Source organism: Photorhabdus africana (assembly GCF_035181445.1).
Classification (GTDB): Bacteria; Pseudomonadota; Gammaproteobacteria; order Enterobacterales; family Enterobacteriaceae; genus Photorhabdus; species Photorhabdus laumondii.
In genome coordinates this window covers 1-57,671 of sequence record NZ_JAXBVE010000026.1, presented here as the reverse complement: position 1 = coordinate 57,671, position 57,671 = coordinate 1, and the positions used below count along the sequence as shown (strand labels likewise).

Here is a 57,671-nt window from a genome sequence, read left to right as displayed (position 1 = left end):
GTTTATTCGCGATGAGTACCTGGCTTATCTATGCCTTATTATCAGCGTTTACTGCCGCTTTAGTCGCTATCTTCGGGAAAATCGGTTTGCAAAATCTTGATGCCAATACAGCAACAGCAATACGCGCAGTCATTATGGCGTTATTTCTGGTTGGTGTCGTTGTCGTACAGGGAAAGTTAAATTTGGTGAGTGAAATAGTGGCAAACCGCAAAGCATTACTTTTTATCGTTTTAAGCGGTGTAGCGGGAGCGTTGTCATGGCTGTTTTACTTTCTGGCAATTAAAAACGGTAATGTTTCTCAGGTTGCCCCAATTGATAAACTCAGTGTCGTGTTTGCTGTCATCTTGGCCGTTATCTTATTTGGTGAAAAGATATCACTGATGGCCGCAGGTGGTGTTGCGCTGATCACTGCCGGTGCATTAATGGTTGCTCTGGGCTGAAAAATAAAAAATCCGCAAAAGTCATTTCACCATTGCGGATTCTTTTTAATCGAATAAAAGATCAACCGGCAGCAAAAACCTGGTTAACAATATCCAATGCTTCCTGCTCAATTTTCTCCCGATGCTCAGGGCCAAGGAGACTTTCACAATAAATTTTGTAGGCTTCTTCGGTTCCCGATGGGCGAGCAGCAAACCAGCCGTTTTCTGTTATCACTTTTAGACCACCGATTGACGCTCCATTACCAGAAGCTTTTGTCAACCGGGCGGTGATTGGATCACCGGCAAGCTTATCCGCTTTCACCATTTCTGGTGATAACTTGGCTAATAATGCCTTCTGCTGATAAGTTGCCGACGCCTGAATGCGGCTATAGCTTGGCGTACCGAAGCGAGCTGCCAACTTATTGTAATGCTGCTGCGGATTTTCCCCTGTTACTGCGGTCATCTCTGCCGCCAGCAAACACAAGATAATCCCATCTTTATCTGTAGACCACGGCGTACCATCAAAACGCAGGAAAGAAGCCCCCGCACTCTCCTCTCCGCCAAAGCCCAATTCACCTTTATGTAATCCATCAACAAACCACTTAAAACCTACGGGGACTTCTACCAATTTACGGCCAAGATCAGCGACAACCCGATCAATCATGGCACTGGATACCAATGTCTTACCTATCGCAACACTTTCTGACCATTGCGGACGACGGCGGAATAGGTAATTTATCGCGGTTGCCAGATAGTGGTTCGGATTCATCAAACCCGCAGAAGTGACAATACCGTGGCGGTCATAATCCGGATCGTTTGCAAAAGCCAGATCAAACTTATCGCGCATGGCTAACAAACCCGCCATTGCCCAAGGGGATGAGCAATCCATACGAATGACGCCATCATGATCCAAGTGCATAAAACGGAATGTCTGATCGATTTGATCATTAACCAATGTCAGATCCAAATTATAACGCTCACCGATACGCTGCCAGAACGCAATGCCAGAGCCCCCCAAAGGATCAATACCGATTTTCAGCCCGGCCCGTTGGATAGCCGCCATATCCACCACATCGCCCAACGCACTAACATACGGTTCAACTAAATCCTGCTGATGCAAATATTCGCTGTTCAATACCTGAACAAATGGCAAACGTTTAACGCCTTTCAGACCTTCTGTAAGCAACTCATTAGCACGACGTTCTATAATTGCTGTCAAATCCGTATCTGCGGGACCACCATCAGGTGGATTATATTTAATCCCCCCATCTTCAGGTGGATTATGGGAAGGGGTAATAACAATCCCGTCAGCCAACGCTTTCCCCAAGCGGTTATAACAGAGAATGGCATGAGAAATCGCAGGTGTTGGCGTAAATCCATTATTTTCCTGCACAATCACATTCACGCCGTTAGCCGTCAGGACTTCCAGTACGGAAATAAATGCCGCTTCTGATAAAGCATGGGTATCTTTACCCACATAACAAGGGCCATTGATTCCCCGTTGCTTGCGAACCTCCGCAACAGCCTGAGTAATTGCCAGAATATGCGCCTCATTAAAACTGTGACGCTGAGAACTGCCCCGATGACCGGATGTACCAAATTTAACCTTATGCTCTAAGTTTTCCGGCTGAGGATGCAAGGTGTAATACTGTGATGTAAGCTGCGCTACATTTATCAGATCACTTTGGCGGGCAATCTGTCCCGCGCGCGGATGATTTACCACTTTAAATCTCCCCTGGACAAGAGCTGCACTGTACTTTGTCTGTCAGCACAGCCTTAATCAGTTAAATTGTGCCACACACCTTGTCGATAAAATTGGCTGAGAATTTCATATCCTGCATAATTTGCTCAACCATATTACGCTTACGGTCAGTATTGGTGTTAGTAATGACCCAAAAAGGTGTGCCCGGAATGTGGCGAGGTTTAGTTTGTTTACCACTGGCGAGCAATGTCTGTTCATCACCAGCAAAATAAACACGGGTACGACCATGCATGGCATAAGTCGTCTGGGAAAAACTTTCACTATTCAGGCTGTATAACGTAGATAAGATCAACATAAAACGCTCAACAGATTTTTTCTTGTCAGAATAGTCATCTGAAAGTAATAATTCGCGTATCACACGGACAGAATCACGCTGGCGGGCTACTGGTGCTTTCTCCACAGCACTGAGAGGCTGTACATTTTGTACTGGCTGCTCGGCATTAAATTTTAGCATTCGCCGTAAAATATCAGATGCACTTTCACCAATATGTTGTGTGTGGCTGGCAATATAGCGGTAAAGGTCTTCATCAACTTCTATCGTTTTCATTTCTATCCAGTACTGTTCTAAATAAAAAATTTTCACAGATTATAAAGTATAAAAAGAGAAAACAAAACAATTAAAATTTCAATAACTTAAAAGTATTTAAACATGAAAAACAGCATAATAAAATATCCGCTTTTCATCTAAAACAAATCAATCAGTTACATAAATATTGTGAATATAAATCTCATGGTCAAATGTCATATCAATCTTTTAATACCACCTATTTAGGCGTTGATAATCACATTATAATTTATTCTGATATTATACCCTAATAACGATAAAACTTGGTTTCAACATTGCCGATAATAAATTTAATTAAGGGAGATGAGACTGTGAATGGGAAGATCGATTATAGACAGTAAAACAGTTTAAATTCATGGAGATGTATGTTTATTACCATTAAATCTTGACAGAAAATGCGTTTTAATAAATTACACGCCTTACCAAGATAAATCGTAACTATATAAATTATATGGAAAATTGGCATCGCCATTATTGTATTTTCAATGTAAATTATAGAGTCAATAATTTCAATCATTAATTGTTTAAATCATAATATCTATTCTTTAAATTTATTCTTAAAAATTCATAAGATTATTATTAAATCCAGATCTCGTACAAATAAAATCACTAACACTTAAAAATAAAATAGATTTCCATTGCTTTCAATATTAATACACAGTTGCAATAGTGATGTTTTAAAAAAGTCCAGTCAGATATATACAATTATTAATTTTGAAATATATATCTGACCTTATAATTTAATCAATAAGTGAAAGTTGTTGCCGTAAATAGGTACCTGAACCTAATAATCCTGGTTGTGGATGAGTAATCAAATAAACAGGAATCTGTTGTACTAACGGTTTAAAGCGCCCTTTATCTTCAAATCCATGAAGAAAGTTCGATTGCCCAAAGAAATCAAGAAACCGCGGCACTATACCACCAGCGATATACACACCACCAAAAGTTCCCATATTTAACGCTAAATTTCCACCAAACCGCCCCATAATTTCACAAAATAGTGTCAGAGCACGATGGCAATATTGGCAACTTTCATCCAGTGCTCGTTGCGTCACGGTTTCTGGTTCTAAATCTTCCGGCTGACGATTATCCAAAATGGCAATGGCCTGATAAAGGTTTACCAACCCACTACCGGACAAGATTCTTTCTACTGAAACATGCCCAAATTTACGCCGCAAAACAGCCAATATCGCATCTTGTTCTTCACTATTCGCGGCGAAATCTACATGACCACCTTCACCCGGTAAACTTACCCATTGCTTGTCTACCTTGATCAAATGAGCAACACCAAGGCCAGTCCCTGCCCCGTAAACTGCTATCGGTTTGTCTTTAACCGCTTCTCCTCCTCCTAATTGAAGCTTGTATTCTTCTGTCAGCATTGGAATAGCCATAGATACAGCCGTGAAGTCATTGATCACATCTAATTTTTCTAGCCCAAGTGTCCGTTTCAGCTCACTAATAGAAAATGCCCATTGGTGATTGGTCATTTCTACCCAATCACCGTTTATCGGGCAAGCAATAGCAATACATGCATAAGTCACTACTGTTTTTTGCTCCGCTAAATAGTGACTGATAATAGATTCTAATCCGGCGTGTTGTTTTGCACTATATGTTTCGATCCGCTCAATAACCCCATTTTCCAAATTGCAAAGTGCTAATCTGGCATTAGTGCCGCCAATATCAGCAACAAGTCCGTAGAGATTCATTTTTATATCCTAATAATTAGCTAGTACAATAATTAGGTAAAGCTTATCCCATCCGGCATTATTGGTATAGATCGTTTAGGCGTGAATAACCTGCACTCATCCCGGTCATATAGTTATCTATGCTTCCGGGGATTCGCTTCCTTACCGTCACGATGCATCTTGAAATCTTTAGGGTATATATCTTCAGGCCAGCGCTCACGCGCTGTTGTCTCGCTTTTATGCGAATTTTGTCTTCTGAGATGGTGAGTCGTGCGGGATGACTCGGCCTACGGCCTTATCCTTCAAGTCAGCACTATCAGAAACACGGCTTGTCAATCTGATGGACCGGAAAAGAAATATTATTCTGTTATTTAACAAAAAATCATATTTTCCCACAATTTATGATGATCTTTCATCATGATAATACCGTCAATTTAGTATGAGCCCCTCATGTTGATATTTCGTACTTTAGGGGGTAGACTAACTACGTTAGTTGAAGAGTAACGCGCTAAAACCGAGGCTACCAACCTGGTGAATAGCATTAAAGATAAATCACCCTACTATCTAAGGGTAAATGCAAAAAAACCAACCTCACCAGTTGGTTTTTTTGTTTTTATCTATTCACGTTCTAATCCATTGAATCAGGACAAAATAAACTTATAATCAACGGCTGTTAGTTTAGAGATAGTGTTCTGACCGTGTATCTACTACGCAAGTTTTCTTAAGCCCTGGCTGAAGTACAGGTGGTGCTGATTCAGTGCCTCAGTCAGAGCGCGTTACTCTTCAACTAACACTGATGAGAACCAGCCTGACAGGCAGTGTAAAGGCAATGGCTGGGTAAATCGCGCTCCCTAACAGGAGCAAAACGGATGAAAGCATTCAAAGCCTTTATTGATACTGCTATCATCGTTCTCAAAGCATTAGTTGCGCTTTTAGAATTGATCCGCGCATTTCTGAAATAGATAACGGAAACGTAGCTAAGGTCATCGGATTAACCATCCGATGGCCTTTAATATTCATATCGGGCCAGCGCTCACGCGCTGTTGTCTCGCTTCGCTCGGCTCGAACCTGCGACCCATTGATTAAAAGTCAACTGCTCTGCCGACTGAGCTAACGACCCATCTATAGGGGAACTATTCTGGATATCTTTTGGAGTGGTGGGTCGTACAGGATGACTCGGCCTTCGAGGTTTTCTTCACTTCGTTCGGTGACTACTGGTTTCGTTTGGCAGGCTTTGTTAAATAACCGGATCTGTAGTACGACTAAAGGTATGGAATAAATTTGTAAGTCATGCTGGCAATTTTAGAATTATAAGAGTACTATGTACTCTAGGATAAAGGAGGTTTTCCAGTGAGTCATGCGATAGAGTTTATCGAAACCAGTATGTTTACCCGACAGATAAAGGAGATTGCCACTGATGATGAGCTTAAAGAACTGCAACGAGAGCTTATCGAATCACCAGATAAAGGTGATCTAATACGTGGTACTGGGGGGTTACGTAAAATCAGAATGGCTATAGGCTCACAAGGAAAAAATGGTAGTGCCAGAGTTATTTATCTTCTAGCAACTGAAGATATTATCTATCTGGTGATGGCTTATCCGAAAAGTAAAAAAGATAGCTTAACGGATGCCGAGAAAGCAGAACTGAAAAAACTAACAAAATTACTAAAAGATGAGGTGTAACATGAGTTTTTTTGACGAATTGAAAGCATCCCTAGAAGAAGCAGTTGAAATTAAACAAGGTAATAAAGCCGCAGCGCGTGTAACCCGATACGAAGTTGCCGACGTTAAAGCTATCCGTGCTCAACTTAACATTTCACAGGCAGAGATGGCGGAGGCTTTAGGCACTAGCCTTGATACAATTAAAAGCTGGGAGCAGAAGCGTCGAAATCCGACAGGACTAGCGGCAAAGGTGTTAGCTATCATCCAAGAAAACCCTAGTTTTTATAAAGCCCTGGCGACGCATTGATTAGCCGGTGTGTCGTACAAGTATTAAAGTTACCTACCACATCTCGGTTCTACCTGTTTCCAAGAGACCATAGTTTGAGTGTTCGCATTACTCGTGACTTTTTTTACTGCGGGCCAGCGCTCACGCGCTGTTGTCTCGCTTCGCTCGGCTCGAACCTGCGACCCATTGATTAAAAGTCAACTGCCCTACCGACTGAGCTAACAACTCATCTGTATGATTAGATTATGCAATTTTATCTTTTTGATATGGTGGGTCGTGCAGGATGACTCGGCCTACGGCCTCGCCCTTCGGGCCAGCGCTCACGCGCTGTTGTCTCGCTTCGCTCGGCTCGAACCTGCAACCCATTGATTAAGAGTCAACTGCTCTACCGACTGAGCTAACAATTCATCTTACGGAGATTATTCGAATTTCATCTTCTGAGATGGTGGGTCGTGCAGGATTCGAACCTGCGACCAATTGATTAAAAGTCAACTGCTCTACCGACTGAGCTAACGACCCATCTATAGGAGAACTATCCTGAATATCTTTTGGCGTGGTGGGTCGTGCAGGATTCGAACCTGCGACCAATTGATTAAAAGTCAACTGCTCTACCGACTGAGCTAACGACCCGCACCAAAAATACGTGATACCGCCTGAAACAATCTTAATGAAGTGGTGGGCGATACCAGATTCGAACTGATGACCCCCTCCTTGTAAGGGAGATGCTCTACCAACTGAGCTAATCGCCCACTTCATGATGATTATAACTGCTTCTGTATCACTGAATTTATGATTGGTGGGCGATACCAGATTCGAACTGATGACCCCCTCCTTGTAAGGGAGATGCTCTACCAACTGAGCTAATCGCCCAATCATAAAATCATTCTTATCACAACGAGATGGTGGGCGATACCAGATTCGAACTGATGACCCCCTCCTTGTAAGGGAGATGCTCTACCAACTGAGCTAATCGCCCCGTCGTGATGGAGTCGCATTATAGGGATAGTTCAGAGTGAGTCAACGCTTTTTCTAGAGAAAAATATCGTTCGTCTCAAAATTAAACAAGGGTGAGATAATTATCGTCACTATAGGCTGCAGTTTAGACAAATACACTGACTTTCCTCAATAACTTCCCGTTAACAGCATTGAGGAATTAAGGTGCAGTGATAAAATGACCCCCACTTTTATTACTTTAAATCACCAATAACGTTCATTGAAAAGTGAAACGTAATTAAGGCAATCCCCGATGAGTAAAATTAAAACCCGTTTCGCACCAAGCCCAACTGGCTATCTCCATGTTGGCGGTGCTCGTACCGCACTTTATTCCTGGTTATATAGCCGCCATAACAAAGGCGAATTTGTATTGCGTATCGAAGATACTGACCTTGAACGCTCAACTCAGGAAGCTATCAATGCCATTATGGACGGTATGAACTGGTTAAATCTGAATTGGGATGAAGGCCCTTATTATCAGACGAAACGTTTTGATCGTTATCATCAGGCAATTGATCAAATGCTAGAGCAAGGCAGTGCCTATCGCTGCTATTGTTCTAAAGAGCATCTGGAAGCGTTGCGGGAAACTCAAATGGCAAATGGCGAGAAACCGCGTTATGACGGCCGTTGCCGTGATAATCCATGTCAACATAACCCAGATCAACCCCATGTCGTCCGTTTCCGTAATCCACAGGAAGGTTCTGTTGTTTTTAATGATCAGATCCGAGGCCCAATTGAGTTCAGTAATCAGGAGCTTGATGATCTGATTATCCGCCGTACTGATGGCTCACCAACGTATAATTTCTGTGTTGTTATCGATGACTGGGATATGGAGATCACCCATGTCATCCGCGGTGAAGACCATATCAATAATACACCTCGCCAAATCAATATCCTGAAAGCTCTCGGCGCTCCCGTGCCAGAATATGCACACGTTTCGATGATCCTCGGTGATGACGGTAAAAAATTGTCCAAACGTCACGGCGCAGTGAGCGTTATGCAATACCGTGATGATGGCTACCTGCCAGAAGCACTGCTGAATTATCTGGTTCGTTTGGGTTGGTCACACGGTGATCAAGAAATTTTCAGCATTGAAGAAATGACCGAGCTGTTCAGCCTGGATGCTATTAATAAATCCGCCAGCGCATTCAATACAGAGAAACTGCAATGGCTGAATCATCACTATATTAATACCCTGCCTCCAGAGAAAGTTGCCGTTCATCTAGCATGGCATATTGAGCAACAAGGTATTGATTCCCGTAATGGTCCACAGTTGGTTGATCTAATTAAATTACTGGGCGAACGTTGTAAGACGCTGAAAGAGATGGCTGAATCCTGCCGCTACTTTTATGAAGATTTTGCTGAATTTGATGCCGATGCGGCGAAGAAACATTTACGCCCAGTTACCCGTCAGCCTCTTGAGGTTGTCCATGCAAAGCTGGCTTCAATTACTGATTGGACACCAGAAAATGTGCACCATGCCATTCAATCCACCGCTGATGAACTGGAAGTCGGTATGGGTAAAGTTGGTATGCCGTTGCGTGTTGCTGCTACCGGGACAGGTCAATCCCCAGGAGTGGATGTCACTATTCATGCTATCGGGCAAACCCGCACTCTATCCCGTATTAATCAAGCGCTGGAATTCATTGCTCAACGTGAAACTCAATCCTAATTAATGCACCCAAGGCATCACTTATCACATGTGATGCCTTTTTATTTTCAGAAAATCTCATTTAATTGCCACCTTTTTACCACTTTCTTAAACACTCTCTATTTCACTTCAACCCATTACTCAACCTCTATTTTTATTAACTCATCATAAAATTGATGGCTTTTTCAACGCTTGTTGTGAGAATGACAAGTTAGCCGTTGACAGTATTTGCTGGGTTTCATATTATGCGCCCCGTTCCATTAATTTTGATTGGGGCTATAGCTCAGCTGGGAGAGCGCTTGCATGGCATGCAAGAGGTCAGCGGTTCGATCCCGCTTAGCTCCACCAAATCCTTCATATTGAAATAAGGTATTTGGTCCTAAATTAGGAAATACCACACTCGTGGGGCTATAGCTCAGTTGGGAGAGCGCTTGCATGGCATGCAAGAGGTCAGCGGTTCGATCCCGCTTAGCTCCACCAAAATTATCAGGCCCTGAAAGCCATGCTTTCAGGGCCTTTTGGTTATTACCCTATCTAATCACTATCATCGATTAAAAAACAAATGCCAACCTTGGCTAGCCTTTTTTCAATGGCTTCACCAACGAATCTAGTCCCTCTAGTTTTATTGCTAAAGTCATCTCCATCAGCGCACCCAATTTACCTTGTGGAAATTCACCCTTACGCGCGAACCACAATAAATACTCTTCCGGTAAGTCAATGAGCATACGCCCTTTGTATTTACCGAACGGCATTGCAGTATTAGCAATTTCTATCAGGTTCTCTTTTTCCATAATTTGCACGTCGATAAGGAGAAATAGGGGAAAGGGAAACTGCAGCATCCATCATGCAACATTCCACGATAAAACGTTATCTTTTACAGTACCAAACCTGCAATAGCCGCAGACAAGAAACTGACAAGCGTTGAACCAAACAGGAGTTTCAAACCAAAGCGGGAAACGACATTACCCTGTTTCTCATTCAAGCCTTTAATCGCCCCTGCCACAATCCCAATGGAAGAGAAGTTAGCAAAAGAGACCAAGAATACCGACAAAATACCCTGTGAACGAGGAGATAGTTCTGTCACAATTGATTGTAAGCTGTGCATCGCCACAAATTCGTTAGCAACCAATTTAGTTGCCATGATGCTACCAACCTTCGATGCTTCATCTGTGGGAATCCCAATCACCCAAGCAAATGGATAAAATACGTAGCCGAGCATTTCCTGAAAGCTCTTCTCAAACACCATGCTGAACAACGCATTAACCGCCGCAATCAGGGCAATGAAACCAATCAACATAGCAGCGACAATGAGGGCCACTTTGAAACCCGCCAAAATATATTCACCTAGCATTTCGAAAAAACTTTGACCTTCGTGAAGATTGCTCATCTGAATATCTTCTTCACTGTCAACAGCATACGGATTAATCAATGATAGGATGATAAAGGTACTGAACATATTAAGCACCAGTGCTGCTACAACATATTTAGGCGCTAAAATTGTCATGTAAGCACCAACGATTGACATAGAAACCGTTGACATTGCAGTCGCCGCCATCGTATACATACGACGCTCAGACATTTTTCCCAGTACATCTTTATAAGCAATAAAGTTTTCAGACTGCCCAAGTATCAAAGAACTCACTGCGTTAAATGATTCCAGTTTACCCATGCCGTTAACTTTAGACAGCAGAGTACCAATAACCCGGATGATGATTGGCAATAGTTTGATATGCTGCAAAATACCAATCAGCGCAGAAATAAAGATAATCGGACACAATACATTCAGAAAGAAGAATGCCAGTTTTGCATCCATCATGCCGCCAAAAATGAATTCAGTCCCTTCACCCGCATATTTCAGTAAATGCTCAAACAAACCAGCAAATCCCATGACAAATTCCTGACCAATACCAGAATTCAGGAAAAACCAAGCTAAGATAAGTTCAATAACAAGCAATTGAATAACATAGCGAGGACGAATACTTTTACGGTCACTACTCGCCAAAATAGCAAGGCCACCAATGACAATCAAAGCTAAAAAGAAATGCAGGATTTGAGACATATCACACTCCAAACACGATAGAAAGCGAGTTTTTATCAACGCATTATCTTGAAATCCATTGGGTATAGATATTACATTAGACTGAAATAATTCTTGCTGTAAACCTTTACTTAATGAGTCTGACCACATTTTTAGCTGAATCGTATAAAATAAACTTTAAAAACACCTTATCGCACATAACTGATTATTGAGAAAAGCTCTCAATAATCAGTATGTAAATAAAAAGTTATTCACCCAACAAACGGATCATTTCTGCTTCATCAATAACCGGAATATTTAATTCATTAGCTTTAGCTAATTTTGAACCGGCAGCTTCACCCGCAATCACCAAATCTGTTTTCTTAGAAACGCTGCCCGTCACCTTTGCTCCAAGTGCAACAAGTTTATCTTTGGCTTCATCCCTGGATAACTGATGCAATGAACCGGTCAATACAACTGTTTTACCCGAAAATGGGCTATCAATCTTCTCAGTTTTCGTTACGACGACCAGTTCCCAGTTGATGCCGATATTATCAATCAGATCGTCAATAACGGCTTGGTTATGAGGTTCAATGAAGAAGTTAACAACATGTTTCGCCACTACTTCGCCAACATCCTGAACCTCTTTCAATGCTTCCTCATCAGCGGAACGTAATTTATCCAGTTCGCCAAAGTGAGCAGCTAAATTAGCAGCGGTCGTTTCCCCAACTTCACGGATACCCAACGCATAAAGGAAACGGGCAAAGGTGGTTTTTTTTGCTTTTTCCAACGCATCTACTACATTTTGGGCAGATTTCGGCCCCATGCGATCAAGCCCGGTCAATTTACCTGCCGTCAGCCTGAAAAGATCCGCCGGGGTTTTGACATACTCTTTATCCACTAGCTGATCGATAATCTTTTCTCCCATGCCGTCAACATCCATCGCCCGACGGGAAACAAAATGCCTAAGCGCTTCTTTACGCTGAGCACCACACACCAATCCCCCGGTACAACGCGCGACAGCTTCCCCTTCAATCCTTTCAATATCTGCCCCACATACCGGGCAATGTTCAGGGAAAACAACTACATTACTGTCCTGTGGCCTTCTCTCTTCCAAAACACCGACAACTTGTGGAATCACATCACCGGCACGGCGAATAATAACTGTATCGCCAATCCGCAAACCTAAACGTTCAATCTCATCCGCATTGTGCAATGTTGCATTACTGACAATGACACCAGAGACCTGCACTGGCTCCAGACGTGCTACCGGTGTGATTGCGCCAGTACGACCAACCTGAAACTCGACATCACGAACAATCGTCATTTGCTCCTGAGCAGGAAATTTGAATGCCGTGGCCCAACGTGGCGCACGGGCAACAAAGCCCAATGCTTCCTGTAATTCCAGCGAATTGACTTTGACAACAACACCATCGATATCGAACCCCAATGCGGAGCGCTGATTTACAATATCATGATAAAAATCAATAACCTGTTGACTATCGGTACAAACTTTAACTTTATCGCTGACCGGCAATCCCCATTTCTTAAACTGTATCAATCGCTCGTAATGACTGGCGGGTAACTCGCCCCCCGCCAATATACCAACACCATAACAGAAGAAAGCCAATGGACGTTTAGCCGTAATACGGGGATCGAGCTGACGTAAAGAGCCAGCCGCCGCATTACGTGGATTAGCAAATACTTTTGCACCCGTGCGGCGAGCTTCCTCATTCAGTTTCTCAAACCCTTTTTGCGGCATGAAAACTTCACCGCGAATTTCAATACGAGCTGGAATATTTTCGCCGAATAGACGCAGTGGAATTGCGCCGATAGTCCGTATATTTGATGTAATATTTTCCCCTGTTGTACCATCACCACGGGTTGCAGCCCGTACCAACTCACCATTCTCATACAACAGGCTAACCGCCAAGCCATCCAGTTTCAGCTCACAGCACACAACTAAATCCTGGGTCTCTTTCAGACGGTCACGCACTCGCTTATCAAACGCCAGATAACTCTCTTCATCAAATACGTTATCCAGTGACAACATCGGAATTTCATGGCGGACTTGTTCAAAAGCCGTCAAAGGAGCAGCACCAACCCGCTGCGTTGGTGAATCCGATGTAATCAACTCAGGGTATTGTTCTTCAAGATCCTGCAATTCCTGCATTAACCGATCATATTCTGCATCAGGGATCTCTGGTGCATCCATGACGTGATACAGATATTCATGATGACGCAGTGTTGTTCTGAGCTTTTCTATTTGTTGAGCAGTTGATTTCATGATTGATAACCAGCGATAAAAAGCCCCCGACTGGCGGGGGCTTGAACATTCGATAAATTGATTATACCTGAACGCCAAGTGTGCTGCGAATACGTGCCTTATACAATTCGATTTTTTGCGGTGTCAACATTTTTCGCTCATCATCAAGCACCACACCCCCAACATCAGAAGCAATACGCTGGGCCGCCTGCAACATCAGTTTAAAATTCTGACTAGATTCTCCGTAAGAAGGGACCACCATAAACATGGAAATCCCCGGGGTCGTAAAATCAACCATTGTTTCAGGATTAAATGAACCCGGTTTCACCATATTTGCCAGACTAAACAGGACCGGGCCACTACCTGATGGGTTCACGTGACGGTGAAAAATCTGCATTTCCCCAAACTGAAAGCCAGATTGTAGAATACTTTGCAGCAAGGGCTCACCATTCAATTCCTGGCCGTGGTGTGCTGCTACGTGAAGAACCAAAACAATTTCTTTCACTTTAGTCTGAGCTTCTTTTTCGCCAGCCGCCTCCTGAGATTTTTCTTCAATCGCAGATCTGTTTTTTTCAGCCTCATTCTGCTCTTCGAATTCAAACAGACCAAGTTGGGGTTCCGGTTCTTCTGTGACTGCCCTTCTCGCTGTCGTCTCAGGCTGGCGGCCCGCCAGCAATGGATCATCGCTTTCTTCGGGCGTTGCAGCATCAATTTCTGTCAACTTTTGTTGACGACGCTCGATAGCTGGCTCAGCTTTATACTCCTGATGAGATTTCACCTGCTTATGGGCATAAGGCTTTTGCTGATTGTCGAATGCTTCATCGTCACTGTCATCGACGAAACTATTCTGACGATCATGTTTATGACGTTTAACTGGGCGATCACGAAAAAGCGAAGAACGCTCTTTACGGCTGGTCCACAACCCATGTAACAGCAAAGCTATTATTGCTATCGCACCAACAATGATTAATATCAGACGCAAATCCTGCATCATTGCGATCTCTGTTGTTTAATTAAGTATGCCACCACGGCGGAATATTTTCTGTATTAACTGTATTTGTCAAATAACACAAGTGCAAGCTTATACACACTTTTCTTATCAGAAAAATGCCTAACAAGCCTCTTTTGCATTTTTTTTATACAGAACAATACTAGTCAGTCGAAAATCCTGCCTATATGATAGCGTTTCAATCACACAGGAGAGAATAGGAAGTATGCTGAATTTGACAAAATCGCCAAAAAATTTGAGCGGCTTTCAGTATTTGGTGCAAGGTTGCAAATTAATTACTCGCCCAGGCATTAAAAGATTTGTCTTATTGCCTTTATTAGCAAATGTTTTGTTTCTCGGCGGTTCATTTTGGTGGCTCTATCAGAAACTGGGGAACTGGGTCCCTTGGATAGTGAGCAAAGTACCGGATTGGATGCAATGGCTCAGTTATATTTTATGGCCGCTGGCCGTGCTCTCTGTCTTGCTGATTTTTACTTACTTTTTCAGCACAATAGCGAATTTTATCGCAGCGCCATTCAATGGTTTGCTGGCAGAGAAATTGGAAGCGGATTTAACAGGAATCCCCGTTCCAGATACCGGCGTTTTAGCACTCGTCAAAGATGTTCCACGTATCCTGAAACGGGAATTAACTAAGCTGTGCTACTATATTCCACGCGCTCTGGTCTTATTGCTACTCTATTTTATTCCTGTTATCGGGCAGACTGTTGCACCTGTGCTCTGGTTTATTTTCAGTGCCTGGATGTTATCGATTCAGTATTGTGATTACCCCTTTGATAACCACAAAGTCAGTTTTCCAACAATGCGTAGTGCCCTTCGCCAAAATAAAATAATTAATCTGCAATTTGGCGCAACAGTGAGTATTTTAACGATGATACCCATCGTCAATTTGGTCATTATGCCTATTGCCGTATGCGCAGCAACAGCAATGTGGGTCGATCGCTATCGAGATCAACACGTTCCTCATATTATGCCGTGATATTCATTTAAGGTATCCTTTTAGACAATAAAAATATATTTAAGTTATATTTCCATTAGCCGGTTGTTGGCGTATTGTTGACCGGATATCACTAAAGGGAGTTGAAAGACGAGTATGAATAAAATTTACGAAGATAATTCTTTGACTATTGGTCGTACCCCGTTAATTCGCCTAAAACACTTTGGCAATGGGCGTATTCTGGCAAAAGTAGAATCCCGTAACCCAAGTTTTAGTGTAAAATGTCGCATTGGTTCCAATATGATTTGGGATGCTGAAAAACGCGGTATCCTACAACCCGGGAAAGAGTTGGTAGAACCTACCAGCGGTAATACCGGGATAGCTCTTGCTTATGTTGCCGCCGCTCGGGGCTACAAATTAACGCTGACTATGCCAGAAACCATGAGTATTGAGCGCCGCAAGCTATTGAAAGCATTGGGAGCGCAACTGGTACTGACGGAAGGCGCTAAAGGTATGAAAGGCGCCATTGAGAAAGCTAACGAGATTAAAGCGAGCGATCCCGACCGCTATATTATCCTGCAACAGTTTAGCAATCCGGCAAACCCAGAAATCCATGAAAAAACCACAGGCCCGGAAATCTGGGAAGACACAGACGGTGAAGTAGATGTATTTGTTACCGGTGTAGGGACTGGCGGTACATTAACAGGGGTTGCCCGTTACCTGAAAAACACCAAAGGTAAAAATATCACCACGGTTGCCGTAGAACCGGAAGAATCACCCGTCATCAGCCAGACTCTGGCCGGTGAAGAAGTGAAACCGGGTCCCCATAAGATTCAAGGTATTGGTGCAGGTTTCATTCCAGATAACCTTGATTTGACACTGGTTGATCGCGTTTTCAAAATCAGCAGTGAGGAAGCTATCAAAACCGCACGTGAAATCATGGTGAAAGAGGGCATTCTGGTCGGTATCTCCTCGGGAGCCGCCGTTGCAGCAGCAGTGAAACTTTCTCAGGAACCAGAATATAAAGACAAAAATATCGTCGTCATTCTGGCTTCATCAGGTGAACGCTATCTAAGCAGTGTACTGTTTACTGACTTGTCTGATGAATAAAAGTTTTTAAGTAAGTTACTTAGATTTATTGATAAAAAAGCACCTAAATGGTGCTTTTTCTGTGTGGTAGATCAAACTTTTACACTTTGCCAGATGATTTCTTACAATGGGTCTAGTATTTAACCAATAATAATTATTTCGATGCTCGAAATTAATTAGCAGGAGTAGTAGTTTCAGTTAAGTAGTTCCGCGATCTATCTTTACTTCAAACTATCAATCAGAAGCATCGGAAAGAACAATTTTTCTGATAATGAATAAAAATTTTTATTACATTATCAACCTGAGAGTCTATCTCAGTAGACGTCGTTAGTGCTGTTTATTCTTACCCGTAAAAGTGAATATAGACAGCACACATGACCCGGAACTTATGGGTCGTACTAAAGAGCGTTCAAGAGCTATTTATCGCTTTTGCCAGAACATTACTCAGTTCGCTCTTTAGGTAAATAAAATCGTCTTAAATGGGATAGGCAGTGAATAAACACTCAAGTTAAAATTTGTCCATGACAAGTTCTTAACTTACATAGCAAAAATCTAAGTTATTGAGGAAACGTTATGTTCCAGCAAGAAGTCACTATTACTGCGCCAAATGGCCTACACACCCGTCCCGCTGCACAGTTTGTTAAAGAAGCCAAAAGTTTCTCCTCCGACATTACTCTGACTTCCGGTGGTAAAACTGCCAGTGCCAAAAGCCTATTTAAGCTACAAACTTTGGGACTTACTCAAGGCACTGTAGTGACCATTTCTGCTGAAGGTGAAGATGAGCAAAAAGCAATCGAGCATCTGGTTAAGTTGATGGCAGAACTGGAATAACTTTCCATTAACCGTAAAACCAGTCAAGATTCAGAGATTGTGAATATACCCTATGGATTTCAAGATGCATCGCGACGGCAAGGGAGCGAATCCCCGGGAGCATAGATAACTATGTGACCGGGGTGAGCGAGTGCAGCCAACAAAGAGGCAACTTGAAAGATAACGGGTATAAACAGGTATTCGCTTAGCCGTTCCTCATCCCTGGATAAACTTTTATCTGGGGATATCAGTTTAAATGCATGCCCTAAAACAGCAGACCATCCGTGGGCTGGCTCTTTAAAGAATAATTATTAGTAGTTAGGTAACATCATGATTTCAGGCATATTAGTATCACCAGGCATTGCTTTCGGTAAGGCACTATTACTGAAAGAAGATCCAATCATTATCAATCAGAAAAAAATTAGCCAAGAACAAGTCGAACAAGAAATTTCCCATTTCAAGAAAGGCCGTGAAAAAGCCTCATCTCAGCTAGAAATCATCAAGAACATAGCAGCAAAAAACCTCGGAGAAGAAAAAGCTGAAATCTTCGAAGGGCATATCATGCTATTGGAAGATGAAGAACTTGAGCAAGAAATTATTGCGTTAATCAAAAACGATTTCAAAACCTCAGATGCCGCGGTTTATTCTGTTATTGAAACCCAGGCCCAAGCCCTTGAAGAATTAGATGATGAATACCTGAAAGAACGTGCCACAGACGTGCGTGATATCGGTAAACGCTTGCTGAAAAACATTCTGGGTATGCCCATTGTTGATCTTGGCTCCATTTCAGAAGAAGTCATTCTGGTTGCCAACGACCTGACTCCATCTGAAACCGCACAACTCAATCTGGAAAAAGTACTCGGTTTTATTACCGATTTAGGTGGCCGAACGTCCCACACGTCAATCATGGCCCGCTCTCTTGAACTGCCAGCAATCGTGGGTACCACTCAGGCGACGACAACAATCCAGAATGGTGATTACCTAATCCTGGACGCTGTAAATAACCATATTTACATCAACCCGTCTGATGCGGAAATTGAACAGCTAAAAAAGACCAAAAACGAATATCTGTCAGAAAAAACTGAACTTGCGAAGTTGAAAGATCTCCCGGCAATGACGCTTGATGGCCATCAGGTTGAAGTCTGCGCCAATATCGGTACTGTCCGTGATGTGATCGGCGCTGAACGCAATGGTGCAGAAGGTGTCGGTTTATACCGTACAGAATTTCTGTTTATGGATCGTGATGCACTGCCAACAGAAGAAGAACAATTCCAAGCTTATAAAGCCGTTGCCGAAGCAATAGGCAACCAAGCGGTTATTATACGCACGATGGATATCGGTGGTGATAAACATCTGCCCTATATGAATCTACCGAAAGAAGAGAACCCATTCCTTGGTTGGCGTGCAATTCGTATTTGCCTTGATCGAAAAGAGATCTTACATTCTCAGTTACGTGCTATCTTACGTGCATCTGCTTTCGGTAAATTACGTATTATGTTTCCAATGATTATTTCTGTAGAAGAAGTACAGGAACTGAAAGTAGAACTTGAATTGCTGAAAGGCCAGCTTCGCGAAGAAGGTAAAAAATTCGATGAAGCAATCGAAGTGGGTGTGATGATAGAAACACCCGCTTCAGCAGTTATTGCTCATCACCTAGCAAAAGAAGTTGACTTTTTCAGTATTGGGACAAACGATCTAACTCAGTATACTCTTGCTGTAGACCGCGGTAACGAGTTGATTTCTCATCTTTATAACCCGATGCTACCAGCAGTATTGAGCCTGATTAAGCAAACCATCGATGCTTCACACGCTGAAGGTAAATGGACGGGGATGTGTGGCGAGCTTGCAGGTGATGAACGAGCTACCTTGTTGCTATTAGGCATGGGGCTGGATGAGTTTAGTATGAGTGCGATTTCTATTCCCCGCATCAAGAAAATCATTCGTAATACTCGTTACGAAGATGCAAAAGCGCTAGCTGAGCAAGCCCTTACTCAGTCTACCGCTAAGGGGTTGATAGAATTGGTTGATACCTTCATCAAAGAAAAAACACTTTGCTAACAATATCGGTTAAAACGCGGTCCAGTATAAACAATTAGGAGAAGATTCATGGGTCTGTTTGATAAACTGAAATCTCTAGTTTCAGATGATAAAAAAAACAGCGGCACTATTGAAATTATCGCACCTTTATCTGGTGAGATTGTCAATATTGAAGATGTTCCAGATGTTGTCTTCGCCGAGAAAATTGTCGGCGACGGTATCGCTATAAAACCTGCCGGCAACAAGATAGTTGCACCAGTTGATGGAACAATCGGTAAAATATTTGAAACCAACCATGCATTTTCTATCGAATCGGACAGCGGTATTGAGCTATTTGTCCATTTTGGTATTGATACGGTTGAACTTAAAGGCGAAGGCTTTAAGCGTATTGCTGAAGAAGGTCAGCGTGTACAAAAAGGTGATTTAGTTTTGGAGTTCGATCTTAAACTCCTTGAAGAAAGAGCAAAATCAACCCTGACACCTGTTGTTATTTCCAACATGGATGAGATTAAAGAATTATCCAAGTTGAGTGGTTCTGTCACTGTTGGTGAAACACCCATTATGCGTATTAAAAAGTAGCAGCATTTTAACTTTACAATACCATTTTCATATTAAAAAACGGCCGATAATCACGGCTGTTTTTTTATCCCTTATTTTCAATTTACATCATTTTCCAGTGAAAATTGGCTAGTGTGAGCAGAGCTTATCCGCCTCTTTTACTCTACTCACGCTATAACCCGTTATCTTTCAAGTTGCCTCTTTGTTGGCTGCACTCCCTTGCCGCCGCGATGCAGCTTGAAATCCACAGGGTATAAATATATAACCAGATTAATTAAATACGCCGGTAGAAAGATATCTGTCACCACGGTCACAGATAATGGTAACAATAACAGAACCTGGATTTTGCGCTGCAACACTTAATGCTCCAGCAACAGCACCGCCGGAGCTGACCCCACAGAAAATGCCTTCTTTCTGAGCTAACAAACGCATGGTATCTTCTGCTTCTTTCTGAGTGATATCCAACACTTGATCAACTAACTCTTTGCGGAAAATGCCCGGCAAATAAGCCGGCGACCAGCGTCGAATACCGGGAATATGGCTATCCGCCGCCGGTTGTAAGCCAATAATCTGTACACGATTAGACTGGCTTTTTAAATAGCGGCTAACACCGGTAATGGTTCCCGTTGTTCCCATACTGGAAACAAAATGTGTAATACGCCCTTGCGTCTGCTGCCAAATTTCCGGCCCTGTCGTCGTAAAATGCGCTAAAGGATTATCCGGGTTATTGAATTGATCAAGAACTTTACCTTCACCATTCCGCTCCATTTGCTGAGCTAAATCACGCGCACCTTCCATGCCCATTGCTCTACTCACCAAAATCAGTTCCGCACCATAAGCTCGCATAGAAGCCTGACGCTCAAGGCTCATATTATCAGGCATCAGTAATTTAAGGTGATAACCTTTTACTGCGGCAATCATTGCTAACGCAATACCCGTATTTCCGCTAGTAGCTTCAATTAATACGTCACCGGGAGAAATTTCACCCCGCAATTCAGCTTGCTGAATCATTGATAGCGCTGTTCTGTCTTTTATCGAGCCTGCCGGATTATTACCTTCAAGCTTCACCCATATTTCCCCCTCTAGCTTATCGGTGATTCGTTGTAATTTTACCAGCGGGGTGTTACCTATAAAATGTTCCAAGCTTGCCACAGCTATTACCCAAATTTTATTTAATAGAAAAGCGAAATAACCATATTCAGCAATATATCGCAAGGCTTTAAATAAAAAATGCCCATCCCTGGCGGTAAGGAGATGAGCAAAATGGTACCAACCAAATTTAAATCATTATCAGGCAGTTTGGGCTAAACTCAGTGTTTGCAATTGTTTATCACCCGCATATAAACGCGCTTCAGTGCCACCAATAAAATAACGGCTTCCTCTTGTGGGTATTGAAGTTTCATCAAACCAAGTAACAGCAACCGACTCATGATGCCAGCCTAGAGGCTGAACCGAAAGCTGCCAGAAATGCCCTCTAGGACTGACCTCCGTCACCTGTACCGGCAATGGACTGGAAGGCGTCGGTTGCGAGTTCATTATGATATCCCACGGACGTAGGAATACATCAACATTCCCCTGATGGATTGGTGTCACATTGAGAGGCAAGTGCTGTCCGCCAATCAATAGCTGAGAGCCTTTAATTTCCCCACTAAAATGATTGACCTCACCTAGGAACTCCATCACAAAACGGCTTGCCGGATAACGCCACACATCTTGTGGCGTAGCTATCTGTTCAATATTCCCTTGCCTCATGACAACAACCCGGTCAGCCACTTCCATCGCTTCTTCCTGATCGTGAGTGACAAAGACACTGGTAAATTTAAGCTCTTCATGGAGCTGACGTAACCAACGGCGTAACTCCATTCTTACCTGAGCATCCAGTGCACCAAATGGCTCATCGAGTAATAGAATTTGTGGTTCAACAGCCAATGCTCTTGCCAACGCCACCCGCTGTTTCTGCCCACCAGAAAGTTGTGATGGATAGCGTTCAGCAAAATGTGTCAATTGCACCATCTCCAACAACTCCATCACCTTACGGCGGATAGCCGCCATATTCGGACGCTTACGTCGTGGCAGTACTGTCAATCCAAAAGCAACATTATCAAAGACAGTCATATGCCGAAACAGTGCATAATGCTGAAATACGAATCCAACTTGCCGATCTTTAGCATGCAGACGGCTAACATCTTGCCCGTGGAAACTCAGCTTCCCCGCGGTTTGTTGTTCCAAACCAGCAATAATCCTCAACAAGGTTGTTTTACCGGAGCCTGACGGGCCAAGTAGAGCAACCATTTCTCCAGAAAAAACATTCAGAGTGATATCGCTCAGAACCTGAGTCCGACCAAAATATTTACTAATATTGTTAATTTCAATACTCATATTCTGCTCCTACCTTAACCATGTTGGCGACTTAACCGCCACTGCAAAGCACTTTTAACAATCAAAGTGATAATTGCCATCAATGCCAACAATGCCGCCGCAGTAAATGCCCCTACGGTGTTGTAATCTTGATGCAGTAATTCAACCTGCAACGGCAATGTGTAAGTTTCACCACGAATAGCACCGGATACCACTGAGACAGCCCCAAATTCACCAATTGCCCGAGCATTGGTCAAAACCACACCATATAACAACGCCCAACGGATATTAGGTAACGTCACTCGCCAAAACATTTTCCAACCAGACGCCCCCAATAAAATCGCAGCTTCATCCTCTTGGCTCCCCTGACTAAGCATCATCGGCACCAGCTCTCGAACAACAAAAGGACAAGTCACAAATATCGTTACTAAGGCCATCCCCGGCCAGGAAAACATCAATTGGATATCATAGGGTTCCAGCAAACTTCCGGCCCAACCATTCGAACCATAAAACAATAGGTAGATCAAACCAGCCACGACCGGCGAAATAGCAAATGGAATGTCGATCAGCGTCAATAAACATTGCCGCCCCGGAAACTGAAAGCGCGTTACCAGCCAAGCAATCATGACGCCAAAAATTAGGTTTACCGGAACGGTAATTAACGCGATCAGTATCGTTAACCAGATGGCATGCAACATATCAGGATCTAAAAGATTCTCAGTGACTATCTCAATTCCTTTAGAAAAGGCGGTCATAAATATCCAGACAATGGGGATCACCAACAGTAAGATTGAAAACAATACGCCTGTTATGATCAACGCCCATTTACCCCAATTTACAGGTAGCCGTTGCGCTACATGAGATTCAGATAATTCAACCATTAATGCCCTCCAATCCGTTTACCAAAGCGGCTTTGCAGAGTATTAATGCTAAATAGTAAAATCAGCGATATTGCCAATATGACTGATGCGATAGCACTGGCCGCAGGATAATCAAACTCCTGTAAACGGATGAAAATCATCAGCGATACCACTTCTGTTTGCCATGCAATGTTACCGGCAATAAAGATCACGGCACCAAATTCCCCCAAGCTGCGAGTAAAAGAGAGTGCTGTGCCCGCAATTAAAGCCGGAGACAATTCTGGCAATACAACCCGCCAGAAAGTTCGCCAACGACTAGCGCCTAATGTTTGAGCTGCTTCTTCATATTCTGGCCCTAGCTCTTCAAGTACCGGCTGAATCGTTCGCACTACAAATGGCAGACTTGTAAATGCCATCGCTACCGCAATACCCAACCAAGTATTCACGACTTTCACATCAAAGTGCCCAAGCAAAGAGCCATACCAACCACTCACAGAGAATAGCGTTGCCAATGTCAATCCCGCTACCGCAGTAGGTAACGCAAAAGGGAGATCCATCAAACCATCCAATAAGCTACGGCCAGGGAAACGATAGCGGGTTAAAACCCATGCCATCAACATACCAAACACCGCATTAAACAAGCTGGCAACCGCTGCTGCTAGCAATGTCACTTTATAAGCTGCTACAACTTGGGGATTAGCAATCACCTGCCAATACTGTTCCCAGGTCATACTGGAAAGCTGCACAACTAATGCACTCAGGGGTAACAATAAAATCAAGCAGGTATAGAACAAACTACTGCCTAAGCTCAACCCAAAACCAGGCAATACTCGCTTACTGGATCTCGAAAACATTACTTATGCCCCTTGGCCAGCAATTGATCCAGTATACCGCCAGTATTGAAGTGAGTTTTCATCACTTGTGGCCAACCACCAAATTGATCTTCCAATCGAAACAGCTTAGTTTCTGGAAAACGGTCTCTCTGTTGATCCATCACGTTTTTATTACTGACACGATAATTAAAGCTGGTAATGATCTGCTGTGCCTGTGGGCTATAAAGATAATTCAGATAAGCTTTAGCCGCTTTCTCTGTACCGTTTTTCGCAATATGCTTATCAATCCAAGCCACGGGGAATTCTGCCAGAATACCCACCGGTGGAACGATCACTTCATATTTATCATCACCATACTGCTTGCGAATGTTGTTCACTTCAGATTCGAAACTGATCAGTACATCGCCCAAGCCACGTTCAATAAACGAAGTTGTTGCCCCGCGACCACCAGTATCAAACACGGCGACATTTTTCAGGAAACGTTTCATCCATTCGCGAGTTTTACCCTGATCTCCACCATTTTCCTGTTGAATAGCCCCCCAAGCGGCCAAATAAGCATAACGGCCATTACCGGAGGTTTTAGGGTTTGGGAAGACTAATTTGACATCCTGACGCACTAAATCATCCCAATTACGAATATTTTTGGGATTACCTTTACGCACGATAAACGCCATCGTGGAATAGTAAGGTGAACTGCTATTTGGCAGACGATTCTGCCAATCAGCCGAGAGCAGATTGCCACGATCATGCAAAATTTGCACATCCGTTACCTGATTGTAAGTCACTACATCAGCCCGCAATCCTTGAAGAATTGCCAGTGCTTGTTTGGAGGAGCCGGCGTGGGATTGTTTGATTATCAACTTATCTTGTGGATACTGCTCATTCCACTGTTTTTCAAATTCAGGATTCAGTGCAGAAAATAGCTCACGCGCAACATCATAAGAGCTGTTTAATAGCTCTACAGCAAAGGCATGACTGCTGCCTAATAAAGTTACTACTACCAGTCCGTTTAGTATCGTATTTTTTATTGAATACTTTTTCATTTTTCACCTTAATCCGTTATTTCATCAAATAACGCGCCAGTGACTAATGTATCTAGTTTATTTATAACAGGGTAGATAACGATCGCCGTTTAATATATCAAATTGCACTTAGAAAGTATGAAACGCAATAAGATGACAGGAATATATCCGTCATCTTTCAAGTTGCCTCTTTGTTGGCTGCACTCTCTCACCCCAGTCACATCGTTATCTATGCTCCCGGGGATTCGCTCCCTTGCCGTCGCGATGCATCTTGAAATCTATTGGGTATAATAAGGTTTTTAAATGAAAAATGCGGGCCTGTTACGGCTCCGCAAGAGGAACATTAAATTCACCAAACCGACTCAGTTGATGTTTTAATCAGAAATTCTCATCGTTTCCAGACGATACGTTCCATTTTCCAGTTTTTCAGTACATCATCAGAAGGAATCAAGCCTTCAGGGCCATTCCAATTACCTGTAAACAGATAACTGACATGTTTACTCTGTGGGGATACGCAGACAATAGCGCTCTTCTCTGACTCACTCACCGTATTTCGGCAAACCTCAAATGCCTTGCTATAAAGTGCCGAAAATGGCATGCCAACCTTTGTTCCCCAGACGGTTTCAATATCTTCATCCAACACTTCAATGCGACTGACTTTTCCATCGGCCTGACCAAATAACGCTATCTTCAATTGATCACCATCCATTGCTTGAAATACTGTCACCAATTGACCATTTTTTGTTTCCATGCCACTGCGTAAGTGATACTTTCCATCCAACCCCTTCTCTATTGCCTCTTTATTCATTGCTGTCAAACCATTTATTTCTCCCACCCCCTGATCTGAGATTTTTAAGGGGCTACCAAACCAGCTAAGAGGAGACAAATTCGACCATGAAAAACCCGATGACCCCGTACAACCGGCCAGTAAAAATGCACCACTTATTGTGACAAAACGTAATCCTGACAACATGTTAGTTAAAGTATACTTCTGCATAACGGGTTCCCTTATGACTCAATACAGAGATAGGCACTGAGACATCACATCTGATTGTTAGTTTCAGAGAATATTTAAATTAATTACTTTAGATTAATATTTTATTGATAAAATACAACTTAGCGGTATCATTACTCCCCCATAAAAGTCATTACTATTGATAAGGTCAATATGATGAAAAAAATATTTATAACCACCGCCTTGATTACTTTGTTCAGTATGCCGTCAATGGCTCAAACCTCACAGACGCAATTTGGTGGTTTTTCTGGTCCCGATTCAACACAGCCTCCGGTCCAAGCAGCACCACAAGGTGGTTTTGTCGATCAAAATGCGAGAGTTTCCACCACCCAACAAGTTAAAAATATGAGAGATGACAGTTGGGTCGTACTGGAAGGACATATTGAATCCCGTATCCACAGTGATCACTTCATATTCCGCGATAATGCAGGAATTGTTGAAGTCGAAGTTGATCATAAATACTGGAATGGTCAAACGATAACACCTCAAGATAGAGTCCGTCTTGAAGGTGAAGTCGATAAAGAGTGGAATGGTATGACTGTTGATGTGAAAAAAGTCACCAAATTGAACTAATGCTTGTGGCTGAGTGGGATTCTTTCACTCAGCCATATCTATGCTTCACTCGCTCACCCCGGTCACATAGTTTGCTATGCTCCCGGGGATTCACTCCCTTGCCGTCGCGATCCATCTTGAAATCCATAGGGTATAAACTCAATATTCCTGATCAACAATCAAACGCTTACTGAAAATAACGCTCTCTTGGTGGCGATCTTCATATTCCAGTTTTTCACACATATAGATAGTGGCATCATTATCTTCAGGAACAATAAGAACTATTTTTGGGCAACCACGGGCAATCAATTTCTTCTCCAATCGGGCAATTAATGCATTCGCAATTCCCCTACCGCGAAATTCAGGATGAACTCCTAAATAATAAGCTGAACCACGATGACCATCATAACCACCCATAATCGTCCCAACCACTTCACCAACCACTTCACCAACCACTTCCGCGACTAAAAACAGGTCAGGATCATGCGTCAATTTACGCTCGATATCCACTTCAGGATCAACACCAGGATTAAGTAAATCGCAGCGTTCCCATAAGGTGATCACTTCTTCAAAATCATCTTGTCGAAATACCCGAATTTCCATCCCTAACCAACCTGTTTTTATTGAAATAACTATTTTCTCATTATCTCCGCTTTAACACCGGAATCAATACGAAAATGCGTTCTCTTCCACTAATAGCTATAATATAGCGCTCACCACACCATAATGGGAAAAGAACCATGAATACACCAAACATTAATCAGATTAAATCTTTTTTCCTTTCATTACAGGATGAAATTTGCCAACAACTGGAACAAATAGATGGTAAAGAGAAATTTACTGAGCAGTGCTGGCAACGAGAAGAAGGTGGCGGAGGCCGTAGTCGAATTATGAAAGAAGGCACGATATTCGAACAAGCAGGCGCTAATTTTTCTCATGTATCAGGAGATATGCTTCCTTTATCAGCAACAACTCACCGTCCTGAACTGGTCGGTCGTCATTATCAGGCCATGGGCGTCTCTCTCATTATTCATCCTTTGAATCCCTATATACCAACCAGCCATGCTAATGTTCGGTTCTTTATTGCAGAAAAAGAAGGTGAAGCGCCAGTGTGGTGGTTCGGTGGGGGTTTTGATTTAACACCTTATTATGGTTTTAAGGAAGATGCTATTCATTGGCACACCACTGCTAGAAATATATGTCAGCCCTATGGAGAAGATGTTTACCCAAAATATAAAGAATGGTGTGATAATTATTTCTATATTAAACATCGTAACGAAGCCCGTGGAATTGGTGGTTTATTTTATGACGACTTAAATACACCTGACTTTGAACATTGTTTCAATTTCACTCAAGATGTAGGTAAAGGTTTTCTTTCTGCCTATTTACCGATTGTAGAAAAAAGGAAAGACATATCGTGGGGTGAACGTGAACGGCAATTTCAATTATATCGCCGTAGTCGCTATGTAGAATTTAACCTCGTTTGGGATAGAGGAACCTTATTTGGATTACAAAGCGGAGGACGAACAGAATCTATCTTAATGTCCATGCCACCATTAGTACGTTGGGAATATGATTATCACCCTGAACCAGAATCTGCGGAAGCTACTTTATATATCGACTTTCTACCAGCAAAAAACTGGATATGATTTTTTATCATGTTAGGAATATTATAAAAAACTATTCCTAACTATTTATATTTTTATTACAGCCAATTCAAGAATCCCTCACATAAAAAACATTAACAAGTTATTAACAACCCCTTAACACAAAAGAAGCAGGTTAGACCTGATGACTATCTGCTGGAAACGTGGTTAATATGAACCCGTACCTAAAGAGTACCTCTAATTAATAACTAAAAATTTATTCCAGGAGATATTTTATGCAAATACAAAACAATAACTACAGAGGCTTAATACCACCGTACATTCTTCAAAATATTTATAATAATGACAATAAAAAGAAGAAAGTATTAATGACATTAAATCATACTAAGAGTTTAATGTTGGACAATGTTATTAACGAATCTTCCGATGATTCCGACGATGATGATAAAGTTACCAAAACAACTATACATCGTTCTATTCACGATGCAGAAAATAAACGCAAGTTGCCAGGAAAATTAGTACGAGATGAAGGAGATCCAGATAACGGAGATAAATCAGTTGATAATGCATATAGATATTTAGAAGCAACTTACAGTTTCTATAAAGAAATTTTTAATCGCAACTCATTAGATGATAAAGGAATGAAATTGATTGCCACCGTGCATTATGGCGAAGAATATATGAATGCATTCTGGGGCAACGGACAAATGGTATTTGGCGACGGAGATGGCAAAACCTTTAATGATTTTACAACCTCTGTCGATGTGATCGGCCATGAATTATCACATGGTGTTATTGAAAAAACAGCAGATTTGGTCTATTTCTTCCAGTCTGGCGCGTTGAATGAATCAATAGCAGATGTTTTTGGTACATTAGTAAAACAACATTATCTGAAACAAAAAGCTGAAGAAGCGGATTGGATTATAGGTAGTGAGTTACTGGGCAAAGACGTTAAAGGCGTAGGGATTCGTTCAATGAAAAACCCTGGCAGTGCATATGATGATGAAACTCTTGGTAAAGATCCACAGCCTGGTCATATGGACGATTATAAAGACTTGCCGATTTATCGAGACAATGGTGGTGTTCATATTAATTCGGGTATTCCTAATAAAGCCTTCTATAACCTGGCGATAAAATTAGGTGGATATGCCTGGGAAAGAGCAGGAAAAATATGGTACAACACATTGTTGGATAAAGATCTTGCACGTGATACTAACTTCTTATCCTTCGCTAAATTAACAATTAAACATGCTCGTGAGTTATTTGATGAGGATGTTGAAAAAGCAACGATTGATAGCTGGACAGAAGTGGGCGTTAAAGTGAAGGAAGATAAAGACGATAAGGGCGGCGACAAGGACAAAAATAAAGATAAAACTGAAGAGTAATCTATAAACATATCGCTGGTGTAACGCCAGCGATATTTTATTATTTGTAATACCTGACTAGTAAAAAAATATATCTAATAGAAGATACTAAAATTGTTAACGACGAATTTCACGCTATACTAAAGAGACCTGAAAAATAACCGTAAAAAACTGGTATATCATGAATAATAAAACGCTCAAACTTACAACTGATAGTAAAATCACAATTTCCCTACAAGGAGGATTTGCCGCTACACCTGGTCTTAACCAAGACAAAACAGTGAATTTAGAATCATTGTCTTCACACCAACAACTGTTATTTCTTCAAGCCATAGAACAAAACTTTTCCGATTCTATGCTATCAGCACCATATCCTGATCAAGATTATTATCTGCTCAGTATCGTCAATGGAAATGAAGAACACCACTTCACCCTTCCTGAGTCAGATGCACCAGAAATCATTACCCAGATATGGAACGCCGACAAAAAGGGTGGTTAATCACCACCCCTTTTCCTATTAGCACTAACGCTTTTTCAGATGCGCCATCAGACGTTTACGTTTACGCATTTGATTTGGTGTCAACGTATTACGTTTGTCAGCATAGGGATTCGCCCCTTCTTTAAATTGAATCCGAATGGGCGTCCCCATCACTTTTAGGGATCGGCGGAAATAGTTCATCAGATAACGCTTATAAGAATCAGGCAAATCGGTTACCTGATTACCGTGGATCACAACAATTGGCGGATTATAACCACCAGCATGAGCATATTTCATTTTCACCCTGCGACCACGGATCATCGGCGGTTGATGATCTTCTTCGGCCATATGCATGATACGAGTTAGCAGTGAAGTATTGACACGACGAGTGGCGCAATCATAAGCCTCAAGAATCGAGTCAAACAGATTCCCCACCCCACTACCATGTAAAGCAGAGATAAAATGTACTCTGGCAAAGTCAACAAAACCAAGACGATAATCCAGCATCTCTTTCACACGCTCTTTATCTTCCTGTGACATACCATCCCATTTATTGACCGCAATAACCAATGAGCGCCCGCTATTAAGAATAAAACCCAATAATGACAAATCTTGATCGGAAATGCCTTCTCGCGCATCGATCACCAGCAATACAACGTTAGCATCTTCAATCGCTTGAAGGGTTTTGATGACTGAAAATTTTTCAACCGTTTCAGTGATCTTACCCCGCTTACGTACCCCCGCAGTATCAATAAGGATATATTCACGGCCATCCCGCTCCATTGGAATATAAATGCTATCACGGGTAGTGCCTGGCATGTCGTAAACCACAACCCTTTCTTCACCCAAGATACGGTTAGTCAACGTAGACTTACCCACATTTGGCTTACCGACAATGGCTAATTTCAATGGCAGAGTTAATGGATCAAAATCCTCCTCCTCTTCTACCATCTCAATTTCATTCTGTTCCTGCTCTGCCCAATAAGCTGCGTTGGCCTCTTCCTCAGTCAACTCAACCACTTCTTCTTCACCTTTACCGGAGAAAGGCAACAATACTCGTTCGATAAGTTGAGTGACACCACGACCATGAGAAGCCGCGATAGAATAGATATCCCCCAATCCAAGGGAATAAAATTCAGCAATAGCGGTATCAATATCAACACCGTCGGTTTTATTCGCGACCAAAAAAGTAGCTTTTTCGCGCCCACGTAGATGTTTTGCTATCGCGTGGTCTGCTGGCATAAGCCCGGCACGAGCATCTACCATAAACAGAACAATATCGGCCTCTTCAATCGCCATCAAAGATTGAGCTGCCATATGGGTTTCCACACCATCTTCAGTGCCATCGATACCACCGGTATCAATGATGATAAACTCCTGTCCTTCAACCTCAGCTCGACCATATTTACGGTCGCGAGTCAGACCTGGAAAATCCGCTACCAGCGCATCTCTTGTACGGGTTAAACGGTTAAATAATGTGGACTTACCCACATTTGGGCGCCCTACCAGAGCGACGACAGGTATCATTTGTTGATGCCTCATGACTTAATTTGAAATTAGTACTCCGCTGTTCATCTAGTGTTAATCACAACAGAGCACTAAAAAGACGAAACGGCTCCTGTTCTCTCCAGGAGCCGTAGGACTATAACTATACCCGTTATCTTTCAAGTTGCCTCTTTGTTGGCTGCACTCGCTCACCCCGGTCACATAGTTCGCTATGCTCCCGGGGATTCACTCCCTTGCCGTCGCGATGCATCTCGAAATCCATAGGGTATAACGCTTTACTTTATTTCCGGTAAACAGGCAGTAAGCAAAACTCAACGGGTAAACAGATAAACCGTACCGTCTTTCGCCTGTACCATCAATTTATCACTGGCAACAACCGGACGACTCATTAAACCGGAACTATCAACTTTATGTTGAGCAACAAACTTACCGTCATCCATATTCAGCCAGTGCAGATAACCTTCACTGTCACCGACAACCAGATAGCCATTATACATTTCAGGCGCGGTTAAATTACGGTGTTGCAATTTTGTCTGAGTCCACAAAGTGACACCATCACTTTGACGCAGACCCATAACACGATCGTTTTGGTCAACAATATAGATATTATCACCATAAACAACCATCTCGTTCACTGAACCCAAATCGCGCTTCCAGAGGATCTGACCTGAACGCATATCAAGCGCCACCAGATTACCGTTATAAGCTATTGCATATATCACGCCATCAGAAATAACCGGTGTCGTATCAACATCATTAAGACGACCGATTTCTGTAGAACTGGTTACCTGAGAAATACGTTGTTGCCAAATCAACTGCCCTTGAGAAATCAAGACAGCGTTGACACGACCATTATCCCCCCCCACGATGGCAGCACCGTAAGCCGCGGCAGGCGCCGATTCACCACGCAATGATAATGATGGTGTATCCAAATTAACGGACCACTGCACCTTGCCATCTAACTCACTTAATGCCTGCAACATCCCATTACTGGTATGAATCAGCACCAGACCATCACTCACCACAGGACGCGACAACGCTTCACCGGCAACGTCAGATTGCCAGGCAACTTGGCCGTCTTTGGTATTCAATGCAATAACTTTGGCACGTTCAGTACCGACATATAGATGATCCCCAGCAACGGTCAGACCACCAGAGAGCAATGCTGGTATACGAGAAGAGAGCAAACCCGCTTTTTCCGCCAGATTCACCGACCATATCTCTTTACCACTATCAATGTCCAACGCCTTAACGATGCCATGACGATCAGCAACATAAACAGCGGAGCCCTGCCAAGTTGGCGTCAAGTGAGAATAATAACGGCCTACACCATCACCGACAGATTTATCCCAAACTTCGCTTGGGTTAAATTGATTTTCGACCTGTGGCAATGGTGACATCGTTACTGTGTCTTGCTCACTTGAACAACCGGCTAGCAGAACGGAAGCCACTAAACCAACCAAGAGTGTTTTACGCAGTTGCATTGAAAGAATTCCCCTTAGCTGGATAAGTTATTCAATTTAAGATTTAACATCGATTTGATCGCCTGTGGTGAATTTGAGCTCAAACCTTTGGTATACGCTGCGCGGGCACCGGCAATATCGCCTTTTTTCACCAGTGCATCACCGCGGATATCCTCCGCAACGGCAACCCAACCGGAACCTTTGACCTGTTCCAATGTTTTCAGCGCGGCATCCGCTTTATCTTCCGCCAATTGAACCCTGGCTAGGCGAATATTCACCAGAGCCTGCAAATCCTCATTTTTTACCTGACCGGTCGCCGCAGATAAAAATTGATCTGCTTTAGTTAATTCATTCTTTTCAACAGCAAGTTGAGCCAAATGCAGATGCGTCATCACGCCATAACTGTTATTCGTTTCACTGGCAAATTTTTCGGCAGCCGCATGACTCTCTTTTGTACTGGTAATTAATCCTTGATCTACTCGTTCAAAAGCTTCTGCACTTTCCTGCAACTGATTTGTCTGATGAGATTGCCAATAACGCCAGCCAATCAACGCCCCAGCACCCAACACCAGCCCAAAAACCAAGGCTTTACCATTATTGGCAAAAAAGCGACGAATCACGTCTACTTGTTCGTTTTCATTGGTATAGACTTCCACAGAGTCTCTCCTTAACCTAACAGTTCAACCAAACGAGCCGCAATTTCGCTTTGTGACAACGTTTGTTGTTCACCTGTACGTAAATCTTTAATGGCTACTTGACCAGAACGAACTTCATCCTCACCGAGAATCAGTGCAATTTTGGCGCCTTGTTTATCCGCACGCCCCAATTGCTTCTTAAAGTTCCCTCCCCCGTGGTTCATCATTAAACGCAATTGGGGCAACGTATCACGTACCTGTTCAGCCAAAATCAATGCCGCTTGCTGACTACCTTCGCCAAAAGAAGCGAGATAAACATCTGCAACTGCCCGCTCCGTGACAAATGCTGGATTAATTTCTTGCACCAGCAAAATCAGACGCTCCATCCCCATGGCAAAACCCACCGCAGGCGTTGGTCGGCCCCCCAGTTGCTCAACCAACCCATCGTACCGACCACCGGCACAGACCGTCCCTTGAGCCCCGAGTGCCGTTGTCACCCATTCAAATACTGTGCGGTTATAATAATCCAAGCCACGAACCAAACGCTGATTAATCCGATACTTGATACCCGCCCCATCAAGAAGTGCACACAGGCTATCAAAATGTTCCTTTGATTCGGCATCAAGATAATCAAACAGTTCCGGCGCATCATTAAGAAGTTGCTGAACCTCTGGATTTTTTGAATCCAGAACACGTAATGGATTGCTGTACATACGGCGTTTGCAATCTTCATCCAGCTTATCTTGGTGCTGCTCAAGAAAAGCCACCAACGCTTCGCGGTAATTAGCGCGTGCCGCCAACGAACCAATGGAATTCAGTTCAAGCGTCACATGCTCAAAAATACCGAGCTCACGCCACCAGCGAGCAGTCAATAAAATAAGTTCGGCATCAATATCAGGCCCCTGAAGACCAAAAACTTCAGCACCTAACTGATAAAATTGGCGGTAACGGCCTTTTTGTGGACGCTCATAACGGAACATTGGCCCTAAATACCATACGCGCTGTTCCTGATTGTACAGCAGACCATGTTCAATACCGGCACGCACACAACCTGCGGTATTTTCAGGGCGTAGGGTCACACTTTCACCATTGCGATCATCAAAGGTATACATCTCCTTTTCAACCACATCAGTGACTTCCCCAATAGCCCGTCTAAATAACGGGGTCTGCTCTACAATCGGTGTGCGGATCTCGCTATAACCATAACCCGCCAGTACTCGTTTCAAAATAGTTTCGATACGCTGCCAGATAACCGTATCTGCCGGCAAGTAGTCATTCATGCCTCGAATAGCTTGGATATTTTTTGCCACGTCTTATCTCTAGTTAATGATTCAAAAATGATGTTGATTATATACCCGTTATCTTTCAAGTTGCCTCTTTGTTGGCTGCACTCGGTCACATCGTTATCTATGCTCCCGGGGATTCACTCCCTTGCCGTCGCGATCCATCTTGAAATCCATAGGGTATAGAAGCGAATACCAACGAGCTTCAATTAACAAACAAAACAACGCTGGCTCATCATCACGATGATCCAGTATCAGATACATTATTTGTCCAGTTGACTTATGCTAATGCGCTTATTTTCATCGAGCATTGATGCTTTAGCACGGATCTTAGCCTCAAGCTGATCGATCATATCAGCATTATCAAGACGCACTTTCTGCCGTATCCCATCTTCATAAAAACCACTTTTCGTTCTGGCGCCGGTGACACCCAGAGTAGAAACCTCGGCCTCGCCGGGCCCGTTAACCACACAACCAATAATAGAAACATCCATCGGTGTGAGTAAATCTTCTAAACGCTGTTCCAAGGCATTCACTGTGCCAATAACATCAAATTCCTGCCGGGAACAAGTTGGACAAGCGATAAAGTTTATACCACGGGAACGAATACGTAATGCTTTCAGAATGTCGAAACCCACTTTAACTTCTTCGACAGGATCAGCCGCCAGAGAAATACGCAAGGTATCACCGATGCCTTCCGACAGGAGGATACCCAAACCAATAGCTGACTTTACAGAGCCTGCGCGTGCCCCTCCCGCTTCGGTAATACCAAGATGCAATGGCTGATCAATCTTCTGAGCTAACAAGCGATAAGCACCAACCGCCAGAAAGACATCCGACGCTTTTACACTGATTTTAAACTGGTCAAAATTAAGTCTGTCAAGAATATCCACATGGCGCATAGCCGATTCCACCAACGCTTCTGGGGTTGGCTCACCATATTTTTCTTGAAGATCCTTTTCCAATGATCCGCCATTTACACCAATGCGGATTGGGATATTTTTATCACGGGCAGAAGCCACAACCTCACGGATACGCGCTTCATTACCGATATTGCCAGGATTAATTCGCAGACAATCGACACCATACTCTGCAACTTTAAGCGCGATACGGTAATCAAAATGGATATCTGCAACCAAAGGAACACTCACTTGTTGCTTAATCAACTTAAATGCTTCCGCGGCGTCCATCGTTGGTATTGATACGCGAACAATATCAACCCCAACACGCTCAAGCGATTTAATCTGTTTAACAGTCGCTTCCACATCTGTAGTACGTGTATTTGTCATTGACTGCACCGAAATGGGTGCGCCATCCCCGACAGGCACATTGCCTACATAAATACGCGTAGATTTGCGTCTTTTTATCGGCGATTCATTATGCATACTGGTGTTTCTCCCATACTTCCATGTGTTCACTGATAAAACTACAACTATGCCCTACTGTAACAGGCCTTTTATTGTGCTGCCGGTACTTTAAGACGCGCGATACGACTCTCTTTAACAAAGCGGCTTAAATCGACAGCTTGCCCCCGGAACTGTACATCCACAACAGCCGGAGCACCGATAGTTAACTCATAAGGTAATGAGCCAGAGAGACTCAGATGGTCACCCTTATGTTTAGTTCCACTAAATAATTTTTTTCCTTTTGCATCAACAATTTGCAACCAACAGGATGCTTTAAAACTCATCATCAGATTATTACTGTCAGCGACTGCCGTTGAATTATTTTCAGACACACTTGGTACTTGAGCTGTCCCTTGATTAGCTGGCAACGGAGCCGTCTGAGTCCGTGGCCCGTTACCAGCTAATTGAGTTTCAGGTGTTTTCACCACTTGATTTTGCGTTGATGCCGCAGATTGAGCCACTTCCTGATGATGACTACTGGTATTATTCGCGGCCACGGTATTTTCGGCTAAAGCGGCAGATGCTGACGGCTCACTTGTTGCCTGATCGCGGGCCGGTAACTGTGCCACCTGATCGTGATTTTCAGTGGGTAAATCCTCTGAGCTGGCTTTTTTCTGAGCAATCTTAGCCGCGGAATGATCAGCCATCGAAATCAGTTCCTTCTGTTGGGCTATGTGGTTTTGCCACCACCATGCTCCCGTCAAACTAATTACGACTAAAATAATCAACCACGTAATCCACATCAACCAACTTTCGCGTTTTTTACGTTTTTTACCCAACGAAAAACTCTGCATCGGTGAAACTTTCGCTGTTTTTGCCGGGGTATGCTTATCCAAAATTGCCAGAATTTCTGCTTCTGGAATTTGTACCAACTTAGCATAAGAGCGGACATAACCACGCAGGAAAGTCGGTACCATAGTGGCTGGAATATTGTCCTCTTCAATATCACGGATAGTAGAAAGTTTTAAACACAAGCGATCAGCTACAGTCTGCTGGGTTAGCCCGTGTTGTTCACGAGCCTGACGCAGGAGCTGACCTGCGGTTAAATAAGCTTGTTCTGGAGTCGTTTCAGTATTCATTAGCAAGAAGACGCGGTACTGTTCAGGTTGTGAAAAACTTCGCGCCGACGCCTTGCTATAATCTTTAAATTACACAATGGCCTGCGCGGCGAAATAGATTTGCTATTTTACTAGCGGCAAATCACTGATAACAAACACGCCTGTCAGCATGGCTCCCAGTAAACAGAGTTTTGACTTCTTCATACTGCCCCTGCTCACAGAGAAAAACGCTGTAATGATACAATACCGTATCATTTCCTGGCGCGTACTGCATCGCCATTTTGTAACGTTGACGAGCAGCTTCCGGCTGACCCGAATATTGCTCATACAACGCCATACCTAATTGAGCCTGATAATGGTCTGGCTTTGCCAGTAAAACCTTATCAAAATGATATCTGGCGGCAGGTAAATTACCTTTAGCCAGATAGGCCATTCCCAGTTGAATCCGGGTTTCTGCTGCGACTTTTCGCTGTTGATTGCCATTTGTTAGTTGATTGGAACAGCCTGCCAACAACATAGCCAACAACATAACAACCACCACGGCAACAACCATCATTCCCGATAACGATTTCCTTATCATTCCATCCCCACCGATCAAAGATATGCCATTGTAACGATTATTTCACTTATGCATTTCAATTACTGCATGACAGGACATTCCCATTCAGACTGCTCTTATCCGAATAGGTTCACCGGCCTGATGTTTTTTCAATGTACGTTTGGTACGATCAATGACATCACCGGCAAGTTGACCACATGCGGCATCGATATCATCACCGCGAGTCTTGCGGACAATAGTGGTGAAACCATATCCCATCAACACCTTAGCAAAGCGATCAATCCGGCTGTTGGAACTGCGACCATAGGGTGCCCCCGGAAACGGGTTCCATGGAATCAGATTGATCTTACTCGGTGTCTCTTTCAAGCATTCAGCTAATTGATGAGCCTGTTCCACGCTGTCATTAATATGATCCAGCATGACATATTCCACGGTTACACGCCCCTGATTGGCATTAGATTTAGTCAAATAGCGGCGCACACTGGCAAGGAACTGCTCAATATTATATTTACGGTTGATAGGAACGATGTCATCCCGTACATCATCTGTTGGTGCATGCAGGGAAATGGCCAAAGCAACATCAATCATATCGCCAAGTTTATCCAGTGCCGGCACTACACCGGATGTGGATAACGTCACACGGCGCTTTGACAAACCGAAACCAAAATCATCCATCATGATTTCCATGGCAGGCACCACGTTATTTAGGTTAAGCAGCGGTTCTCCCATCCCCATCATCACCACATTGGTAATCGGGCGACGACCACTGGATTTCAGTGAACCAATAATTTTTGCGGCACGCCAAACCTGACCAATAATTTCAGAAACCCGCAAATTACGGTTAAACCCTTGCTGAGCAGTGGAACAAAATTTACACTCCAGTGCACAGCCTACCTGAGAAGAGACACACAAGGTCGCGCGATCATCTTCCGGGATATAAACCGTTTCAACCTGCTGATCGCCAACAGTGATCGCCCATTTAATCGTACCATCGGCCGAACGTTGCTCTTCTGCTACTTCAGGGGCACGGATCTCTGCAACTTGTTGCAATTTTGCTCGCAGAATTTTGTTAATATCTGTCATCTGCTCAAAATCGTCATAACAGTAATGATATATCCATTTCATCACTTGATCAGCACGGAATGGTTTCTCTCCCATATCAATGAAAAACTGGCGCATTTGCTTGCGATTCAGATCAAGCAGGTTAATTTTACCGCCTTTCTTTTCTGGAGTTTCAGACACGACAGAAGCAGCAAATTGGGCTGCAGTATTTGGTTGGGACATCTTCTTATATCGCCTCGTTGTAACACTTTCGGCTCTGCGTTAATGAACTCAACGCGAAGTTTCAATTCAGGTCACTATCAGTTTAGTATAGTAACAAATAATAAGCGCCCCGTTGAATTAACAACGGGGCGCCGCATTGTACAAACTTTAATGCAATGATGCTACGGGTAACGGCAAATCAATTAACGTGGGCAAATTTCGTCTTCTGTGAAGAAATACGCAATTTCACGGTTTGCAGATTCAACCGCATCAGAGCCGTGAACCGCGTTTTCAGTGAAGCTATCCGCGTAATCGGCGCGCAGAGTACCGGCTAATGCATTATCAGGATTAGTTGCCCCCATCAGGTCACGGTGACGCTGTACTGCATTCTCGCCTTCCAATACCTGAACCACAATCGGACCAGAAGTCATAAATTCCACCAAACCATCAAAAAAAGGACGGCCTTTGTGCTCCGCATAGAAGCCCTCAGCCTGTTCACGAGTCAGGTGAAGCATTTTGGCGGCAATAATTTTAAACCCGGCGCTTTCAAAACGAGCATAAATAGCCCCGATGGCATTTTTCTTCACAGCGTTAGGCTTAATAATAGAAAAAGTACGTTCAACCGTCATGGATAACCTCTTGGTTCTTCTGTCAGCAACTGATAATTTTAATTTTTCCCGATAAGCTAATCGGTTAATACCCATCCCGCCACCTTAGCGGGTATAAAAGAGGCGTTGATTATAGGGGCACGAATAGCGGTTGCCTACAGAAAACATAACATTCCATTAAATTTTTCTTAGCGAAAATTACCATTTTTTCGTACAAATCACACTTTTACCTGAATCGTTTACTTCAAGGTAAAATTGACAGAATCAACCTGTCCGCCCAAATCCAAAACACTAAGCTGATATTTACCCGGTTGAGTTAATGTCTGAACAAATCCCTGATTATTTTCTGTGGTCATTACCTGTTCTCCATTCAGAAACCACCATTGCTGCCCACCACTACCGCCCTGAGTGGTAACACGTAAATCAAGGCTGCCAACACCGGGAAGCCGTTTCAATACATCTCCGTTATGAATACCCACGATCAACAAAGGTGCTTCATCTGATTTCAACGGTGGGCACTCAGGGTTAACCGGTGGCAAACGCTGCGCCCGTCGCTCTTGTGCGGGTAACCATGATTCGAGGGTAATCGGCCACAAAGCGATATTTTTAGCCTGAGCACCGGGACAATCAGGAGCAACACGTAAACCGTTTTTATCCAACCACACCTGTTCATTGGTACCCGAAATAGCCTCTTGCCCCACCGCAGGCAGCGTAGACGGAATAGTGTTATTCAATATCCAGCTCAGACGCCGCTGACGGCAATTATTCTCTCCCTTCGGCAAACTCTGCCCTCCCGGCCAACAGATGATTGCCCGACTCACACTAGCTGGACGCGGATCAACCGGAATCCGTTTAGCCCCATTTCGCATATTGGCGAATAACAGATTATTGACCTGATTCATGATGGGAACCGCCGTAGCATAGCCGAACTGCCCGACAACTGGCGTACCATCCGGCCGACCAACCCAAACACCGATGGTATAACGCGCATTTAAGCCAATGGCCCAAGCATCACGGTAGCCATAGCTGGTACCGGTTTTCCAAGCCAGCGGCACTTGTGCCGGTAACACATCATCAGGTTGCGGCAGAGCGTCTCCAGCCATAATTCGCCTCACTATCCATGCCGCGCCGGGGGAAAAAAGTTGCCGATCACGCAATTTCTGCTGCGGAGTGAATCTCAAGGGGGAAACCTTCCCCTGACGGGCAAACGCGGTGTAAGCCGCCACCAGTTGATCCATCCGGGTTGCCGTGCCACCAAGAATTAATGATAAATTGGGTTCACTGCCGGGAGGAAAACGCAATACGGTTCCCACATTACGCATATTGGCGGTAAACCGCTTGGCACCATAGGCTTCAAGCAGTTGCACGGCGGGCAAATTCAGTGAACGAACCAACGCCTCACTGGCACTGACCGGCCCATGAAAGCCACTGTCAAAATTTCCCGGGCGATAATAATCAAAGCGGCGAGGCACATCCTGTAACAGTGATTCCCCATGAATTAACCCATCATCCAGCGCCATGGCATACAAAAATGGCTTCAAGGTTGATCCCGGCGAACGCCATGAACTTATCATATCGACATGACCAAAACGGCTATCATCCCGTAGATCCAGCGAGCCGATATAGGCTTTTACCGCCATGTCGGTATGATCAACCACTAACACGCCAATCGACGTTTTTTCTGGTAACTGGTACTTCCAATTCACCGCCATATCTTCAAGCTGACGCTGTAATCCCACATCAAGGGTTGTTTTGATGATCTCCTGACGAGTACCTTTCGCCATTCGTCTGGCAAGCAGAGGGGCAAGCTGTGGCACCTGCCGAGGAGCCAACCACAACGTTTCTTGCCGAATATCAGCAATCGTCTGTTCCGGCCAGATTTTATAGTGCGCCAACCGTTGCAACACCTTATCACGAGCAGCCTGCGCCCGTTCAGGATAGCGATCTGGCCTTAAACGGCTAGGAGCCTGCGGCAGAACCGCCAGTAAAGCCGCCTCTCCCGCTGAGAGTTCAGAGGGCGGTTTAGCCAAATATGCCCAACTCGCCGCACCGACACCTTGTAATGTGCCCCCAAACGGCGCACGGTTCAGATACATTTCCAGAATTTCATCTTTGGAGTAGTGCCATTCAAGCTGCAAAGTACGCCAGACCTGTTTCAGCTTCCCGCCTAAAGTGCGTGAATGGGGATCAATCAGCCGGGCTACCTGCATTGACAGCGTACTGCCGCCGGACAAAATTTTACCTGCCCGAATATCCTGCCAAACAGCCCTGACCAAAGAAATCGGGTTAATCCCCGGATGTTGGTAAAACCAACGATCTTCATAAGTCAGCAAAGCCTGAAGATATTCCGGTGACACTTGATCCAACGTCACCGGATAACGCCAAACACCTTCGTCATCGGCAAAACGCCAAAGTGGCGTACCATCCTCACTCACGACAATACGCGCCATTTTGACTTCACGCAGTGGCAGAGGCCAGATTTTATCTGCCAACCATAAACCCGCCGGGAGCAAAAATAACAACAATACAATCAGCCATATAAGGCGATGCGTTTTCTTCATCAATGAATACCTGGAGAGAAACCAGCCCTTACACCTGAGCATAAGGGCTGACAAATTTAGCGGACAACTTCCAGTTTTTCAGGTGTAGAACCCACCGCACGCCAATAAGGCACATACATAGATTCCACCTGTGGCGCAGGAATGGTGTAGACACCCGGTGTTACAGCACGTGCCAAATAGAGCAACGTCACTGGCTGAGACGGATCAACCGCGACTGCCGCCACATATCGATCATCACGATATTCAATATGATGAATCGTCGCCTGTTGCATATCGCCAATCAACTCTTGAAGATTAGCGGCACTCTCACTCAACTTGGCACTGCTGTTAGCCAAGTTCTGGTTTTCCAGCTCCAAACCGGCGGGTAATAAATCAACAACCAAAGCATCCTGTACGGGTTTATCTGAGCTCACCACCAGCTTCACAACCACCATTTCACCGCTTTTCAGATGGTCAATGGAAACCGGATTACCCTTCATATCCAGATAGCTACGCTGAATTTTCAGCACATTAGCGTAAGGTTTCGGAGAGCTCAGTGGGTAGGCCACCACATTCACTCGTGAATAGAGCGTGCTGTCACCAAAGTTACTGATATTCACACCTTGCTGAATATCCTGTGGATACAGCATCTCACTATAGGGCTTATCCCTACTTATTGGTGAAGTCTGCTGATTAATCACCGCCTTCCACGGCTGCACTGAGGTATCAATAAAGAAACGTCCCGCCAAGTAGAGTGAATTACTCTCCTGAGTTGAGAAATAATTGCGGGATGTCAATTCATCAGACAGAGCCAGCAATTTCTCATCACGTTCCTTTATTAGCATGTTATTTTCAGTCAACAGAGCAACAATCATGGCGTTGTCACGGATGGCACTGCCGTAATCACCTAAATCTAAATCATCATGACGATTTTTACTGATCCCCAAACGAACCGCTTCATCTGCTCGGGTGTTATCCCCCATCAATTTCAGTGCAACACCCAGTTGTACCAGTGACAAGCCATTACCTGCTTGCTGACGGCGTTCATAAACTTGTCTCAGAGCGCCCAATGGAGCTTTCTGTTGATTGGCAAGCACCAGACCAGCATAAGACTGAACCGAGAATCGCATTGCGTCCTGATTCTGGCTGTAGGGATAGTTAATAACACTCTTATCCTGTAAATAACGTAACAGACGGTTATTGGCAGAAGTCAGTACCTCTTTAGGTACGCTGTAACCTCGTTGACTTGCACGGAATAGAAAATCGGTGGCATAGGCGGTTAACCAATACTCTTCATCACCGGTTTTATCCCATAAAGCAAAGCTACCGTCATGACGCTGCATACTCAACAGATGAATAATTCCCTCATCAATACTCGCCCGACGTTTATTATCATCTTCCGCTCTGATACCCAAACTATTCAGCTCTGATTTGTTCGAATAGAGTGACGGATAAAGCCCACTGATTGTCTGTTCAAGACAGCCATATGGATAGGCGTACAATTCACGAATATAGCGTGAAATCTGTAACGGTGGACGGCTGCTCAGTAACAACTGCCCCTCGGCGCCTTCTGGCGATAAACCCGATAAAGCATTTAGCGGCAACTGCCACTCCTCTCCCGGATGAATAACATTAGCGAACAGAACCGTTTCCGCTGGCTGTGCCGGACGCACACCAATCTGCCAACTATTTTTATACGGTTTCAGATTTTCACCGGGTAAATTCAGACCATCAACCGTCAGGGAAACCTCTCCTTGACCAAACCCCAAATCCGCTGTGACCGGAATCTCTACTGTGGTGCGTTTGCCCTTTTCCAATGTTATCTCTTTACTAACATCCCCCTCTAACTTAATTAGGTCATTAGCAGCAAAGTTCAAAGTCAAGTTTTGCGTCTGTTCAGTCAAGTTAGTCAAATCCAACGACAACAATGCGTGATCACCCCCCGCCATAAAGCGAGGTAGTGCCATCTGTGTAATCACCGGTGCAGCAATGACAACTTTATTTTCACCGTGGCCGAACTCATCTTCACTCCACGCTTGAGCCATCAACCTCAATTCACCATTGAAATCAGGGATTGGCAAAACGATCTGCCCTTCGCCATTTTCATCCAGCGTCACTGGCTGTGCTTGTTCAGCGATAATCTTAACTTCGGTTAATGGCTTTCTGCCGCCACGATCAAGGGCGCTATCATCACCATCACCGCCAAAACGCAGATTCGCCAAACGGCCTTCACCTTCAATCAACTGACCATACACATCATATTGATCGACACTGTAACGCTTATGACCAAAGAAGGCCTCATAGGGGTCTGGAGTTTTAAAATTCGTGACATTCAGCACCCCCGTATCGACAGCAGAAAGCAGCACATTAACCTGCTTAGGTAATTTCCGCCCTTGCTGTGGTGTCGCCTTGATTTTAACAGTAAGATTCTGATTCGGACGCATTTTTTCCGGTGCGGATAACGTCAAATCCAGTTTACGATTTTCATCAGCCAACGGCAGATGCAACACGCCAATGGCCCGTTTCGGTGTCACCTGACGAGATTTATCCTCTGGACGCACCACCACAGCGGTTAAATAAAGGTCATGACGACGCCACTCTTTATTTACCGGCACTTCCACATCCAAACCTTGTTCTGGCACATCAATTTTTTGCCACCAAAGTGGCCCTTCACTGGATTCCACCAACAGATAACCTTTACCGGCCTGTGGTGCAACCATATGCAGTTTTATCTTCTCACCTACCTGATAAGCGGGTTTATCCAGAGATAACTTCACCTGATCAGGACGAACAGCCCCTGTACCACCGGTATTGTCCTGCCATGAGTAACCCGCCCAGAAATTAACGCTGGTCACTAATTGATTTTCTGGATTAACCACTTCAATACGGTACGACCCCCAATCAACCGGAAAACTGACCTTTGCCGTACCATCTTGAGCAATCTGAATGTGCTCATCTGCCATCACCAAATCTTTCTGGTCATAGCCTGATTGCCAACCTTCACCATCCGACCAACGCCAATAATAGTCACGGCGTTCATAAACCAGACGGGCAGTTAAATCTTTTGCCGCATATTTTTTTCCATTGGCATCGGTATACACCACCGCAAATTGCGCCAGTGAATTTTCATCCACATTGTAACGACTTTGGTAACGACCTACGCGATAGTCATAAATCTCTTTCTGATTAAACAACGGACGGATACCAACCAGCTTTTCTGCCGGCCAAACGGCCTGTTCAACTCGACGAGTTACCGGGCGACCACCCGATTCAAGCAAACCTGCCTGTACAATGACGTTTACCGGCGAAGAGACCGAACTCCAGTTGTCGGCACTGACATTAATTACGGCTTTACCCTCATTACCTAAAATCAAATCAAACTCATCCAATGTACGACTAAGATTGTCTTCTGTAACCGCACCAAACTCATAGCCAGGCAATTTTGCTACCGCATCCCGAGCTGGGCGCAGAAATAATTGCCCTTGCAAGCGATTATATGCGGCAGGCGCTCCATATAAATAACGGCCTTTAATCGCGAAATCCACATCGTGGTCTTTCATCACGGGTTGCGACTCACCACTAATTTCCAGTGCCATACGCTCCGGCATAAAATCTTCGACATTAAACTTGTAATAACGGAGTTTGTTATCGCCCACATCAAAACGTAGCGACCAGAGCCCGGTAGCCGCTGACTGGGGGATCGCATAGCGATACTGATACAACCCATTTTCGGGTTGCCAGACAAAACTACGAACAACCTGACCATCGGTTTTCAGTACATCCACTTTAACTGGCTGACTTTTCATTGCGCGGCCATCACCATCACGCAACAGGCCATTGACAATCAACGTTCCACCCGGGCGATAGAGATCACGAGGTCCAAAAACAAAAAACTGTTTGCTGTACCCTTGTGGGCCAGAGATATCAAATTCAGACAGATCCAGCGCCGGTGATGCCAAATCAATCATACTGGTTTGGTGATCATGAGTAGCGAGCAATAGTTTCGCTTTCGCATTTTTTTCTAAGCTGACGTGTCCATCATCGTCCGTTGTTGCCTTTGACAATAATTGCCCTTTCTCATCCAACAGCCGTATTTCCACCCCTTTCAGGCTGCTACCTTGCGCCAAAGATTGGGTAAACAGATCCATCTTATCCAGATAACTGTGCATAGAAACACCAATATCACTTAAGGTAAACATTGTTGCTGGATTGGTGTCAGTGTATTTACCCGCTTGTTGCATCACCGCCAAATAAACGCCATCTTGCTGTAACTCTTTGATATTACTCAATGGCAACAGTAATTTTTCGCGGGTATTCAATGTCGGATTCAGATCGAAACGGCCGGTATAAACCAGTTCCGCATCTTTGAGCATCTCTTCCGATTCCCAAGAACTCATATTATTGCGATATTGCCACTGTGCAATAAAAGCCGGTAATGCCGCCTCTTTTATCCTGAAAAAATTAACATCAACACGATTAACATTCAGAGCCAATACCGGCAAACCTTTAGCGACTTTACTGGGTAACAAAGAGCCTTTGCTGGCAAAACCGACAGACGGAGAAATCGTCGCGGTTGTCAGCGTTTTCTCATAAACCGTTTCGAGTTGACGATCATTGATACCTTTAACATCTTTATCTACGGTCAATTGCAACTTACGGGAGGGCGGCAAATGGCGCAAGCGAAGCTCCATCATGTTATCTGACAGTTCCCACGCCCCATCAAGTTTGCCCTCTTTGACATCCACCAAACGGACATTCTGCGCAAAATCCTGATTCGGATCTAAAGGAACAGAAAATGTCACCACCATTGCACTAGCGCCATCAAGCTGAACTTCAGAGGCATCCAGAATCTTCACTGGTTTACCGGCATAACGTTTTACCAATTCAGCCAGTGATGCCGCGTCTTTCGGTTTTACTGATTTTGGTGGAGTATTTGATTGTTGAGGTGCTTTTTCGCTTTGAATTTCTGTGGACTGCGGTTTAGCCGCCTGCTTATTATCAGTGCTATCAGATTGGTCACAACCAGAAAGCATCAGCAAAGAAGCTAAAATCACCGCCAAATAACGTTTGTTTCTTCCTGGCCGTTGCCAGATTTGACCTTGATTCATAACCATAACCTCTGTCTTAACTCCAACCAACGGGTGGTAGGATTTTAGGGTGTAAATCAATATATTAAATTTAAATCAAACAGATATAACCAACATACCTATGACAACTTATATATCGCCTATATACCGACCGCCTATTTATATAAGCAACGTAAAGACATTTAGTTCATATAATAGCCTGTTATTTTAATGAATTAAACATCATAGAAACAATAAATAAATCTAAATTTATCGATTCAATTTTTCATTAAGAACTCAATATATCTTGTAAAAAAATTAAAATTTTGTCATTTTCCTCAGTGACCGAAGATAGACCTTCACTGCACCATCCGCTTGATAATTTACAAACAGTAAAACAATATAAAACCGACCATTAAAACAAATTGAATAAAACAGGAAATTATCATTATTGTACCGATTATAAATATCATTATCGGATTAAACATATCTGGCTCCAATATACCATTGTTTAATAAATTAATTATCTCAATCAATAACTTTAATAAATGTATATTTAACATTTTATTTAATACATTATTAACCATTTATTAAGACTAATCATTATCTCAATAAGATATTTATAACAAATATACCCGTCATCTTTCAAGTTGCCTCTTTGTTGGCTGCACTCACTCACCCCGGTCACATAGTTACCTATGCTCCCTTGCCGTCGCGATGCATCTTGAAATCCATTGGGTATAAAAGCTATATAAATAAAATACATTTAACTTCTGATGCAGAAATTACCATTAATCTGTAATCTGTAATCTGTAATCTGTAATCTGTAATCTGTAATCTGTAATCTGTAATCTGTAAATAGAGTGCCACTTTCCTATCAAAAGTGGCAATAATGATTTGCGTGAAACACTGAATATACAAATTGTTTTTTATAAAATAACAATAAAATCCTCAACCTCAACGCTGTCGCAAATGGGGTAATAACCTGATGAACATCCATTTTCTCAACGACTTTCATTATGTTACTCGACTAATAATACCTGTCCTGTTTTTAGCTGTTTGACATTTGGTAACCAAAGTCTTCCCCAGCTACCAGTACAATGACATCCATAGACCTCTTTTATATTTTCTTTTATGAAAAATTCTCTGATTTTCAATAACTCCGTCGGTAACGCTCTCCTTAAATGCAATCCGCCTATTACCGCGCATACTTTGTCCACACCGGTAATCATTTTAGCGTGGTTAATAATTTCACAAATACCAGAATGACCACAGCCAACGATAATCACCAATCCATTATCGCTTTTCCAAATTAACGCACTATCATCCAATATATAATCATTGGCCCAAGAGCTTTTTCTAATTAACCCAAAAGATTTTCGATTATTATTTGCTATTTCCCCTGAAAAAATAAATCGCTCACTTATCTTCATATGCGATTTCGTTAAACGAAAAAAAACTCTCTTCTTGACTCGTTTATTAATTTTACCCGACATTTTTTTAAATTTTAACGCAATTTTTCTGAACATAACACCATAATACTTCTCATTTAATGCATCAGGATGACATATTAATTTAGCATTATGTGGAAAATAGTTAACACCACCTATATGATCAGAATGCCCATGAGAGATAACAATTTTGGATATATCATCAATAGATATCCCCATCCTATTTGCATTCTCAATATAACTACCATCCGGGCCGGTATCAAAAATTATCTTCTCTTCACCATCTTCAAGTAAAAGACTCAAACCAGGCTTAGCTATCAAATATGAATCAGATGTTTTATTTTCCAGTAGTACAGTTATTTTTAACGACATAGCATATCCATTAATTTTATTGAAGTCACGTTTCTATTAAACGGTACGGGTAACAATAGCATTGACGTACATCAATAAAATAATGAAAAGCCATTATATCGTCACATTTTTATAAGTAGATCACAAATTCCTCCCCTCTACTGACAGTTAATTTTTCAACATGAAATGATTATCTCTCTATCATATTTATTGTCTTGCAATATTAACATACAAATATTATACCTTGCTGTACAACATATTTTTAAAGTCAGAGATGAATATATTATTAATAAATAAAAATCAACGGCAGGCTATTCAACTAATTTAATCAAATAGACTATACTAATGCCTATCATAATTGACAATGATTAATTTTAAATATCACCACAAGACCAGCAGAAATTGACTTACATTACCACTCTCATTTCATCCAAATTATAAGATAAAAATATAATATATTTATCAATATAATTTGACTTTATATTATATGAAAAAAAATCAAATAGAATAGAATAATGAATAATTGTCTTTATATAGAAACATCACCTATCATTATAAACATAACATGTCTATACCCTATGGATTTCAAGATGCATCGCGGCGGCAAGGGAGCGAATCCCCGGGAGCATAGAGAACTATGTGACCGGGGTGAGTGAGTGCAGCCAACAAATAAGCAACTTGAAAGATGACGGGTATATTTATATCTAACTATTATTAACACCTTTATTAATACGATAACAAAAATATATTATTTTTATGTAAAAATAGAATTAATATATTTAAAAATAATTGGTAGATTCACATAAGAAGTGCAACATCGTTACTCTGGAAGTAAACATATCCGTATTACTTTAAATAACTCATTTAGTGTTTTACCACCCCGAGTTTTTCGGGGGCGATTACTTTAATCGGTTTACCACAAACTGAGAGACTTCATTAAAATCGGTTCCCTTTGGAAAGTATTGCCTGATTAACCCATTGATATTTTCATTGATCCCCCTTTCCCAAGGTGAGCAATGACGCCAACAAATCATGCTATTTATCCCATATAATTATAAAAGATTTAGGTTAAGTGATCTTCTGGCCGATCGAGTGGCAGGTAAGAACGCAAGATTGGCATAGATAACCCCTCACATAATCACAAAAGGTAATATCCCATCACGAATTTACGACAAGATTCACTTGTAAAGTGGTTTCATACTGAAATCAATCATCATAAATGCGATTTACATTACACAAATAAAGCAAAAAAATAAAATTAATTTGAAATTATTAATGTTGATTATTAAATGGTTAATATTAATCTGTTTTTTATACAATCCTGTCACAAAATAATCACATTGGCCTGTTTTTTGCTTTGTCATATAACCTCTTGTTTTTGCTGCTATCTTAACCACTCCCCCTACTTTAGTTACCCGGCTAATAATCAACCCCAAATATTGATCGCTAAGTTAAATTCGTGGTTAATGCTGTTTCGACATTGTGGAATAGAAAGTCAATGAAAAGCAGTATTGTAGTATTAACGGTTTTTTGTAGTGCAGTCTCAGGTAGTCAAGCCGCCGACATCGCAGATCAACAACTCATTCATCAACAGGCCCGTCAGCAAGCCCTGGAGGCGCAATTAGCCCCGCCGCCCGCGGAGGTTCACCTGTCTGTACCGGAAACCGGGGAATCATCTGCTTTTCCGGTGGAAACTCCGTGTTTTCCCATTACCCACGTCAGACTGGCAGGCACCGAAAATTTCCCGCACTGGTTACCGTTCCGGCGTGTCGCTCAACAGGGCGAAAACCATTGTCTGGGCGGTAAAGGCATTAGCCGGCTGATAACCCAATTGCAAGATCAGCTCATTAATCACGGCTATGTCACCAGCCGGGTTCTGGTTCCTCGTCAGGATTTGCGTACCCAAACCTTAAAATTGGTGATGATACCGGGCAAAATCCGGCATATCCGCTATACCCCTGACAGCGGAAAATATATCCAGCGGATAACCCCCTTTCCCGCGCGTGAAGGAAAATTACTGGATTTACGGGATATTGAGCAGGGATTGGAAAACCTGCAACGTTTCCCGACCGTGCAGGCGGATATGAACATTGTCCCGGCAGAGCAGCCGGGGGAGAGTGATATTGTGCTGGACTGGCGTCAGTCCCGGCACTGGCGAATCGCCACGTATCTGGATGATACCGGCTCGAAAAGCACCGGGCGTTATCAGGGCGGACTCACCTTTTTTCTGGATAACCCGCTGGCGCTCAGCGACCTGTTCTATCTCTCCGGTGGGCGCGATATTCATTCGTCTGCCGGGAAGGGCAGCCAAAACGACACGCTCTATTACTCTCTGCCCTTCGGCTACTGGATGGCGAGCGTGACGGCCAGTCATTACGATTATACCCAGACGATAGCCGGGCTGAATCAAGCGATCCAATACCGGGGCAAAAGTCAAAACCTGGCGGTCCAGCTTAGCCGGGTGCTGCACCGTAACGCTGACCAAAAGACTCTGCTCAACGGTGAAATTTATCGCCGGACTTCGCGCAATTTTATTGATAAGACCGAAGTTGATGTTCAGCGCCGGGAAACCGCGGGCTGGAAGCTGGGGCTGTCGCATCATCACTTTATCGGCAGCGCGACGCTGGATACCCGGGTGACTTACCAGCAGGGCATGCGCTGGTTTGGCGCACAACCTGCACCGGAAGAGTACCGCAATGAAGGGACCGCCTTACCCAAAATCACCCAGTTCTCGGCGACACTTGCCGGGCCGTTAACGCTGTTTTCTCAGCCCTTTTCTTATCAGACCCAATATCTGCGTCAGATAAGCGCCAGCCCATTGACGCCCCAGGATCGATTCTCAATCGGTGGCCGCTGGACGGTGCGCGGCTTTGATGGCGAGTTGACCTTATCCGCTGATCGGGGTTGGTACAGCCGCAATGAACTGGACTGGCAAACTCCGCTGCGCGGGCAATCGCTGTATCTGGCAATGGATTATGGCGAAGTGGGCGGACGGGGCAGTGATGCTCTGCTGGGAAAACACCTGGCGGGGAGTGCCCTGGGCTGGCGCGGCAACCTGAAAAAGGTGAGCTACGACCTGTTTGTCGGCGTCCCGCTGTCCAAACCCGCCGGTTTCCAAACCTCCCCGGTCACGGCCGGCTTCAACCTGTATTGGCAGTATTAATTCAAATAACAAAGCTGCCCGTGGGTAGTGTTGTGTGGAGCAAACGTCATGAACACGCAGTTATATCGTATTATCTTTAATCAGGCCCGTCAGATGTGGATGGTGGTGGCCGAGATAGCGCGGGCCGGACGGGGACGAACCGGACGCCGCGCACGTCGCCCGTCTTCACCGCAGCATCGTTGCCGACTCACTGCGCTACGGTTTGGGTTGTTATGCGCTCTTGGCGGAATTTCGCTTACCGCACAGGCGGCGATTGTGGCCGATGGACAGGCCCCGGGACGTCAGCAGCCGACCCTCATTCGCAGCGCCAACGGCACGCCGCAGGTCAATATTCAGACGCCGGGCGCCGACGGGGTTTCCCACAATACCTACCGTCAGTTTGACGTGGATAAACAAGGCGTTATCCTCAATAACAGCCATCAGGCCACCCAGACGCAACTCGGCGGCATGGTAGCAGGCAATCCATGGTTAGCCAAAGGGGATGCCAGCGTTATCCTCAACGAAGTCAACAGCCATAACCGCAGTCACCTCAACGGCTGGATTGAAGTGGCCGGGCATAAAGCCGAGGTGATTATTGCCAATCCTTCGGGTATCACCTGTAACGGTTGCGGGTTCATTAACGCGCATCGTACCACGCTCACCACCGGACAGGCGCTGATGGAGCGGGGCCGGTTGAAAGGGTTTGATGTCAATCAGGGGGAAGTGCAGATTGACGGGCACGGCATGGACAGTACACAGCAAAGTTACACCGATATTATCGCCCGTTCCGTGGCGATTAACGCCAAATTACATGCGCAAGACCTGAAAGTGACCACCGGGCGCAATATTGTGGATGCGACGCATCAGCAGAGGGAGAAAAAATCGATTGACGATGAACAGCACCCGGCGTTTGCGTTGGATGTGGCGGCGCTGGGCGGCATGTATGCCCATAAAATCAGGCTGATAGGCACCGAAGCGGGGGTGGGCGTGCATAATGCCGGTAATATCGGCGCGTCTGCCGGGGAGGTCCATATTACCGCTGAGGGCCGGATAGAGAACCGCGGCACCCTAAGCAGCCGGGATACGTTGCAATTAACCTCGTCTGCCGATGTCACTAACACCGGCAAATTGCTGTCACAATCGACGGTGAATTTACAGACCAAGGGAGCACTGCGCAATCAGGGCCGGGTGGAAGCCCGCGGCGATACCACCGTCACTGCGGGTACGATACACAGTAGCCATGACAGCGTATGGGCTGCGGGGCTGGATGATAACGGCAACACTACCCGACCCGGCTCACTGACCCTGACGGCACAGCACGTTCAGGCCAATGGCAAAAATCTGGCCACCGATACGCTGGCAATCCACAGTCAACAGATTGACCTGAGCGACAGCCAGACCGCAGCCGGTCAGATTCAACTGACCGCCGGTCAATCGGGGATAAGTACCGCTCGTGCCACCGTCAACGCCGACCGTTTTAGCGCGAAAACGCCGGGCCAGTTTAACAACGACGGCGGCCAGTTAGTGGCGCGGGAAATTCACCTCACAACCCCGGATATCTCTAACCTGAAAGGAAAAATTAACCAGACCGGGACCGGTGAACTGGCGCTCCATACCCGCACCCTGAATAACCGTGAGGGGATGGTGTTCAATCAGGGGAAATTGACCCTCACCACTGACCGGCTTAACAACCGTCAGGGCACTATTGCCAGTCAGGGCGAGGACCTGCATCTCACCGCGCATCAGGCAGATAATACTCAAGGCACGGTGCAACTGGCGGGCAACGGACAACTGTCACTCAACACCCAACAGTGGCTGGGTGATAAGGGCAAACTGCTGACCAATGGCACCCTGACGATACAGGCCGGTGAACTGCAACTCAACCAGGCTGAAACTCAGGCCGGGCAGATAACCATCAACGCCGACACCCTGAGCCATCAAGGCGGTGTGATGCAACAACGGGGTAAGGATGACTTGTCCCTTACCACCCGGCGACTGGATAACCAACGCGGCACTATTGCGGGCAACGGTAATCTGAACCTTAAAGCAACGACCGTTGATAATCGTCACGGCAACATCGTGGCCGCCGACCAAGGTTCGTTGACACTGACAGTTAAAGACACGCTGGCCAATCAGGCGGGCCGACTGGAAGCGAGCCACGCGCTCCAGCTCAGCGCTGCCCAACTGGATAATCGCCGGGGGAGCATGGTTGCCGCCGGGGACAGCGCCACCCTCACCGTTGGCAAAGCCATTCAAAACGCTCACGGCCATCTTGAAGCCAAAACCCGACTGACTACGACTAGCCAGACGTTGGATAACACCCAGGGGGTGTTGCTGGCACAGCATATCAATAGCCAGACCACAGGCCATCCCTTCACCAATACCGCCGGACAGGTGATAGCCGAAGACACCCTGACCTTAAATAGCGGTCAACTGGATAACACCGCAGGGTTGTTACAGGCTGGCCGCGAGATGACCGTTGATACCCACGGCCACCGATTCACCAATACCCGCAATGCCGACCAAAAAGCAGGCCGGTTATTGAGTGGCGGGCAGTTAACTTTGCGCACCGGCGATGTTGATAACACCGGCGGCATGATAGCGGCGGACGGCAAAACTGCGCTGACCAGCACTGCACTCAATAATACTCAGGGCCAGATAGCCGGAAATAGCGGGCTGGACATTCACAGTCAACAACTGATAAATCGCGAGGGGACTTTACAATCCGCCGACGCCCTGACTTTGGATACCGACGGCCAGTTACTGGATAACCGACAGGGCCAGATTATTGGCGAGGGCAAAACCACCGTCACCAGCGGCCCACTGGACAATCGCCACGGTTATCTGCAAGGCGGACAGTTGGTTATCGACACCCGACACGCCGCGCTGGATAACCGGGACGGCAAACTGTTATCCACCGACACGTTAACCTTGAACACTCACCAGCTCGACAATCGTCATGGGCAGGTGCAGGCGGTGGGCAACACCGTGTTGAATGTTAAGACCCAAACCGATAACACCGGTGGCCTTATCCGTGGTGGCACGCAACTCACCCTGAACACCGTGCGCCTGATTAACCGGGAAACAGCGCAGGTTGATAAAGGGCTGGAAGCGCAAAACCTGACGGTCAACGCCCAACAGGTGGACAATACCCAGGGCGCTTTACGGGCGGCCAACCACTTGCAGGCGAACATCAGCCAGACTCTGGAGAATGCGCAAGGGCTGGTCTCCGCAGGTAAACAGCTCACGGTCAAAAGCGAGGCTCAGCAACCGAATCTGGTGATTAACAACCGGCAAGGCACCCTGATTGCCGGGGAACACGCCACGATTAACGCACACGCCTTAAGTGGTGACGGCCAACTGTTATCACAGGGCGATATGGCGGTCACCTTAACTGAGGATTTTCACCATACCGGCAACACCGCGGCTAATGGCAATCTGACCCTGAAAACGACCGGCAATCTTATCAATGACCGCCAGATAAAAGCCGGTCAGGCGCTGCATCTGGACGCACAGAATCTCACCAACAGCGCCTCCGGTGAAATCAGCGCCAAACAAACGCAAATCCAGGTTCACGATGCGCTGAACAACACCGGGCTGATTGACGGCGGCCTGACCCATCTCACGGCCAACACCCTGAACAATACCGGCACCGGGCGCCTTTACGGTGACCGGCTCGCCCTTCAGACGGGCACACTGAATAACTCCGCACAGGACGGCAAAGCCGCCGTGATTGCGGCGCGGGACCGGCTGGATATTGGCACCGGCACACTGAACAACAGTGACCATGCCCAGATTTACAGCGTGGGCGACCTGCACATCGGCGGCCGGTTGGATAATACCCTGACGGCCACCGGTCAAGCCGGTGAACTCAATAATCACGCCGCGACGATTGAAGCCGGGAACAACCTGAAGATTCAGGCTGACCGGATTAACAACACCAATGCCGGGTTGGTGACTCAGGTCGTCGAAACAGAAAAGTCTCAGCATCACGATGCAGTACTGAGCGGCCAGACCACCCGTTACGACTGGTCACAGGTGGACACTTCCCACCGCAATAAATACAAAGTGCACGATGCCATCATGCCGGACGGCAGCGGCAGTAATGATTTTTACGAATATCAGTACACCCGGACTGTCAGGGAAACTCAGGTCAAACAGAGTGACCCCGGTAAAATTCTGGCCGGCGGCAATATGACGCTCAACAGTGCGCAGGTCACCAATCACGACAGCCAAATTATCGCCGGCGGGGCGTTGGACGGGGTGATAGGCGAACTGCACAATATCGCTACTCAGGGGGAACGGATTACCACCGATACCGGCAGTCAGACTCACTGGTATGCGAAAAAGAAACGACTGAAGCCCCGATTCCGTGGTACCAAAACCTCGCAGGGAAAAAGCCGCAGCCGTTATGCTCCCGCGCCGATAATAGAAACCATCGACCTGAAAACCCTGGCCTGGCAGGCGCATACCCGTCCACAGGGCACCGATATCACGATTACGGACCGACAAACCGGCCAGATACATTCTGCCCCTACGGCGGTCACACCGGTGAACGGTATCAACAATCAGCCACTGGTCTTGCCGCCCGGTCAGCCGTTTGAACTGACGTTGCCCCCGGAGACCGTCAAAGGACACACGGTCGACCCGGTGATACGTGTGGTGACGCCCGATACGCGTTTGCCGAATAACAGCCTGTATACCGTGCAACCGGGCAGTGACAGCCACTATCTGGTGGAGACCGACCCGAAATTCACCCAGTATAAGCAGTGGCTGGGCTCGGACTATATGCGGCAACAGTTAACGCATGACCCGGCGCTGGTCCACAAACGTCTGGGCGATGGGTTCTACGAACAGCGGCTGGTGCGGGACCAAATCACCCAACTGACCGGCCAGCGCTATCTGCCCGGTTACAACAATGATGAAGCCCAGTTTAAAGCGCTGATGGATGCCGGTATTGCCTTTGGCAAACAGCAACAATTGACGCCGGGTGTGGCCTTGAGTCCGGCGCAGATGGCGTTGCTGACTTCGGACATTATCTGGCTGACTAACCAAACCGTCACCTTGCCGGATGGCACTACCGAGGTGGTCACTGTGCCGCAGGTTTATGCGCGCGTCCGTCAGGGCGACCTGAGCAGTGACGGTGCCTTGCTGGCCGGGAATACCGTGGCGCTCAACAGTCAGGGCGATATCACCAACAGTGGCACGATTAGCGGGCGTGACGTCACTCAACTGACGGCCAACAACCTGACCAACAGCGGCTTTATTCGCGGCGGCAAAGTGGATGTGACGGCCCAACAGACGCTCGCCAACCGGGGCGGCCGGATTCAGGGGGATGACCGGGTAGCCTTGAAAGGCCGGGATATCACCAGTGCATCGACCGTGCGCGGGGATGAAGCTAACCGCTGGCTGGACCGTCCGGCGGGGATTTATGTGCAGAACGATAAAGGTACCTTGTCGTTGAGCGCCATCAACAATGTGCAATTAACCGCCAGTGACGTCAAGAAT

The 57,671-nt window shown here is 44.7% G+C and carries 42 protein-coding genes, 9 tRNA genes, 1 other RNA gene and 1 pseudogene; 18 read left to right on the top strand and 35 right to left on the bottom strand.

The window, feature by feature from the left end; translation table 11 throughout:
• Positions 1-11: 11 nt before the first annotated feature.
• Positions 12-440, top strand: a complete 429-nt coding sequence (locus SLS51_RS15150; protein ID WP_323839524.1) for an EamA family transporter — start codon at positions 12-14, stop codon at positions 438-440.
• Positions 441-501: 61 nt separating this feature from the next.
• Here the strand turns inward: SLS51_RS15150 and pgm are convergent, their stop codons facing one another.
• The 3 genes from pgm to glk all read right to left on the bottom strand — a co-directional run bounded on the left by pgm (position 502) and on the right by glk (position 4,452).
• Positions 502-2,142 (bottom strand): phosphoglucomutase (alpha-D-glucose-1,6-bisphosphate-dependent), encoded by a 1,641-nt coding sequence (gene pgm / locus SLS51_RS15145; RefSeq protein WP_323839523.1) that lies wholly within the window; start codon positions 2,140-2,142, stop codon positions 502-504.
• A 61-nt stretch (positions 2,143-2,203) separates the two neighbouring features.
• Positions 2,204-2,728 carry a replication initiation negative regulator SeqA gene (gene seqA, locus SLS51_RS15140; protein WP_323839522.1) on the bottom strand — a complete coding sequence of 175 codons (525 nt, stop codon included), beginning with the start codon at positions 2,726-2,728 and terminating at the stop codon, positions 2,204-2,206.
• A 758-nt stretch (positions 2,729-3,486) separates the two neighbouring features.
• On the bottom strand, positions 3,487-4,452 hold the full coding sequence (glk, locus tag SLS51_RS15135; RefSeq protein ID WP_323839521.1) for a glucokinase: 966 nt from the start codon (positions 4,450-4,452) through the stop codon (positions 3,487-3,489).
• A gap of 848 nt (positions 4,453-5,300) precedes the next feature.
• Here glk and dinQ point away from each other — a divergent pair.
• The gene (dinQ, locus tag SLS51_RS15130; protein ID WP_272482622.1) at positions 5,301-5,393 is read left to right on the top strand and encodes a damage-inducible type I toxin DinQ; all 93 of its coding nucleotides are present in this window, start codon (positions 5,301-5,303) and stop codon (positions 5,391-5,393) included.
• Positions 5,394-5,478: 85 nt separating this feature from the next.
• Here the strand turns inward: dinQ and SLS51_RS15125 are convergent.
• Positions 5,479-5,548: transfer RNA gene (locus SLS51_RS15125), tRNA-Lys, on the bottom strand.
• Positions 5,549-5,781: 233 nt separating this feature from the next.
• On the opposite strand from SLS51_RS15125, the gene SLS51_RS15120 reads away from it, so the two are divergent.
• Together SLS51_RS15120 and nadS are read left to right on the top strand one after the other, a co-directional pair.
• Entirely contained in the window at positions 5,782-6,114 is a 333-nt protein-coding gene (locus SLS51_RS15120; RefSeq protein WP_165577857.1) for a type II toxin-antitoxin system RelE/ParE family toxin, read from the top strand.
• Between the two features lies 1 nt (position 6,115).
• Positions 6,116-6,400 carry a NadS family protein gene (gene nadS, locus SLS51_RS15115; protein WP_323839520.1) on the top strand — a complete coding sequence of 95 codons (285 nt, stop codon included), beginning with the start codon at positions 6,116-6,118 and terminating at the stop codon, positions 6,398-6,400.
• 141 nt (positions 6,401-6,541) lie between these two features.
• Here nadS and SLS51_RS15110 read toward each other — a convergent pair.
• From SLS51_RS15110 to SLS51_RS15080, 7 genes are all read right to left on the bottom strand, one after another.
• Positions 6,542-6,600: transfer RNA gene (locus SLS51_RS15110), tRNA-Lys, on the bottom strand.
• Between the two features lie 46 nt (positions 6,601-6,646).
• A non-coding RNA gene (locus SLS51_RS15105) (RtT sRNA) lies at positions 6,647-6,779 on the bottom strand.
• A gap of 43 nt (positions 6,780-6,822) precedes the next feature.
• A tRNA-Lys gene (locus SLS51_RS15100) sits at positions 6,823-6,898 on the bottom strand.
• 35 nt (positions 6,899-6,933) lie between these two features.
• Positions 6,934-7,009, bottom strand: a tRNA-Lys gene (locus SLS51_RS15095).
• A gap of 43 nt (positions 7,010-7,052) precedes the next feature.
• Positions 7,053-7,128, bottom strand: a tRNA-Val gene (locus tag SLS51_RS15090).
• Positions 7,129-7,173: 45 nt separating this feature from the next.
• Positions 7,174-7,249, bottom strand: a tRNA-Val gene (locus SLS51_RS15085).
• Positions 7,250-7,279: 30 nt separating this feature from the next.
• A tRNA-Val gene (locus SLS51_RS15080) sits at positions 7,280-7,355 on the bottom strand.
• Between the two features lie 270 nt (positions 7,356-7,625).
• Between SLS51_RS15080 and gltX the strand changes: the two genes are divergently transcribed.
• The 3 genes from gltX to SLS51_RS15065 all read left to right on the top strand — a co-directional run bounded on the left by gltX (position 7,626) and on the right by SLS51_RS15065 (position 9,503).
• Positions 7,626-9,044 carry a glutamate--tRNA ligase gene (gene gltX, locus SLS51_RS15075; RefSeq protein ID WP_323839519.1) on the top strand — a complete coding sequence of 473 codons (1,419 nt, stop codon included), beginning with the start codon at positions 7,626-7,628 and terminating at the stop codon, positions 9,042-9,044.
• 251 nt (positions 9,045-9,295) lie between these two features.
• A tRNA-Ala gene (locus tag SLS51_RS15070) sits at positions 9,296-9,371 on the top strand.
• A gap of 56 nt (positions 9,372-9,427) precedes the next feature.
• A tRNA-Ala gene (locus SLS51_RS15065) sits at positions 9,428-9,503 on the top strand.
• 95 nt (positions 9,504-9,598) lie between these two features.
• Here SLS51_RS15065 and SLS51_RS15060 read toward each other — a convergent pair.
• From SLS51_RS15060 to zipA, 4 genes are all read right to left on the bottom strand, one after another.
• Positions 9,599-9,814, bottom strand: a complete 216-nt coding sequence (locus SLS51_RS15060) for a DUF3820 family protein (protein WP_011145708.1) — start codon at positions 9,812-9,814, stop codon at positions 9,599-9,601.
• A gap of 83 nt (positions 9,815-9,897) precedes the next feature.
• Positions 9,898-11,082 carry a NupC/NupG family nucleoside CNT transporter gene (locus tag SLS51_RS15055; RefSeq protein ID WP_323839518.1) on the bottom strand — a complete coding sequence of 395 codons (1,185 nt, stop codon included), beginning with the start codon at positions 11,080-11,082 and terminating at the stop codon, positions 9,898-9,900.
• A gap of 226 nt (positions 11,083-11,308) precedes the next feature.
• Positions 11,309-13,327, bottom strand: coding sequence for an NAD-dependent DNA ligase LigA (ligA, locus tag SLS51_RS15050; RefSeq protein WP_323839517.1), 2,019 nt, complete (start codon positions 13,325-13,327; stop codon positions 11,309-11,311).
• A 61-nt stretch (positions 13,328-13,388) separates the two neighbouring features.
• Positions 13,389-14,300: a cell division protein ZipA gene (gene zipA, locus SLS51_RS15045; protein ID WP_323839516.1), complete on the bottom strand. Its 912-nt coding sequence runs from the start codon at positions 14,298-14,300 to the stop codon at positions 13,389-13,391.
• A gap of 220 nt (positions 14,301-14,520) precedes the next feature.
• Between zipA and cysZ the strand changes: the two genes are divergently transcribed.
• The 5 genes from cysZ to crr all read left to right on the top strand — a co-directional run bounded on the left by cysZ (position 14,521) and on the right by crr (position 19,764).
• Positions 14,521-15,291: a sulfate transporter CysZ gene (gene cysZ, locus SLS51_RS15040; protein ID WP_323839515.1), complete on the top strand. Its 771-nt coding sequence runs from the start codon at positions 14,521-14,523 to the stop codon at positions 15,289-15,291.
• Between the two features lie 114 nt (positions 15,292-15,405).
• The gene (gene cysK, locus SLS51_RS15035; protein ID WP_323839514.1) at positions 15,406-16,359 is read left to right on the top strand and encodes a cysteine synthase A; all 954 of its coding nucleotides are present in this window, start codon (positions 15,406-15,408) and stop codon (positions 16,357-16,359) included.
• A 552-nt stretch (positions 16,360-16,911) separates the two neighbouring features.
• Complete coding sequence (gene ptsH / locus SLS51_RS15030; protein ID WP_021323875.1) at positions 16,912-17,169, top strand: phosphocarrier protein Hpr; 258 nt, start codon at positions 16,912-16,914, stop codon at positions 17,167-17,169.
• Positions 17,170-17,478: 309 nt separating this feature from the next.
• Positions 17,479-19,206 (top strand): phosphoenolpyruvate-protein phosphotransferase PtsI, encoded by a 1,728-nt coding sequence (gene ptsI / locus SLS51_RS15025; RefSeq protein WP_323839513.1) that lies wholly within the window; start codon positions 17,479-17,481, stop codon positions 19,204-19,206.
• Between the two features lie 48 nt (positions 19,207-19,254).
• Positions 19,255-19,764: a PTS glucose transporter subunit IIA gene (gene crr, locus SLS51_RS15020; protein ID WP_015833547.1), complete on the top strand. Its 510-nt coding sequence runs from the start codon at positions 19,255-19,257 to the stop codon at positions 19,762-19,764.
• Between the two features lie 249 nt (positions 19,765-20,013).
• On the opposite strand, the gene cysM is transcribed toward crr, so the two are convergent.
• The 6 genes from cysM to SLS51_RS14990 all read right to left on the bottom strand — a co-directional run bounded on the left by cysM (position 20,014) and on the right by SLS51_RS14990 (position 25,813).
• The gene (gene cysM / locus SLS51_RS15015) at positions 20,014-20,895 is read right to left on the bottom strand and encodes a cysteine synthase CysM (RefSeq protein ID WP_323839512.1); all 882 of its coding nucleotides are present in this window, start codon (positions 20,893-20,895) and stop codon (positions 20,014-20,016) included.
• A 138-nt stretch (positions 20,896-21,033) separates the two neighbouring features.
• A complete protein-coding gene (gene cysA, locus SLS51_RS15010) occupies positions 21,034-22,122 on the bottom strand; it encodes a sulfate/thiosulfate ABC transporter ATP-binding protein CysA (RefSeq protein WP_323839511.1) in 1,089 nt (362 codons plus the stop codon).
• A 14-nt stretch (positions 22,123-22,136) separates the two neighbouring features.
• Positions 22,137-22,982: a sulfate/thiosulfate ABC transporter permease CysW gene (gene cysW, locus SLS51_RS15005; RefSeq protein WP_323839510.1), complete on the bottom strand. Its 846-nt coding sequence runs from the start codon at positions 22,980-22,982 to the stop codon at positions 22,137-22,139.
• Positions 22,982-23,815, bottom strand: coding sequence for a sulfate/thiosulfate ABC transporter permease CysT (gene cysT, locus SLS51_RS15000; RefSeq protein WP_323839509.1), 834 nt, complete (start codon positions 23,813-23,815; stop codon positions 22,982-22,984). The genes cysW and cysT overlap by 1 nt, the downstream gene beginning before the upstream one ends.
• Complete coding sequence (locus tag SLS51_RS14995) at positions 23,815-24,837, bottom strand: sulfate ABC transporter substrate-binding protein (protein ID WP_323839508.1); 1,023 nt, start codon at positions 24,835-24,837, stop codon at positions 23,815-23,817. The genes cysT and SLS51_RS14995 overlap by 1 nt, the downstream gene beginning before the upstream one ends.
• Before the next feature lie 367 nt (positions 24,838-25,204).
• Entirely contained in the window at positions 25,205-25,813 is a 609-nt protein-coding gene (locus SLS51_RS14990) for an RpoE-regulated lipoprotein (RefSeq protein WP_323839507.1), read from the bottom strand.
• A 174-nt stretch (positions 25,814-25,987) separates the two neighbouring features.
• Between SLS51_RS14990 and SLS51_RS14985 the strand changes: the two genes are divergently transcribed.
• The gene (locus tag SLS51_RS14985; RefSeq protein ID WP_390904679.1) at positions 25,988-26,404 is read left to right on the top strand and encodes a YgiW/YdeI family stress tolerance OB fold protein; all 417 of its coding nucleotides are present in this window, start codon (positions 25,988-25,990) and stop codon (positions 26,402-26,404) included.
• A 138-nt stretch (positions 26,405-26,542) separates the two neighbouring features.
• On the opposite strand, the gene SLS51_RS14980 is transcribed toward SLS51_RS14985, so the two are convergent.
• Positions 26,543-26,986, bottom strand: coding sequence for a GNAT family acetyltransferase (locus SLS51_RS14980; protein WP_323839506.1), 444 nt, complete (start codon positions 26,984-26,986; stop codon positions 26,543-26,545).
• A gap of 137 nt (positions 26,987-27,123) precedes the next feature.
• Between SLS51_RS14980 and hemF the strand changes: the two genes are divergently transcribed.
• The 3 genes from hemF (at position 27,124) to SLS51_RS14965 (ending at position 29,853) form a co-directional block, all read left to right on the top strand.
• Positions 27,124-28,032: an oxygen-dependent coproporphyrinogen oxidase gene (gene hemF / locus SLS51_RS14975; RefSeq protein WP_323839505.1), complete on the top strand. Its 909-nt coding sequence runs from the start codon at positions 27,124-27,126 to the stop codon at positions 28,030-28,032.
• 233 nt (positions 28,033-28,265) lie between these two features.
• Entirely contained in the window at positions 28,266-29,375 is a 1,110-nt protein-coding gene (prtS, locus tag SLS51_RS14970; protein WP_323839504.1) for a metalloprotease PrtS, read from the top strand.
• A 160-nt stretch (positions 29,376-29,535) separates the two neighbouring features.
• Positions 29,536-29,853, top strand: coding sequence for a protealysin inhibitor emfourin (locus SLS51_RS14965; protein ID WP_323839503.1), 318 nt, complete (start codon positions 29,536-29,538; stop codon positions 29,851-29,853).
• A 24-nt stretch (positions 29,854-29,877) separates the two neighbouring features.
• On the opposite strand, the gene der is transcribed toward SLS51_RS14965, so the two are convergent.
• From der to SLS51_RS14900, 13 genes and pseudogenes are all read right to left on the bottom strand, one after another.
• Positions 29,878-31,359 carry a ribosome biogenesis GTPase Der gene (gene der, locus SLS51_RS14960; RefSeq protein WP_323839502.1) on the bottom strand — a complete coding sequence of 494 codons (1,482 nt, stop codon included), beginning with the start codon at positions 31,357-31,359 and terminating at the stop codon, positions 29,878-29,880.
• A gap of 290 nt (positions 31,360-31,649) precedes the next feature.
• Positions 31,650-32,822 (bottom strand): outer membrane protein assembly factor BamB, encoded by a 1,173-nt coding sequence (gene bamB, locus SLS51_RS14955; RefSeq protein ID WP_323839501.1) that lies wholly within the window; start codon positions 32,820-32,822, stop codon positions 31,650-31,652.
• 14 nt (positions 32,823-32,836) lie between these two features.
• The gene (locus tag SLS51_RS14950) at positions 32,837-33,457 is read right to left on the bottom strand and encodes a YfgM family protein (protein ID WP_323839500.1); all 621 of its coding nucleotides are present in this window, start codon (positions 33,455-33,457) and stop codon (positions 32,837-32,839) included.
• A gap of 11 nt (positions 33,458-33,468) precedes the next feature.
• Positions 33,469-34,746, bottom strand: a complete 1,278-nt coding sequence (hisS, locus tag SLS51_RS14945) for a histidine--tRNA ligase (protein WP_323839499.1) — start codon at positions 34,744-34,746, stop codon at positions 33,469-33,471.
• A 236-nt stretch (positions 34,747-34,982) separates the two neighbouring features.
• A complete protein-coding gene (gene ispG / locus SLS51_RS14940) occupies positions 34,983-36,104 on the bottom strand; it encodes a flavodoxin-dependent (E)-4-hydroxy-3-methylbut-2-enyl-diphosphate synthase (protein WP_323839498.1) in 1,122 nt (373 codons plus the stop codon).
• A gap of 71 nt (positions 36,105-36,175) precedes the next feature.
• Positions 36,176-37,204, bottom strand: a complete 1,029-nt coding sequence (gene rodZ, locus SLS51_RS14935; protein WP_323839497.1) for a cytoskeleton protein RodZ — start codon at positions 37,202-37,204, stop codon at positions 36,176-36,178.
• A 121-nt stretch (positions 37,205-37,325) separates the two neighbouring features.
• Entirely contained in the window at positions 37,326-37,763 is a 438-nt protein-coding gene (locus tag SLS51_RS14930) for a tetratricopeptide repeat protein (RefSeq protein WP_323839496.1), read from the bottom strand.
• 84 nt (positions 37,764-37,847) lie between these two features.
• On the bottom strand, positions 37,848-39,026 hold the full coding sequence (gene rlmN / locus SLS51_RS14925; RefSeq protein ID WP_323839495.1) for a dual-specificity RNA methyltransferase RlmN: 1,179 nt from the start codon (positions 39,024-39,026) through the stop codon (positions 37,848-37,850).
• A gap of 182 nt (positions 39,027-39,208) precedes the next feature.
• The gene (gene ndk, locus SLS51_RS14920; RefSeq protein WP_011145680.1) at positions 39,209-39,634 is read right to left on the bottom strand and encodes a nucleoside-diphosphate kinase; all 426 of its coding nucleotides are present in this window, start codon (positions 39,632-39,634) and stop codon (positions 39,209-39,211) included.
• 218 nt (positions 39,635-39,852) lie between these two features.
• On the bottom strand, positions 39,853-42,174 hold the full coding sequence (gene pbpC, locus SLS51_RS14915; RefSeq protein WP_323839494.1) for a peptidoglycan glycosyltransferase PbpC: 2,322 nt from the start codon (positions 42,172-42,174) through the stop codon (positions 39,853-39,855).
• Between the two features lie 56 nt (positions 42,175-42,230).
• Positions 42,231-47,261 (bottom strand): alpha-2-macroglobulin family protein, encoded by a 5,031-nt coding sequence (locus SLS51_RS14910; protein WP_323839493.1) that lies wholly within the window; start codon positions 47,259-47,261, stop codon positions 42,231-42,233.
• Positions 47,262-48,241: 980 nt separating this feature from the next.
• Complete coding sequence (locus SLS51_RS14905) at positions 48,242-49,042, bottom strand: MBL fold metallo-hydrolase (RefSeq protein WP_323839492.1); 801 nt, start codon at positions 49,040-49,042, stop codon at positions 48,242-48,244.
• A gap of 799 nt (positions 49,043-49,841) precedes the next feature.
• Positions 49,842-50,034: pseudogene (locus SLS51_RS14900) on the bottom strand (transposase); the annotation flags it as partial.
• A gap of 485 nt (positions 50,035-50,519) precedes the next feature.
• Here SLS51_RS14900 and SLS51_RS14895 point away from each other — a divergent pair.
• Positions 50,520-52,184, top strand: a complete 1,665-nt coding sequence (locus SLS51_RS14895) for a ShlB/FhaC/HecB family hemolysin secretion/activation protein (RefSeq protein ID WP_323839535.1) — start codon at positions 50,520-50,522, stop codon at positions 52,182-52,184.
• 48 nt (positions 52,185-52,232) lie between these two features.
• The coding region (locus tag SLS51_RS14890) for a two-partner secretion domain-containing protein (RefSeq protein WP_323839491.1) at positions 52,233-57,671 on the top strand (5,439 nt) is incomplete at its 3' end.

Bases quoted from the DNA above. Each gene is read 5' to 3' on its own strand.
- SLS51_RS15150 (WP_323839524.1), top strand. From the start codon at position 12: ATGAGTACCTGGCTTATCTATGCCTTATTATCAGCGTTTACTGCCGCT.
- seqA (WP_323839522.1), bottom strand. From the start codon at position 2,728: ATGAAAACGATAGAAGTTGATGAAGACCTTTACCGCTATATTGCCAGC.
- glk (WP_323839521.1), bottom strand. From the start codon at position 4,452: ATGAATCTCTACGGACTTGTTGCTGATATTGGCGGCACTAATGCCAGA.
- dinQ (WP_272482622.1), top strand. From the start codon at position 5,301: ATGAAAGCATTCAAAGCCTTTATTGATACTGCTATCATCGTTCTCAAA.
- nadS (WP_323839520.1), top strand. From the start codon at position 6,116: ATGAGTTTTTTTGACGAATTGAAAGCATCCCTAGAAGAAGCAGTTGAA.
- gltX (WP_323839519.1), top strand. From the start codon at position 7,626: ATGAGTAAAATTAAAACCCGTTTCGCACCAAGCCCAACTGGCTATCTC.
- SLS51_RS15060 (WP_011145708.1), bottom strand. From the start codon at position 9,814: ATGGAAAAAGAGAACCTGATAGAAATTGCTAATACTGCAATGCCGTTC.
- SLS51_RS15055 (WP_323839518.1), bottom strand. From the start codon at position 11,082: ATGTCTCAAATCCTGCATTTCTTTTTAGCTTTGATTGTCATTGGTGGC.
- ligA (WP_323839517.1), bottom strand. From the start codon at position 13,327: ATGAAATCAACTGCTCAACAAATAGAAAAGCTCAGAACAACACTGCGT.
- zipA (WP_323839516.1), bottom strand. From the start codon at position 14,300: ATGATGCAGGATTTGCGTCTGATATTAATCATTGTTGGTGCGATAGCA.
- cysZ (WP_323839515.1), top strand. From the start codon at position 14,521: ATGCTGAATTTGACAAAATCGCCAAAAAATTTGAGCGGCTTTCAGTAT.
- cysK (WP_323839514.1), top strand. From the start codon at position 15,406: ATGAATAAAATTTACGAAGATAATTCTTTGACTATTGGTCGTACCCCG.
- ptsH (WP_021323875.1), top strand. From the start codon at position 16,912: ATGTTCCAGCAAGAAGTCACTATTACTGCGCCAAATGGCCTACACACC.
- ptsI (WP_323839513.1), top strand. From the start codon at position 17,479: ATGATTTCAGGCATATTAGTATCACCAGGCATTGCTTTCGGTAAGGCA.
- crr (WP_015833547.1), top strand. From the start codon at position 19,255: ATGGGTCTGTTTGATAAACTGAAATCTCTAGTTTCAGATGATAAAAAA.
- cysA (WP_323839511.1), bottom strand. From the start codon at position 22,122: ATGAGTATTGAAATTAACAATATTAGTAAATATTTTGGTCGGACTCAG.
- cysW (WP_323839510.1), bottom strand. From the start codon at position 22,982: ATGGTTGAATTATCTGAATCTCATGTAGCGCAACGGCTACCTGTAAAT.
- cysT (WP_323839509.1), bottom strand. From the start codon at position 23,815: ATGTTTTCGAGATCCAGTAAGCGAGTATTGCCTGGTTTTGGGTTGAGC.
- SLS51_RS14995 (WP_323839508.1), bottom strand. From the start codon at position 24,837: ATGAAAAAGTATTCAATAAAAAATACGATACTAAACGGACTGGTAGTA.
- SLS51_RS14990 (WP_323839507.1), bottom strand. From the start codon at position 25,813: ATGCAGAAGTATACTTTAACTAACATGTTGTCAGGATTACGTTTTGTC.
- SLS51_RS14985 (WP_390904679.1), top strand. From the start codon at position 25,988: ATGAAAAAAATATTTATAACCACCGCCTTGATTACTTTGTTCAGTATG.
- SLS51_RS14980 (WP_323839506.1), bottom strand. From the start codon at position 26,986: ATGGAAATTCGGGTATTTCGACAAGATGATTTTGAAGAAGTGATCACC.
- hemF (WP_323839505.1), top strand. From the start codon at position 27,124: ATGAATACACCAAACATTAATCAGATTAAATCTTTTTTCCTTTCATTA.
- prtS (WP_323839504.1), top strand. From the start codon at position 28,266: ATGCAAATACAAAACAATAACTACAGAGGCTTAATACCACCGTACATT.
- SLS51_RS14965 (WP_323839503.1), top strand. From the start codon at position 29,536: ATGAATAATAAAACGCTCAAACTTACAACTGATAGTAAAATCACAATT.
- der (WP_323839502.1), bottom strand. From the start codon at position 31,359: ATGATACCTGTCGTCGCTCTGGTAGGGCGCCCAAATGTGGGTAAGTCC.
- bamB (WP_323839501.1), bottom strand. From the start codon at position 32,822: ATGCAACTGCGTAAAACACTCTTGGTTGGTTTAGTGGCTTCCGTTCTG.
- ispG (WP_323839498.1), bottom strand. From the start codon at position 36,104: ATGCATAATGAATCGCCGATAAAAAGACGCAAATCTACGCGTATTTAT.
- rodZ (WP_323839497.1), bottom strand. From the start codon at position 37,204: ATGAATACTGAAACGACTCCAGAACAAGCTTATTTAACCGCAGGTCAG.
- SLS51_RS14930 (WP_323839496.1), bottom strand. From the start codon at position 37,763: ATGATAAGGAAATCGTTATCGGGAATGATGGTTGTTGCCGTGGTGGTT.
- rlmN (WP_323839495.1), bottom strand. From the start codon at position 39,026: ATGTCCCAACCAAATACTGCAGCCCAATTTGCTGCTTCTGTCGTGTCT.
- ndk (WP_011145680.1), bottom strand. From the start codon at position 39,634: ATGACGGTTGAACGTACTTTTTCTATTATTAAGCCTAACGCTGTGAAG.
- pbpC (WP_323839494.1), bottom strand. From the start codon at position 42,174: ATGAAGAAAACGCATCGCCTTATATGGCTGATTGTATTGTTGTTATTT.
- SLS51_RS14910 (WP_323839493.1), bottom strand. From the start codon at position 47,261: ATGAATCAAGGTCAAATCTGGCAACGGCCAGGAAGAAACAAACGTTAT.
- SLS51_RS14905 (WP_323839492.1), bottom strand. From the start codon at position 49,042: ATGTCGTTAAAAATAACTGTACTACTGGAAAATAAAACATCTGATTCA.
- SLS51_RS14895 (WP_323839535.1), top strand. From the start codon at position 50,520: ATGAAAAGCAGTATTGTAGTATTAACGGTTTTTTGTAGTGCAGTCTCA.